Here is a 55299-nt window from a genome sequence, read left to right on the forward strand (position 1 = left end):
CAAGATTAGAACTCCTTCGAGGGTCGTCCGAGACTAGGACGTCGATAGGGCGCAGGTGTATAGACGGCGACGTCACAGCCGAGCGCTACTAATTGCCCGAAACTTTCCTTGCGCTCCATCCTTTTGGCTGTCGTGCGGTGATGGTCTTTCGTTCTTCCTTCCGTCCTTGCCTGTGTCCCGATGTCAAACCATAAAATCAGGTGGTTCTTGCGGCAGGGCCCCACCTCTTCCCATTCCGAACAGAGAAGTTAAGCCTGCCTGCGCCGATGGTACTGCAATGCAATGCGGGAGAGTAGGTCGCCGCCTTCTTTCAGAGCCGAGCCCCGGTCACTTCACAGAGTGGCCGGGGCTCTTTGCGTTTGGGGGGAGGTGGGGGGGCGAGGGTGTTGGGTTGTGAGGGGGGAAGGGGGGGGATGGATAAATTCTGATGACAGTGTAATTTTCTCATGGTTTTTCCGTTGATAATGATATGAGGTGGAGTATTCGTGTAGATAGGATAAAGGTGATATTGATATTGGCGGCTTTGCTCATATCCGTGGTGTCGTTGGTCATTTCGCACTTTCTGGCGCATGACTTGGCCAAGGAGGAGAAGTTGCGGATGGAAGTGTGGGCCGAAGCCATGCGTTCGCTCAATGCCGCCGACGAGCATACGGATTTGAATCTAGTGCTGAAGGTCATCAATGAAAACCATACGATACCGGTGGTCGTGCTTGACGGCAACGGAGACGCGTTGACGTGGCGCAATCTACAACTTTCCCATGTCTCGGGAAGTGACAGCATTTCGGAAGTCTCAAGGCTTGGAAAAGCGTTCAAGGCACGGGGAAACGCCATCCGCATTGCATTGGGAGACAGAGATAGCGTGGGGATGGCCCAACCGTCGGATTACGTCGACGTGTGCTACGGCGTGTCGTCGTTGTTGAAACGGATAACGATTTATCCTTACGTACAGTTGTGCGTGGTCGTTGTCTTCATCTTTGTAGTCTTGCTTGCACTCATCATCTTGAAACAAGCCGAACAGAATCGGGTTTGGGTCGGGCTTTCCCGTGAGGCTGCCCATCAGTTGGGGACGCCTATATCGAGCATGATGGCCTGGCTGGAAATCCTGAAAGGCGAAGACGCACACAGCCCCATCCTGCCCGAAATGGAGAACGATGTGCAACGCCTGCAACTCGTGGCCGACCGTTTTTCAAAGATAGGGTCAAAGCCCGAACTTGAAACCGCCGATCTGGTGGAAACCGCAAATCGTGTCGTGGCCTATATGAAGCAACGCTCGCCGGACCGGCTCACATGGCTGGTGGAAAGTCCCGGGCATGCCGTCATGCTGAATCTGAACGCCCGCCTGTTTGAGTGGGCACTGGAGAATCTGACCAAAAACGCCGTCGACGCCATGGGGGGAAGCCATGGGCGTATTACATTGAACATCAAAGAATATCCTGACCAAGTAGCCCTGGACGTCGCCGACACAGGTTGTGGAATCCGCAAGCAGGATGTCAGGCATGTCTTTACGCCCGGATTTTCGTCCAAGCAACGCGGGTGGGGGCTGGGGCTGAGCCTCACCAAGCGCATCATAGAGGTGTATCATCACGGCCGGATATGGGTGAGTTGGTCGGAAGAGGGCAGAGGGACGACTTTCCGAATCATGTTGCGGAAAGACGGGCGTCCAATCGTTTCCTCCTTCCGTCGTTTCGTTGGTTGGCGTCAGTAACTCGCCGACCATTCCTTGAACCAGTCGTACAGCCCCCGCAGCCCATCATCGATGGTCGTGGAAGGCTTATACCCGAAGTCCTTTTGCAGTCTGGTGGTGTCGGCAAAGGTTCGTGTGACGTCCCCGGGCTGCATGTCCAGCATTTCCTTGCGTGCCACTTTTCCCATCACTTCTTCGTTGCGGCATAAAGGCTCACCGGTTGGTCGGTGGCGTCGTCCTCACGGAACGGCACGTGCGGCCCCATGCCGTAGATACTGCTCGAACTGGCATAGACCAGGCGGCTGACATGATGGTTGCGACAGCCTTCCAATATATTGAGAAATCCCACCACGTTGGACTGTATGTAAGAATGCGGATTCTCGATGGAATACCTCACGCCCGCCTGTCCCGCAAGGTTGCAGATATGCGTGAAGTGCTCTTTGGCAAAGAGATTCTCCAATATTTCGCGGTCGGTAAGGTCGACTTGGCAAAACCGATAGTTGGGCAGCAGCCTGTTTTGTGCCGGCTTCCCGTAAATAACGTCCTCCCTGGCGATACCGGTGTCGGCCAGCCGGGCATACTTCAACTCCTGAGAATAGTAGTCGTTGATGTTGTCTATCCCCACGATGTCAGCCCCCTCCCGTGCCAGCGCCTTGACAAGCGCGTGTCCGATGAAGCCGGCTGTTCCCGTAATCAATATTTTCATTGCAGTTTACTTTTCTTATATAAGACCAAGTTGCGCGAGTAGGTGAAGAAACCTACCGATTGTCCGAGTATCAACACGGGGTCGATTCTGAATACTCCGTAGCTGACGATGATGGCGCATCCCACCAGACTGATGACCCAGAAGCCTTTCGGCAATATGGATTCATTCCGGCGATAGCTGTAGTACCATTGATAGATGAAGCGCAGCGTGAAGATGACCTGCCCCGCCGACCCCCATACGAGCAACGGGATGGATACGGCGTCGTTATGGAAGAAGCTGTCGACAAAGGCGGGCACGTCGTGGAGCATCAGCCCGAACGCCAGGAACGGAAGCAGGACGACGCCTGTCCGCAACGGCAGCCGCATTCTGGGCCACACCCCCTTGATGTTCAGGTTCCATATATATATGTAATAGGAAATCAGTTGTCCGAAAATGATGGCGAAGTCGTCGCGCAGCCATCCGTATACAAAGAGCAGGATGCTGCCCACAAGGCTGCATATCCAATACCAGTCGGGCGATACCACCCGCTTGGCCTTTTCGGACAGAATCCATTGGATGAGCATTCGCGCGGAGAAGAACCCCTGGGCGATGAATCCAATAGCATAGATGTAGAAAGCCGACGTCTGCATGGTCTTTATCGGCGGTTGAGGTTGTCCTCCGCAATCTGATAGCGAATGTAGCGTTTCTTCATCCACCGATAGGCGAAGCAGTCGATGAACGGACCTTTCAGCCGATTCCACAAGTGGTATTTCGATACGCCCGCCGTGCGGGGGTAATGCCTCACGGGCAATTCCTTGAAGCGTCCGTCCTCCAACATCATCAGTGCGGGCAGAAAGCGGTGCATGCCGTCGAAAAACGGCAGCCGCTTGGCATACGAACTCCACATGACCTTCAGCGGGCAGCCCGTGTCGGTGGCCGTGTCGCCCGTCATGGCGCGCCGGAAGCCGTTGGCGATTTTCGACTGGAGCCGTTTGAAGGCGGTGTCCTTGCGTTTGGCACGAATGCCGGTCACGAGCTGGTAGTCCGCCGCATGTTCGAGCAGCAGGTTGAAGTCCTCGGGATTCGTTTGCAGGTCGGCGTCGATGTAGCCGGTCAGTCGGCTTTCGGCCGTGTCGATACCGGCTTTCACAGCCGTGCTCAGGCCGTGGTTGTCGGCCGACGAAATGTAGTAGAAGTCCGGTTGGCGGGCACAAATCTCCTTGATTTTGGCCAAACTGCCGTCCTTGGAGCCGTCGTTGACGAACAGCACGCAGGCCCTGGCCAGCGATTTGGGCAGGAAGTCTGCCAGCTCTCTCTCCACCCGTTCCAGGTTGTCCTCCTCGTTATAGACGGGGATGACGATTGTCAGTTCATAATTCGCTGTATGGTTCATGTATCTTTACTTTTTATTTTTCAGCAGTGTGACATAATTCAGGAACGCCTTGTTGTAGTGCTTGTCGGTCTTGGGGTGCTTGTTGTCGTCGAAGTGGCCGTAGCTCACGGTGTCCACTTTGTCGAGAAGCGTCGCCGGCAGCTCCTCGCGGGCATAGCCCCGCGTGACGATGACCATGGGCAGGCGGCTCATGACCAGCCGTTCGTCGTTGAGATTCAGCGGCAATATCTTGCGTCCGGCCTCGTAGACCAATTCAATGCGCAGGGGTTGCTTGTCGCTGTGATAGAACGGTATGCCCCGCAGTTCGGTCTTGTCGGCCAACCGGCGTATGCTTCTGGCCTGCGGGTTGCCGAAGGCATTGCCGACGGCCGGCAGCATGAACAGTTCGATTCCGGCGAAGACCGTGGCGACGGCGGTCACATAGGACAGCGGCCGGCAGCGGAGCGTGGCCCTGACGATGACGACCAAGGCAGGCAGGACGACCAGCGTCGTCATCACTTCGGCCGTCCAGCCGATGACGCCTTTCCTTATGCCGAGATAAAAGCCCAGCACCGGAATGGCGGCCACGACCGTTGCCGTCGTCCATCCGTTGGCGCGCCACAGCCACTTGCCGAAGCCGTCGAGTTTCGTCCTCGCCTGGCTGAAATGGACGATGACCGTAGCCACGAGCAGGGCGCAGGGTGCCAGCAACGGCAGCAGATAGCGCGTCTTCTTTTCCGGCATGAGCGAGAGCAGAACCAGGCAGGCCAGCGTCCACGTGAGGGCGAAGACGTATTCCCGTCGCTGCGTGATGTGACGACGCCAGTAGCCCATGGCCAGCGCGCCCAGCACGAGCACGGTCCAGACGCCCGTTTCGAGGAAGAACCGCCAGTAGTAGTACCACGGGCGGGTGTTGTGGTCGGCCCAACTGCCGGTCTCCTTGTGGAACACCTGGCTCGCCTCTATGGGATGGAGCTTCAACAGGTAGACATACCACCACGCGCCGATGGCCGTCATCACGAGCACCAGCAGGGCCACGCCTCCCCATTTGCCCGCCATCCTCGGCCGCCGTAAGGCCGTGAGCGCCACGAGATAGGGCAGCAGCAAGGCGTAGAACGCCACCGGGCCCTTGCTCAGGAACGACAGCCCCATCAAAGTTCCCGCCAGCGCGAAGCGTCGCAGGCTGTGCCTGTCCTCAAAGAGCGCCCTCGTCAGATGGTAGATGGCCGCCATCATGAAGGCGTGGCAATAGATGTCCCACGTGGCCGAGCGCCCCATCAGGATGAGGTTGTAGCAGGTGAGGAACACCATGGTCGCGGCCATCGCGTAGTCGTCGCGGCGGGCGATGTAGCGTGCCAACAGCAACAGACAGACCGTCCACAGGCAGCCCATCAGGGCGGCCGGAACCCGCTGGGCGGTCAGGCTGCCGGGCGCGACGCACTCCACAGCCCCCGCAATCCATGTGGGAAGCGGCGGCTTCTCCAGTCGGAGCTCGCCGTTCATGGTGGGCACCAGCCAGTTGCCGTCGCTCACCATCTCCCTCCCCGTCACGATGTTGCGCGACTCCATGATGTCCGTGGGCAGCGCGCCGAGGTTGGCGAAGAAGGTGATGAGCATGAAAAGGCCCAGCAGAAGCCAGTGTCCTTTTTTAGTAAACAAAGTCATATTCTATTCCGTTTTGCTTTTTTACATGCAGCCGTCAAGCGTTCTCCTGTTCACCAGGGGCGAAATCCATGAACCGCAGCCGTTTGACAATACAAACTTATGTATTAATTCTGTAAAAAACAGGCCGCGACACCATAAATATAAGGAAGTCCCTGTAAAATAAATAGAATTTAACGATTGGGCAACCGATGAGCGCCGGTTTTCCAAAAGGGCGGCGGTTGATTTGTCAAAGCAGTCCTTTCGTCGGGTAAAAGGGCTGCTTTCAGCGTGCAGAAGGACAGCTTTCGCGCGGTGAGAGGGCTGCTTTTGCAAAACGACGTTGAGCTTTCCGGAAGCAGAGGCAGGCAAAGGGCGGCGCAGCCAAGTCGCCGGCTGACCGCCGGAGGCCCACCGCGGCAGGCAAGCCGTTCGACGGGCGCGGTTTCTATCAAATCCATTGGCTGATTTCGGGTTTGCGCCTGGAATCCGTGACACGACAATTGTAGCGCAAGGGCTTAAAAAATAAGCGGCTTTATTTTGTTTATTACATAGATTTTAGTAACTTTGCAGCCCGAATTAGTATACAATTTGTTATAAATGTGCGATTTGGAGCCTTTTAAGATTGATTTGAAAGCACTGCGGGAGGGTGACAACTTGCTGCGGTTCGATTTGGATGATTCTTACTTCGAGGCCATCGACGCTCCGGAAATCCATCGCGGCAAGTTGCATGTAGACCTTTCGGTCCGGCGTGTGGCTTCGAACTTCGAGCTCGATTTCCATATAGAAGGCGTCGTACACATACCTTGTGACAAGTGTCTGGACGACATGGAGCAGTCCGTGTCGGCCGACAATCGGCTTGTCGTCAAGTTTGGAAAAGATGCGGTGGAGGATGATGAGCTGATTGTCGTGTCCGAAGACGAAGGCGTCTTGGACGCGTCATGGCTCATCTATGAGTTTATAGACCTCGACATCCCCATCCAGCACGTGCATGCGCCGGGGCAATGCAACCCTGACATGGCGAAGATGCTTGCGGAATACATGGACGACCGGAGCCGTGGTGATGAGGAAACGACGGATCCACGCTGGGCGGCTCTTCGTAAATTGAAAGAATAAAGAAAAAGAATAAGTTTAAAAAATTAAAGAATTATGGCACATCCTAAAAGAAGACAGTCGAAGACTCGTACACTCAAGAGAAGAACTCACGATAAGGCGGTAGTCCCTACATTGGCAGTTTGCCCCAACTGTAGCGCCTACTATGTATATCACACGGTTTGCCCCACTTGCGGTTATTACAGAGGCAAGGTTGCCATTGTCAAGGAAACGGTAGAGTAATGGGAAGAATCAACGCTATCATCACGGGTGTCGCCGGTTATGTTCCCGACTATGTCCTCAACAATGAGGAACTGTCGAGGATGGTCGACACCAATGATGAATGGATCGTTACCCGTACAGGAATCAAGGAGCGCCGCATACTCACCGAAGAGGGACTGGGCACTTCTTACATGGCTCGCAAAGCCGCCAAGCTTCTGATGAAGAAGACGGGCGCCGATCCGGACAGTATCGACGCGCTCATCGTGGCCACCACCACGCCCGACTACGTCCATCCGTCCACCGCTTCAATCGTGTTGGGCCGGCTTGGACTGAAAAACGCCTTCGCGTTTGACTTCGCGGCTGCATGCTGCGGCTTCATGTATGCCTTCGACGTGGCCTGCAACATGGTCCAGAGCGGGCGTCACAAGCGTGTCATCGTGATAGGAGCCGACAAGATGTCGTCAATCACCGACTATCAGGATCGTGCCACCTGTCCGCTTTTCGGCGATGGGGCCGGTGCCGTCATGGTGGAAGGCACGGAAGAGGAGAACATCGGTCTGATGGACTCCATCCATCGCACGGATGGCAAGGGGCTTCCGTTCCTGCATGTCAAGGCAGGTGGCTCCGTGTTCCCCGCCTCGCACTATTCGGTGGACCACCGCATGCACTTCACCTATCAGGAGGGACGCACCGTCTTCCGCTATGCCGTGACGGCCATGGGGGACGATTGCGCCGAACTGCTGAAGCGCAACAACCTGACGGTGGATGATGTAGACTACGTGGTGCCCCATCAGGCCAACCTTCGCATCATCGAGGCCGTGGCCAAGCGCATCGGCGTGCCGATGGAGCGCGTGCTGGTCAACATTCAGCGCTACGGCAATACGAGTGCGGCCTGCATGCCATTGGTTCTTTGGGATTTTGAAAAAGACTTGAAGAAGGGCGACAATCTGCTGTTCACAGCCTTTGGCGCCGGCTTCGTCAACGGCGCAAGCTATTACCGTTGGGCCTACGACGGCTCAGCCATGGCGGGAATAAAGTAAACGGTTTTATTAAGAATAACAAGAAAACGCATCTTTCTTATTGCTGATAAGACGGTGCGTTTTTTGTTTCAATCCAATTTATATGCACAAGGCAGGCTTCGTAAATATCGTGGGGAATCCCAACGTGGGCAAGAGCACGCTGATGAACCAGCTCGTGGGTGAGCGCATCAGCATAGCCACGTTCAAGGCGCAGACCACCCGACATCGTATCATGGGAATCGTGAACACCGACGACATGCAGATTGTGTTTTCGGACACGCCCGGTGTCTTGAAACCCAATTACAAGATGCAGGAGATGATGCTGGCCTTCTCGGAGTCGGCCTTGGCCGATGCCGACATACTCCTCTACGTCACCGACGTGGTGGAAGACGCGGAGAAGAACCAGGATTTCCTGGAGAAGGTGCGCAAGATGACGATTCCCGTTCTGCTGCTCATCAACAAGATTGACGAGAGCAACCAAAAGCAGTTGGGCAACATCGTGGCCAAGTGGCACAAGCTGCTGCCCAATGCCGAAATCCTGCCCATCTCGGCCAAGAACAAATTTGGCACCGACATGCTGATGAAGCGCATTCGGGAACTCCTGCCCGAGTCGCCGGCCTACTTCGACAAGGAACAGCTGACCGACAAACCTGCCAAGTTCTTCGTGTCGGAAATCATCCGCGAGAAGATACTGCGCTATTATGACAAGGAAATACCTTATTCGGTGGAGGTGGTAGTCGAGCGTTTCAAGGAAGATGGCAAGAAAATCCACATCAACGCCGTCATCTACGTGGAGCGCGATTCGCAGAAAGGAATCGTCATCGGCCATCAAGGTGTCGCTTTGAAGAAGGTGAGCACAGAGGCCCGAAAGGCCTTGGAAAGGTTCTTCGACAAGACCATCTTCCTCGAAATATTCGTGAAGGTGGACAAGGACTGGCGTTCCTCACAGCGGGAACTCACCAACTTCGGATATAATCCGGAGTAGGGAAGGCCCCAGAAAGCCTCCTCTCCCTTCCCCCGCTGGATGATGGCGGGGTGAATGGCGTGGAGGATATGTATAAATGTGTATTTTTATTTGGCCCTGAATAGAAAGAGGGCACACTCTCCGTCAATGGGAGGGCCGAAGAATGTATAACTTCAGAAATTAAACAACATCTATGGCAAATTTAGTTGCAATCGTCGGCCGCCCCAATGTGGGCAAGTCGACACTTTTCAATCGATTGACACAATCCCGCCGCGCCATCGTCAGTGATACGGCCGGCACCACCCGCGACCGGCAGTATGGCAAATGCCTGTGGAACGGCCGTGAGTTTTCCGTTGTCGACACGGGAGGATGGGTCGTCAAGTCGGACGACATCTTCGAGGACGCCATCCGCAGACAAGTGGTCGTGGCCACCGAAGAAGCCGATCTCGTGCTCTTCCTGGTGGATGTGGAGACGGGACTCACCGATTGGGACGAGGACGTGGCGCTCATCCTGCGCCGCACCAAACTGCCGGTGGTCCTTGTGGCCAACAAGGTGGACAACAGTGCCAACTACTACGAGGCTGCCGAGTTCTACAAGTTGGGCTTGGGCGAACCAGTCTGCATCAGCGCGGCTACGGGCGGCGGCACGGGAGAGCTGCTCGACCTGGTGGTCGGCAAGCTGCCTGCCGAGAATAAGGAGGAAATAGAAGATGACATTCCCCGCTTTGCGGTCGTGGGACGTCCGAATGCGGGCAAGAGCAGCATTATCAACGCTTTCATCGGAGAGGAACGCAACATCGTGACCGAGATTGCCGGCACCACCCGTGACAGCATTTACACCCGTTACGACAAGTTCGGCTTCGACTTCTATCTGGTCGACACCGCAGGCATTCGCCGCAAGAACAAGGTGACGGAAGACTTGGAGTTCTACAGCGTCATGCGTTCCATCCGTGCCATCGAGAACAGCGACGTCTGCATCCTGATGATCGACGCCACCCGCGGTATCGAGGCGCAGGACATGAACATCTTCCAGCTCATCCAGAAGAACAACAAGAGCCTGGTGGTGGTCGTCAACAAGTGGGACTTGGTGGAGGAGAAATCACAGAAAGTCATCGACACCTTCGAGGCTGCCATCCGCAATCGTATGGCTCCGTTCGTCGATTTCCCCATCATCTTCGCTTCTGCCATGACCAAGCAGCGTATCTTCAAGGTGCTTGAAACGGCCAAGGAAGTGTATCAAAACCGCAAGGCGCATGTGGGGACATCCAAACTCAACGAGGTGATGCTTCCGATCATCGAGGCCTATCCGCCGCAGAGCGTCAAGGGCAAGTACATCAAGATCAAGTATTGCACGCAGCTGCCCAACACGCAGATTCCCTCTTTCGTGTTCTACGCCAACCTGCCGCAGTACGTGAAAGAGAACTATCGCCGTTTCCTGGAGAACAAGATACGCGACAACTGGAACATGCACGGTTGCCCCATCAATATTTTCATTCGACAGAAGTAAAATTGAATACGGATGTGGATGGGCCGGCTCATCGTGAAGAGTCGGCTCATCCACCTTTTTTATGATGAGAAAGTTGTTCTATATAATGTTTGGTGTGCTGGCCGTGACGTTCATGTCGTGCCGCAAGGAAATAGACCCGGCCGACGTGGCCGCGCAGACGGCCCGGCAATACTACGATTATCTGCTTCACGGCGACTATGAGGCCTACGTGGAAGGCATGGATACGCCCGAGCGTATTCCGGCAAGCTACAAGGAGCAGCTTCTGCTCAACGCCCGGATGTTCATGGAGCAGCAGAAGAAGGAACACCGGGGCATTCGACAGGTGAGCGTGGTCAATGCCAGTGCCGATACGGCGCGCAAGGCGGCCCAGGTGTTCCTGCTCCTTTCGTATGGCGACAGCACCCGCGAAGAGGTCTATGTGCCGATGGTCATGCGCAAAGGCATTTGGTATCTGCGCTGATTTTTAGCCTCGATAATTGCATTTGTCGAAAGAAAGGTTTATATTTGTGGCATAAACAAGTGGTAAAATAGAAAGGAGAATTATGCCGGAGGTTAGTCGGTTTTACGGAATCGTTATTTACATGTATCTTGATGATCATAATCCGCCACACTTTCATGTATGGTATGATGAGTATAAGGCCATCATTACGATTCGTGATGGCATTATTACCGGGCAGCTCCCTCGAAGAGCTTTGGCACTTGTATATGCGTGGCTTGACCTTCACCAAGATGAGTTGATGGCTAATTGGGAGCGATTGGCCAATATGGAGTCGCCAATGAAGATAGAACCATTAAGATAAGAACAATGAAAACAAAGGATCATATTCTTACAGTGACAAAAGCGGAGTATGTAGATGCAAGTACACTACTTCTTTCGTTTAGTAATGGTGAGCAACGGCTGTTTGATTTTACACCGTTGTTTGATAAGGGTATCTGTCGGAAGTTGGCGGATCCGGAATATTTCAAGGCCTTTAAACTCGATCCTTTTACAGTAGATTGGAATGACGAAATAGCTTTTGCTCCGGAATATCTCTATGAGCATGGAGAAGTTTCTGTGTCACAACGCCCCAATAGATAAAAGCATGTAGGCTTTCACTTCCTTTCTTCTTCCATTTCCACTTCCTTCACCTTGCGGAACAGGTCGCTTGCAAAGACGAGGTCGTTGAGTTTCTTGTTCGTGCTGTTCATCACGTCGTCTTTGGTGCCCTGCCATTCCTTGCGTCCTTTGTAGATAAAACAGATGTTCTCGCCAATGCCCATGACGGAATTCATGTCATGGGTGTTGATGATGGTCGTCATGTTGAACTCCTTGGTAATGCCCGAGAGCAGTTCGTCGATTACCAAAGAGGTCTTCGGGTCAAGTCCGGAGTTGGGCTCATCGCAGAAAAGATACTTGGGATTGAGCACGATGGCGCGGGCGATGGCCACGCGCTTCTGCATGCCTCCTGATATTTCGCCGGGAAATTTGTCGCCCGCGTCGACCAGGTTGACACGTGCCAGGCAGTCCTTGGCCCGCTTCACCCGTTCGTTGTAGTTCATCGTGGAGAACATGTCGAGTGGGAACATCACGTTCTCCAGTACCGACAGCGAGTCGAAGAGCGCGGCTCCCTGGAATATCATGCCCATTTCGCGGCGCATGCGCACTTTCTCCTTCTTGCTCATCGTGACGAAGTTGCGTCCGTCGTAGAGCACGTCGCCGCTTGTGGGGTCGAGCAGTCCTACCAGATTCTTCATCAGCACGGTCTTTCCCGAGCCGCTCTGTCCGATGATCAGATTGGTCTTGCCCGTTTCAAAAACGGCATCTATGTCGTCGAGGACCGTCTTGTCCTCAAACGACTTGGTGAGATGTCTTACTTCTATCATTTCTTTTGTCTCCCTTTAACTCCTTTTCTCCATTTGATCCCTCGTCCCTCTTCTCTCATTCCTCAGCTCAACATCTGCGTCAAGAACACGTCGGAAAAGAGGATGAGCACGCTGGAGCACACCACGGCGTCGGTGCTGGCCTCGCCCACTTCCACCGAACCGCCTTCCACGGTGTAGCCGAAATAGGATGAAACGCTCGAAATGATGAAGGCGAAGAACAGGCTCTTGATGATACTCATCCATACAAACCACTCGTTGAAGGCGTGGTGCATGCCCAGCGTCAGGTCTTCGGCCGACGTGATGTGCCCTATATAGGCCGTGCCGTAGGCTCCGACAATGCCCATGGCCGAGCTGAAGATGACCAGGAAAGGCATGATGGTGACCAGACCCAGTATCTTGGGCAGGATGAGATAGGACGCGGAGTTGACACCCATGATGTCGAGCGCGTCAATCTGCTGGGTGACGCGCATCGTGCCCAGTTCGGAGGCGATGTTGCTGCCCACCTTTCCGGCCAGAATCAGGCACATGATGGAACTGGAAAACTCAAGCAGCATGATCTCGCGCGTGGTGTAGCCCGAGACCCACCGGGGCATCCACGGGCTTTGGATGTTGACTTTCATCTGGATGCAGATGACGGCCCCGATGAAAAATGAAATCAACAGCACAATGCCGATGGAGTCGACGCCGAGCTGTGACATCTCCTTGATGTAGCGCTTGAAGAACATTCTCATTCGCTCGGGCCTGGAAAAGGAACGCCCCATGAGGATGAGGTAATTACCAAAGGTGGTAAGCCATTTTACTAATAACATGCTGTAACGACTGACGGTCTATCTATACATGTGCAAAAGTAACCAAAATCTACAGAACGGCGGCAAAATGGCCGCTGGTTTTTGGTTTTATAACGCTTGTTTTGCGGTCTCGCTTGTCTTTGACGATGTCGCTTCGTGTTTTTCCTTTCCATGGAACGACCGGGCCATCTGCCGTTCTCTTCGGCGTTTCTCTTGTAGGAATCATCTGCTTTTTGTATGAAAATATTACCAAAAAAGTGTGTTGTAAAAATGTTCAAACAGCACGATTCCTGCCTTCCTGCGTGTCGCCTTGGAGCTGTGAACGCCCTCGTGGGGCGTGGCTGTTGGGCTTTTGCGTCGCCACCGCTGTGCTTTTGTCTTGCCGAAACCACGCTTTTGGTTCGTCTTAGCTGTGCTTTTGCGCGCAGAAAGGGCCGCGATCAGCGGCAGAAAGCTTTGCTTTGACATCCCAAATGTGGGACGGTTTGGCGCAATTCGTTGATTATGAATAGAATGCAAAGGCCGTCGTGGAATCTGTTTTTTGCGCCCGATGGATTCCTTTTTTGAAATAACGCCGGCATTTTCAGCCTTTTGTAAAGTTCTTTCCGAGTGCTCGGGGCGTCCCCACGGCGGGCGTCCACCCCGCTCGGGTCCTGTCGGATGCGGCTGTCCGCCGTGCCGTTGCCCTTTGGTCGATGTTGACGATTCTTTTGGAATCTGCCCGTTTTCCACAAATTCTTCGTATTTTTGCACGCAAATAGAATGACTTTATGGACGAAACAAAACTGACCACGCTCCGCACCGAGGGGCTTGTGAAGCGTTATGGCAAGCGTACCGTCGCCAATGGCGTGAGTATCAACGTGAAGCAAGGAGAGATTGTGGGCCTGCTCGGCCCCAACGGAGCCGGCAAGACAACGTCGTTCTACATGACGACGGGGCTGGTGGTTCCCAACGAGGGGCATGTGTATCTTGACGACGAGGAGATTACGGAATATCCGGTCTACAAGCGCGCGCGGGCGGGTATCGGCTACCTGCCGCAGGAGGCCAGCGTGTTTCGCAAGATGAGCGTGGAGGACAACATCATGTCCGTATTGGAGATGACCAGGCTGTCGCACGACGAGCAGGTGGCCCGTCTGGAGAGTCTGATCAAGGAGTTTCGGCTCAACAAGGTGCGCAAGAACAAGGGCGACCAGCTTTCCGGCGGCGAGCGGCGGCGCACCGAGATAGCGCGTTGCCTGGCCATCAGTCCGAAATTCATCATGCTCGACGAGCCGTTCGCAGGTGTCGACCCCATCGCGGTAGAGGACATTCAGCACATCGTATGGCAGTTGAAATACCGCAACATCGGCATTCTGATCACCGACCACAACGTGCAGGAGACGCTGACGATCACCGACCGGGCCTATCTCTTGTTCGAAGGAAGGATTCTTTTCCAGGGCAAGCCCGAGGAATTGGCGTCCAACAAGATTGTGCGCGAGAAGTATCTGAGCAACAGTTTCGTATTGCGCAAGAAGGATTTCCAGACGCTCGACGAGGAACGGCGGGCCCGAGATGCCGAATAAGCAGTGGATTGGAACGTCTTGCCTTGTGGTTAAAAACAATAAATTTTATCACATTCCTCTATTATATTTAGGTGTTTACGCCAAAAAGCCGTACTTTTGCACACCAATTGTCGTGAGGCCGCATTGTGCCTGCGCATGAACAACCCGGATTATAATCATAAACTATAAAGTAAATATCAGAAATGAACATTTCATTTGAAAATCCCGACAAGGTCAACGGCCTGTTGACGCTCACGGTCGAAGAAGCTGATTACAAGGAGAATGTCGAGAAGACATTGAAGGACTATCGTAAGAAGGCCAATATCCCCGGCTTCCGTCCAGGCATGGTGCCCATGGGCTTGGTCAAGAAGCAGTTCGGCACATCCGTAAAGATGGATGCCATCAACAAGTTGGTGGGCGAACAAATCTACAAGTATGTGCAGGACAACAAGATCCAAATGCTCGGCGAGCCGCTTCCGTCGGAGAAGCAGGAGGCGCAGGACCTGGAGAAGGAAGCCCCCTACACCTTCATGTTCGATATAGCCGTGGCTCCCGAGTTCAAGATAGAGCTGAATGGCAAAAACAAGATTGACTACTACAATATCACGGTTGACGACAAGCTGGTAGACCGTCAGGTGGAGATGTTCGCCTCGCGTTCGGGCAGCTACGAGAAAGCGGAGACGTTCGAAGGCAACGATTTGCTGAAGGGCGACCTGCGTGAACTCGACGAGCAAGGCAACACGCTCGAAGGCGGCGTGACGGTGGAGGGCGCTTCGCTCATGCCCAGCTACATCAAGGTGGACGACCAGAAGAAACTTTTCGATGGAGCCAAGTTGGGCGACATCATCACGTTCAATCCGCGCAAGGCGTATCCCGACAACGACTCGGAAGTGTCTTCGCTGCTGAATGTCGACCGCAGCAAGGTCGCTGAACATACGGGCGACTTCAGCTTCCAGGTCACCGACATCCAGCGTTACAAGAGCCATGAGGTGAACCAGGAGCTGTTCGACCAGGTGTTCGGAAAGGACGCCGTCAAGAGCGAAGAGGAGTTCCGTGGCAAGATTGCCGAAGGCGTGAAGGCCCAATTGGTGACCGACAGCGATTATAAGTTCATCCTCGACGTGCGTGCCTACTGCGAGAAGAAGGTGGGAGAACTGACCTATCCGGAGGCACTGCTCAAGCGGGTCATGCTCAACAACAACAAGGACAAGGGCCAGGAGTTCGTCGAAAAGAACTTTGCCAGGAGCATTAAGGAGCTGACTTGGCACCTGATCAAGGAACAGCTGGTTGCCGCCTATAATATAAAGGTGGAGGACGCCGACGTGAAGGAGGCCGCCCGGGAGACCGCACGCGTGCAGTTTGCCCAGTATGGAATGAACAACGCGCCGGAAGACTACGTCAACAGCTATGCCGACGAGATGTTGAAGAAGCGTGAGAATGTGGACGGCTTCGTAGACCGTGCCATCGACCGCAAGCTGATTGCCGCGCTGAAGGGTGCCGTGAAGCTCAACGAAATAGAGATCTCGCTCGACGATTTCAACAAGATGATGGAGGAGGCAGAGAAATAATTCTGCACACATTGAAAGAAAAATAGCAGTATTTTTGAAAAAACTTCTTGTAAAAAAGAGGTTATCGACTTTTTTTACTATCTTTGTTCTAATGGAGATTGCAAAAGAGAGGTCGATAACCTCTGTTTTTATTCGATAACGAAAGGTTTTTACTTTATGAACGATTTTAGGGAATATGCAACCAAACATTTGGGCATGAGCAGCATGACGCTCGACGGCGTCATCAACTCTCAGGCGCAATATCTCAATCCGTATATCCTCGAAGAGCGTCAGCTCAACGTAACACAGATGGACGTCTTCTCCAGATTGATGATGGACCGCATCATCTTTTTGGGAACCCAGATCGACGACTACACCGCGAACACCTTGCAGGCGCAGCTGTTGTATCTGGATTCGGTAGACAACACGAAGGACATTTCCATCTATATCAACAGCCCCGGTGGAAGCGTCACCGCCGGATTGGGTATCTATGACACGATGCAGTTCATTTCCAGCGACGTGTCGACGATTTGTGTCGGCATGGCCGCTTCGATGGCTGCCGTGTTGCTGGTCGCCGGCCAGGAAGGAAAGCGCCAGGCGTTGACGCACAGCCGCGTCATGATTCATCAGCCGTTGGGCGGCGTGCAGGGCCAGGCTTCCGACATAGAGATCGAGGCCCGTGAGATCCAGAAGTTCAAGAAGGAACTCTATACCATCATCGCCGACCATTCGCACACGTCGTTCGACAAGGTCTGGGCCGACTCGGACCGCAACTACTGGATGACGGCGCAGGAGGCGAAGGACTATGGCATGATAGACGACGTCTTGATCCGGAAGAACAACATAACGAAGGAGTAGGGAGAATGACGAACAAAACTTGTAGTTTCTGCGGAAGGAGCGAGGACGAGGTCAAGATTCTGATTTCCGGCATTAATGGAGACATCTGTGAGGACTGCGTGCAGCAGGCCTATCATATTCTCGAAACGGCCGGCATTCTGGGCGAGGAGGCCAATCCGGAAAGGAAGTCGAGCCAGTTCAAGCCGAAGAAAGTGCCCAAACCTCGGGAAATCAAGAAGTATCTCGATGAGTATATAATCGGTCAGGACGAGGCCAAGCGCTATCTGTCGGTGGCCGTGTACAACCATTACAAGCGGTTGCAGCAACCTGTCGACGCGAACGGCGTGGAGATAGAGAAGAGCAACATCATCATGGTGGGCAGTACGGGCACAGGCAAGACGCTGCTGGCTCGAACGATCGCCAAGCTCTTGTCCGTTCCCTTCACGATTGTCGACGCGACCGTGTTTACCGAAGCTGGTTACGTGGGCGAGGATGTGGAGAGCATCCTCAGCCGTCTGCTGCAGGTGGCCGACTATGACTTGGATGCGGCTCAGCGGGGAATTGTCTTCATTGACGAAATCGACAAGATCGCACGCAAGAGTGACAATCCTTCCATCACGCGCGACGTGAGCGGCGAAGGCGTGCAGCAGGGGTTGTTGAAGCTTCTGGAAGGCACGATGGTGAACGTTCCACCCAAGGGAGGCCGCAAACATCCCGACCAGGACTACATACACGTGGACACTCGGAATATATTGTTTATCTGTGGCGGCGCGTTCGACGGCATAGAGCGGAAAATCGCCCAGCGGTTGAACACGCATGTCGTCGGCTTCAACTCCGTGCAGAATGTGCGGAATATCGACAAAGGCGACCTGATGAAGTATGTCTTGCCGCAAGACTTGAAGTCGTTTGGCCTGATACCTGAAATCATCGGACGCCTGCCGGTGCTCACTTATCTGAATCCTTTGGACCGGAAGGCGTTGCGCCGCATTCTGGAGGAACCCAAGAACTCCATCGTCAAGCAGTATGTCAAGCTGTTTGAAATGGACGGAATCAAATTGTCGTTCGAAGAATCGGTCCTCGACTTCATCGTCGACAAGGCCGTTGAATACAAGTTGGGGGCGCGAGGCCTGCGTTCCATCGTGGAAGCGATAATGATGGATGCGATGTTCGAGATTCCCTCAAAGCGCACAAAGACGTTCAATGTGACGTTGGATTATGCCAAACGCCAGTTGGACAAGTCCTATCTGCAAGAGCGCGAGTCCGCGTAAGTGATTCGGACAGGCGGGTTCCTTGTGGCAACGCCTGTCCGAACACCAATTCGATCAATCAATACTGCAATGTGAAAGTTGCTTGTCGGTTATGGCAAATGAAATTAATCTTGCCCTGGAATTAAAACACTATTTCGGCTTTGACAAGTTCAAAGGCGAACAGGAGGCCATCATCCGCAACCTGCTGGATGGCAATGATACCTTTGTATTAATGCCGACCGGCGGAGGCAAGAGCCTCTGCTACCAACTTCCTTCCTTGATCATGGATGGAACCGCCATCGTCATATCGCCGTTGATTGCCTTGATGAAGAATCAGGTTGACGTAATCAACGGCATGAGCGAAGAGACGGGCGTTGCCCATTACCTGAATTCCTCTCTGAACAAAGCCGCCATCCAGCAGGTGATGCAGGATGTCACGGAGGGGAGGACGAAGTTGCTCTATGTGGCTCCAGAGTCGTTGAACAAGGATGAGAACGTGGAGTTCCTGAAGACAATCAATATTTCGTTCTATGCCATCGACGAGGCGCATTGCATCTCGGAATGGGGCCATGACTTCCGACCGGAGTATCGCAACATCCGCCCGACGATAGCCAAAATAGGCAACGCCCCCGTCATCGCGCTGACCGCTACCGCTACGGACAAGGTGCGCTCAGACATCAAGAAGAGCCTTGGTATCGTCAACGCACGGGAGTTCAAGAGTTCCTTCAACCGTCCCAACCTTTATTACGAGGTGCGGCAGAAGCGCAGCGACAAGGCCACGGACGATGAAATCGTGAAGTTCATCCGCCAGCACCGTGGCAAAAGCGGTATAATCTATTGTCTTTCGCGAAAGAAAGTGGAAGAGTTGGCCGCCGTATTGAAGACCAACGACATCAGCGCGGCACCTTACCATGCGGGCCTTGACAGCGCGACACGCTCGCAGACGCAGGACGACTTCCTGATGGAACGCATCGACGTCATCGTCGCCACAATCGCTTTCGGCATGGGTATAGACAAACCCGACGTGCGTTTTGTCATCCATTACGACATTCCCAAGAGCCTGGAAGGCTATTACCAGGAGACGGGGAGGGCCGGACGGGACGGCGGGGAAGGCCTCTGCATCGCGTTCTACCGGCAGAAAGACCTGAAGAAGTTGGAGAAGTTCATGGAGAGCAAGCCCGTAGCCGAGCAGGACATAGGCAAGCAATTGCTGCAAGAGACCGCCGCCTACGCGGAGTCGTGCGTCTGTCGGCGCAAGATGTTGCTCCACTACTTCGGCGAGAACTACATGGAAGACAATTGCCATAATTGTGACAACTGCCTCCATCCCAAGGAACGCATCGAGGCCGGCAAGGCCCTGCTCATCGTGTTGCGGGCCATCCGTGCGCTCAAGGAGAACTTCCGCACGGAGTATGTCATCGACTTCATGAAAGGCAGGGCCACGGACGACATCGTCTCGCACAAGCACGACTTGCTGGAGGAGTTCGGCGAAGGCGAAGATGAGGACCCGAAGTTGTGGAGTCCCGTCATCCGACAAGGCATTATCGCCGGTTACATCAAGAAGGATGTGGAAAACTACGGACTGCTGAAGCTGACGGCTGCCGGCCGGCGTTTCATCCAGTCGCCTTCGCAGTTCATGGTCGTGAGGGACAACGAGTTCAAGGACGGCGACGACGACGACTTGGGCGACACTATCGGCACGGCGTTGGACGAACCCCTGTGTGCCATGCTGAAAGACCTGCGGCGCGACATGGCCCGCAAGCTGCATGTGCCGACCTACGTCATCTTCCAGGACGTCTCCCTCGACCAGATGGCCACCATGTACCCCGTGACGCTCGAAGAACTGCAGAACATCCAGGGGGTGGGGGCCGGGAAGGCAAAGCGTTATGGAAAGGAATTTTGCGAACTGATCAAGCGTCATTGCGCGATGAATAACATCGAACGTCCTGAAGAATTGCGTGTCCGCACGGTGCCCAAGAAGTCGGTCGTGAAAGTCAAGATCATCCAAAGCATTGACCGGCAAATCGCCTTGGACGACCTGGCGGAGGCGCTCGGGATGGGCTTCGACGAGCTTTTGGATGAGATAGAAGCCATTGTCTATAGCGGAACGAAGCTGGGAATCGACTACTTCCTGGAAGAAGTGATGGACGAAGACCATGTGGACGACATCTACGAGTATTTCCGCGAGAGCGAGACCGACGACATAGAAGTGGCCTTGGAAGAACTTGGCGATGACTATTCCGAGGAGGAAATCCGTCTGGTGCGCATCAAGTTCATGTCCGAGATGGCCAACTGACCTTTCTTTTGAATGAGAAACATGGAGCTTCAGGTTTGAAATGATGTTTCTTGGAAAAAACGAAGCAGCCTTTTTGCGACGCAAAAAGGCTGCTTTTAGTTTGTAAAAAGGCTGCTTTGACAAACCAAAAAGGCTGCTTTGACAAGCTAAAAAGGCAGCTTTTACAAGCCCAAAGAACTGCTTTTGAAAAGCGATGGACTGCCGCCGGCGGACAGGCGGGCGGCGTTGGGGGCGCCACAGCCCGAAGATGAAAGCCTTGGAAGGTCGTCGGTAAAAAAAACGGACAATATTTGCCGAAAAGAAGTTAAATCGTTATCTTTGCAACGCATACTCAAGATTTATCTATTAACCCTCTTTGATTGAATATGAAACCGCAAATGTTTTGGAGAAAACGTGTTTTGATGTTGGCATTGGCCTTGTGTTTGTTTCACGCTTTATCGGCGCAGACCAAGGTTTCGGGCAGCGTTGTCGACGAGAACGGGCAGGCTGTGATGGCTGCCGTGGTCGTGCTGTTGGCCGAAAAGGACAAGGCCGTGGCGCAGACGGCGGTGACCGATGAGGCCGGCCGTTTTGCGTTGACGACCTCACCGGGGGCGTATGTCGTCAATGTCCGCTATCTGGGCTATGCCGACGTGGCGCAAAACGTGACGGTGACGCGCGACGTCACCCTGCCCGTCATTCGTCTGACGCCCGTGGCCACCGACCTGAAAGGCGTCACCGTCACCGCCCGACAGCGCAAGCCGATGGCCAAGTCGGTGGACGGCAAGTTGCAGATAGACGTGGCCCGCTCGTATCTCACCGACCTGGGCAACGCCCTGGAGGTGTTGAAGCACGCTCCCGGCATTTCGGTCAGCCAACAGGGCGACATCTCGCTGTCGTCGCTGGGCGGCACGGCGCTGTATGTCAACGGCAAGCGGGTGCGCCTGCAAGGCAACGAACTGGCCGCGTATCTGCGCACGCTGTCGGCCGGCAAGATCAAGCGCATCGAGGCGTCGGCCATCCCCAACGCCCGTTATGAGTCCGACGGGGCCGGCGGCATTGTCAACATCGTGCTGAACACGCGGGAGGACGCGGGCTTCTTCGTCTCCACCGCGCACGGACTGGCCTATTGGGACTATCTGCGGACGACCTCCGACCTGGCCCTTTCTCACAATACGGACAAGTGGCAGTTGGGCCTGAGCTACAGCCACGCCATCGGACATTACGCCATGGGCTACGGCAGCGACCGCACGCAGGAGGGCATTCGCAACCTGTCGGTGACCGACGACGTCGACAAGCGGAACACCTTTGCGGGCGGACTGGATGTCGTTTGGCAGCCCGACAGTCTCCATAAGCTGTCGCTCAACGCCTCGGCCAACCTGCTGGGCGGCCCCGGACTGACGCTGACCGAGACGACCATCTACCACAAGGACGGCACGCCCGACAAGCTCCTGCGCGCCATGAACGACTATATGAAACAGCGAAACCTGCGCTATGGCGGCAACCTCAGCTACTCGTTCACGCCCTCGCCACGGCATTCCTTGTCGGTGTCGGCCGACTGGATCAGGTTCGACGGCATGTCGAAATGCCATCAGCCCAACAGCTATTTCACGCCGCAGAACGCCCCGCTCCGCTCCGACATATATTATTCGGAACCGCATAAGGACATCGACATCCATTCGCTGATGGCCGATTACAAGTACGACACGGGCAAGGGAGGCGAGCAACTCTTGGGCTTCAAGCTGTCATCCATCCGCAGCAAGAACGATTTCAGGTTTGAAGCCAACGGCCAAGTGGACCTTGGGCGGTCCAACCGCTTCAACTACAAGGAGAAGAACGCCGAGGCCTATGTGCAGTCTTCCTGGCAGTTGGGCAGGTGGCGGTTGAGCGGCGGCCTGCGCCTGGAATACATGCTGACCGACAACTTGCTGCGCCCTTACGACACGGCGTTGGCCGAAGAGACCAACAAGGAGCGTCGGCTGAAGTTGTTTCCCAACCTGTCGGTGGGCTGTCAGCTGGGCGAACAGACCAAGCTGCTGGCCCAGTACAGCCGCAGGCAGGACAAGCCGCGCTACGAAGACCTGAATCCTTTCGAGTATCTGCTCGACGAACTGACCTACTGGAAGGGCAATCCTTTCCTCAAACCGCAGACGAGCGACAAGGTGGCGCTGAACCTTTCGCACCGCCATCTGTCGGTCAGCCTGTCGTACAACCGCCTCAATCATTACTTCACTTCGCTGACCGACGCCTATGGCGACGACAAGGTGGTGATGACGACAAAGAACATTGGCCGGCAGACGCAGTGGGGGATGGAGATGAACTACTCGCGCCGACTGGCCGCCTGGTGGGATGTCAACGCCAATGCGGGGCTGTTCCACTTCACCAACCGCCTCAGCTACGAGCAATATCGCGAGACCTACCGCCGTCCGTCGCTCACCTTCTCGGTGAACAACGACCTGGCCTTGCCCGCCGGAATCAAGATGGAACTCTCGGGCCGCTATCGTTCGCGGCGGCAGGGCGGCAGCTACGACGTGGCGCGGTCGAGCGGCAGCGTGGATGTGGGGCTGAACCGCGCCTTCCTGCATGAGCGTCTTCGCCTGTCGCTGCTCATGACCGACGTCTTCCACACAGAGCGTTGGGACGGCTACGGCCGCAAGGGCACGCTCTACCTGAGCTCATGGGGCTACAGCGAGAGCCGCCAGGTCATGCTGCGGGCACGCTACACCTTCGGAAAACGCAAGTTCACGGCCCATGAAACGTCGCTGGAGGAGGCGGGCCGACTGTAGAAACAGGCCCTTGGGGTGGTGTGCGGACTGTGCACAGGCCGCATTTTGCATGCAAAACGCATGCTGAAAAGAAAAAATCATGTATCTTTGCACTTCTTCCCGACAGCCCCTTGTCTTTCATGCGATGTCAAGACGGGGGATGACGGGATGAAGTGATTGATTAACTCAAAATTCCAGAGAAATGCCGTGTCAAGCATTTCCATTTCCGACATCGCGTAAAAACTCATAATTTATAATACACAATGCAGTACGTAATGATTGTTTTCGTGGCATTCTTTGCCTTAAGATTGTTTTCGCTTTATTTTTCCATCCGCAACGAGAAACGTTTGGTCAGGCGTGGAGCCATACAGTATGGCAAGTTCAATTCGCTCTTGCTCGCCTTGGCGCATGTCGCTTATTATTTTTCAGCCTTATACGAGGCCTACGCCGCAGATGTAGAGTTTGAAAAAACATCCGGAGTGGGGGTTGCGGTCATGCTCTTCGCCTATGTCATGCTCTTCTATGTCATCTACAAGCTCCGCGACGTGTGGACGGTGAAGCTCTATATCGTGCCCAATCAGCGCATAGACCGCAGCTTCTTGTTCCGCACGGTCCGTCATCCGAACTACTTTCTCAATATTGTTCCCGAACTCGTGGGCGTGGCTTTGCTTTGCCATGCCTGGCTCACGTTGTGTTGCGGCTTGCCGCTGTACTTGTGTCTGCTTGCCGTTCGCATACGTCAGGAAGAGCGCGCCATGAAACCTTTGTTCAATTGACGGGCCGACGTTTCATAAAACAAATAAGGCAGCGGACCATCCGCTGCCTTGTTTTGTTGTAATCTCGTGAAATCGGTTGGCTGTTTATTGAAACACCATTTTCTTGCCGTTGACGATGTAGATTCCTTTCCCCGGCTTTTCAACCCGACGTCCCCGCAAGTCGTACACGGCGTTCTTGCCGTCCTTCCGCTCGGTTATCCTGCCGATACCCGTCGGATCATTGCGTTTCTTCCCCTTGAACGAATAATTGTACATAGTTTTATAATCAGAAGTAAGTTCAAAGGCAAGCTCCAAAGTGCCGTTCTTGTACACAAAGCTCTTGTCTTCATCAATGTTGCCGTCAAGCGTTACCCTATGCTTCTGGTCTTTTGTTGTAAAAGTATTATAAAGATTACTTTCCAAATAGATTTGCCATCTATTATTGTCTGTCTCGGGGTACAGGAGACAACTCTCGTATGGAATCTTGTCAAATGAATACTGGCCCATGGTGAAATCCTTGAGGGCCACTACCGTAAATCCTGTTTCACCTTCACTGATTTCTATCGTCACTTTAATCTTTTGTCCAGGCGTTTTTTGGCCTGTTGTTTGATTGACGGTTTCGACCGTGGCTTCACCTTCGTATGTACCATAAACGGCTGGTACGACTTCGGGTTTAGGCTTGGTTCCTTGCGCCATCGCAATGGCAACTTGCGTGCAGAGCACGAACATCAACATGGGAATCCTGTAAATAGTTCTCATAAAATTGTTTTGATTAAATAAATTATAAATTATTGAGTGTATAATTACCTGAAAACCTTTGGGCAACGCGCATCCGCAATCGGATGTCGTAAAGAAATGCGTGGCAAAGGTATATAATAAATGAGACATAAAGGCAAAAAGGTTTTATAAAAAAAACAAACGATTGTTGTCTTGGAATCATTGAGAGAATATTGGGTTGAAGCGCAAACGACCTGATGAGCACAACCGATACAATCCCATCCTAAATGTGGAACAGGATGAATTTGTCATGAGTGAAAAGTATTGCAGTGAGAGCCTCTATATGAAAGTATTTGCAGTCTTGATAGTTTTCATATATCTGTTGCAAAGAAGGGGTAAACGGAGGATGTTTTTTAGTTTTATCGCAAAAAATATGGTAGTTAAAAAATGTCTTATTAATAAAATTTAACTCGGGGGGGGTAAAAATCCATTTTCTTTAAATAATTTTGCCTCCGAAACCCAAATATAACTCAAATATATAACTTTTTGTTTTAATGTACAAGTAATAAAGTCTTGTATTTCTTTTTTTGATTTCTATTCCTGCCTCGAAAAAGAACTGTTGTCGTTTTAGTTTTTTATAAGGCGTATATATCCATAATAGAAAAACTGGGAGATACATTAAAAAAGACGCTTGTAGGAGACTTACAAATATCTTAAAAGGTATTTGGACAAAACAAAATCAAAGACTCGATTTGGATGAAACTATGTGACTATTTAAACAGTGTAATGAACTTCTTTTTTATTGGTTTCATTCAAAGAGAGGATTGGTAAAATGATTTTCTCTTACTTAGTTTAATATATATAATGTTTTTTTTAATGGTAAAAATTATGAAGACTGTACAAAGTTTTTCCCTGTCGATACTGGCAGTAGTATTGATGGGATGTTTCATGCACTCCTGCACGGATGTGGACATCAGTATGCCCAAAGGGCCGAAAGGCGACAAGGGAGATACAGGATTGTCGGCCTATGAGTTCTGGAAAGAAAAGGTGCTGGACGGCACCGTCGAATGGCCGAAGAACGAAACCACCGAAACCGACTATTTTAAATTCTTGAAAGGTAAAGATGGTAAGGATGGTAAAGATGGAAAAGACGGCAAGAGTGCCTATGAGCAATGGAAAGAGTATATTGCGAATGGAACAGTGCCCGACCCTCACAGTCCGGGAAACACATGGAATCCTTCCAACAACACGCTCCAGCACTTCTGGTATTACCTCACCGGTGCAACGGGTGAAAACGGACAAACACCTCATATCGGCGACAATGGCAACTGGTGGATTGGTCAAACCGACACCGGAGTACCGGCACGCGGCAAGGACGGCAAACCGGGAGTGCCTGGCAAGGATGCGGTACCCCCTGTGGTGACTATCGGCGACAACGGCAATTGGTTTGTCGATGGTGTGGATACCGGCAAACCCTCGAAAGGTTCAGATGGCAAGAACGGAAAAACTCCTACTGTGACTATTGGTGACAATGGCAACTGGTTTGTTGACGGCAACGATACGGGCAAACCGGCTTTGGGCAAAGATGGCAAGTCGCCCGAAGTTGCCATCGGTGACAATGGCAACTGGTTCATCGACGGGCAGGACACCGGCAAGCCGGCTTACGGCAAGAATGGTAAGGACGGCAAACCGGGCGCAGACGGCAAAAACGGCAAGAGCGCGTATGAACTTTGGAAAGAAGAAATTGCAGGAGGGAAAACGCCCGACCCACACAATCCAGGAAGCATGTGGGATCCGAACAAGAATACCGTGGCTGACTTCTGGGAATTCCTGCGCGGTGCAGACGGAAAGGATGGAAAAGATGGCAAAGACGGCGAGCCGGGAACTACCATTGAGATAGGAAAAGTAAATGTATTGCCCGTGTACTACAATGGTACGCTTAGAGAGTATGTCGATCCAACAAATGGATCTGTGACATTCCACGTATTTGACAAAGAAGGGAAAAGCGTAGGAGCAGGCGTCAAAGTCAAAGGTCTGCCTGGCGTGCCAAATCAGGAAAAGGAATATGTGACAGACGCAAGTGGCAGATTTGTCGTGCAGTCAACAGAGCTTCCGGACAAGCTGGAGATTTCCAAGAGAAGAGGAGCGGCAAAGTCGGTGGTCATCAATGGCACCAGCGAAGCTGTAGCGGCAAATACGGAAGTTCCCAACAGAATAAAGACCCGCATCACTGCGGAGATGGTGTATCCACGCCAGATGACGGCAGGTCTGATGTATGCAAGCATGTACGATTCTCATTTTGTGGTGGTACATTACAAGTATGAGAGATGCGTAGATGGAGTATGGGGAATGTATCCTGAAATCTATCCCGAACCGGAACTCAAGGTGGTTAAGGTGAAAAACGTAAAAGCCGACATTAAGGCAACGGATTTGGAAACTGCCGATTGGAGCAAATGGAAAGTGAAGGTTCACTATGGCAATTTTGTAGGCGCCAAGAAAGTCGTGCTGATTCATCGTCCTGTCGTACTTACCGAAGCAGAGAAAAAGGGGGACGAGATGAACTATCCATCTCCGAATCCGGGCTTTGTAGATGTTGCCACGCTGAATACGAACTTGAAGAAAATCAAGGAGTATGAGTGGAAGAACACCAAGGATTATTTCTCTATCCAGGGCACCAAATATTTCTATGGCGAATCTCCGGTCATGCCGAGTCCCGTTTATGTTCCGGAAATATATCCAGGTCCTACGGTCAAGACAGCGTCCCTGGATGTACAAGTGGGAATATCATACCTTTGGGGAACGCTCGACAAGACGACCTTCAAGCCTTTCTACTTGAAATACGAGAAGCCGGCAACAGTTGGCGGCATTTGGGAAATCAAGAAGGAAGAAGCCAAGAAGTTGGAAACATTCAAGAGTGAAGAAGGAAAGCCCCAAAAGGATGGAGTGAATATCAGGGCGCTCATGACCAAGAAAACCAATTCAAGTGCAGGAAACACCACCCAAGACCGTTTCTGCAAGACGCTTGATGAAGATTACAAATATTTCTTGGATTCAACCCTGCCGGACAACTATTTTGCGACAACCGTCTGGGTGCCCGATGGCCAAGGCAAGGTGACTCATGGAGAAGTAATCAAGCAAATGATTGCTCCGATTTATGTACTCTACAGAGTTGTACCCGACTTCAAACTCGTCAAGGAGACCAGTGGCAAGTATAACAGAACGAAGGTCTTCGATACAGCGAAAAAAACGGAGGTGAAGCAGGAGGTTACGCCGACCACCTGGCCCAAATAAAACAGAATCTAAAGAAAAACGATTATGAAATCAGCATATAAATTTTATACATTTTTGTTGGTCTCGTTGATGGGGACTGTTGCATTGAAAGCTCAAACTGCAGACCAGGATTCCCGGCAGCGCAAGCCCAAGCGTGCCTGGGAACTTGGTGTCGGCGGCACGATGATCAACTGGGACCGGGTTTCGGTCACGGGATTCCAAAGCACTCCCGACAAGTACCTTTATCACCTCAAGGTGAAACACCTTCTTGGCGGGGCCAACCTTTACGCAGCCCGCGAATTGAACCGCTGGCTTTATCTCGACTTGCAAGGAACGGTAGGTTTCGCCGGCAAGGAAGAAGGCACTGCCAACAGCAGCAAGAACAACTATACGCTCATGGGCGGACTTGGCTTGCAATTCCGCCTGAGCCCGCTGTTCAAGTCGAAATACGTAGAGCCTTACCTGCGTGTGGGAGCCAATGTGCTGCACAAGAACTTCCTGACCACAGGCATGGGCGCGTTCTACAACGACCCCACGGGGCAGGCCGGCTGGATTTCGGACGACGTGTGGAACGAGCGCGGCTATTCGCACGACAAGAAGACCTATTTCCCCATGTCGGTGGGTGCAGGCGTGAATGCCTGGCTCAGCAATTCGCTGGGACTGGGCTTGCAGGGCGAGTACTTGACCCCTGTCAAGAAAAACCTTCCGCGCTTTGCGCAAATCACCTTGCGGGTGATGTGGCGCATCGGCGGCCACGACAAACGTCCGGCACCCGTTGTACGCTACATCGACAGAGAGGTGGAAAAACCCGTGGAACGCATCGTCGAGAAGATCGTCGAGAAAGAGGTCGCCGTTCCGGCCGAAACGCAGTTGTGCGAGATGTTCAACAATGTGAACTTCGAATTCGACAAGGACATCCTGACCTCCGAGTCGGTCGACATCCTGAAGCAGGCGGCCGAAATGCTGAAGAGCCGTGCCGATGCACGCTTCCTCATCACTGGATATACGGACGCGCGCGGAAGTGAAGCTTACAACTTGGACTTGTCCCGCCGGCGCGCCAAAGCGGTTGTCAACGAGCTCGTGAAGAACGGCGTGCCTGCCGTGATGCTGAAATGGTGTGGTGTGGGCAAGCGCATCGCCCACATGCCTGCACGCGAATCGAACAATGTACGCATGGGTGACCGCAAGACAACGATCGAGCGAGTGCTCATAATGGACTATTGGAATAAATTGCCCTAAGCGTCCGAAGCGCTTTTAGACGGGAATCGTCCAAAAGCCCGACAATGAAAGGGTGTGTCACTCTTGAAGTGTCCCAAAAAGTTTTGTCCAACTTTCGGGGAAGGCTTCATGGCGACACACCCTCATGTTATATAATGACGAAAAGTAGGTTGGCGATTGGTTGAAAACACCATTTCCCTCACGCCCCTACGGCCCACGCCGTTCGCAGAGACGGAAAACCGTGGCTGGGAAAACGTCAAAACAAAACATTTGTAAAATTCCGAGGTTCGGGAAACGTCAAAACAAAACATTTGTAAAATTCCGAGGTTTGGAAAACGTCAAAACAAAACATTTGTAAAATTCCGAGGCTGGGAAAACGTCAAAACAAAATATTTGTAAAATTCCGAGGCCCGGGAAACACCAAAACAAACGACGGCGGACTTTCCGCAGCCCGGGAAACACCAAAACAAACGGCGGCGGACTTTCCGAGGCCGGGGAAACGCCAAAACAAATGGCGGGACGGAAAAACAAAGACAGTTCTTGACCATTTGCAAGCTTTTCATACACCGAAAGGTGTTGTGCTTGCCGATTGAATCCAGCCGCCGTCTTTCCGATGTACATGCACATTCGGCAAAGCGCGGATAGGCCGATTCCGCCGTTTCGGGTCGCCCAAGAGACCTTCGTTAAATACCATTAAATGAAAACGAAAATTCATCGTGGACCACTTCCTACGTGGGAATTTATTGCTATATTTGCACGCAATAAATTTCTAAAGTTACAATATGTCATCATTTGTTGCAGATAAGATTGTAATGGACGGCCTTACCTTTGACGACGTCCTTTTGATTCCCGCTTATTCGGAGGTGCTACCCAAGACGGTAGAGTTGAAAACACGCTTTTCCCGTAACATCACGCTCAATGTCCCGTTCGTGACGGCCGCCATGGACACCGTCACCGAATCGGCCATGGCCATTGCGATAGCACGCGAAGGCGGTATCGGCGTCATCCACAAGAACATGACGATAGAGGAACAGGCACACCAAGTGGCTATCGTGAAGCGGGCCGAGAACGGCATGATCTACGACCCCGTGACCATCCGCCGCGGCAAGACGGTGAAGGACGCTTTGGAAATGATGCACGACTACCATATCGGCGGCATTCCCGTGGTTGACGACGAGAACCGTCTGGTGGGTATCGTCACCAACCGCGACCTGCGCTTTGAGCGTCGGCTCGACAAGACCATCGATGAGGTGATGACCTGCGAGAACCTCGTGACCACCCATCAGCAGACCGACTTGCAGGCCGCCGCCGCCATCTTGCAGGAAAACAAGATAGAGAAGTTGCCCGTGGTGGACAGCGAAAACCACCTGGTGGGCTTGATTACATACAAGGATATTACCAAGGCCAAGGACAAACCCATGGCTTGCAAGGACGAGAAAGGCCGCCTCAGGGTGGCTGCCGGCGTAGGCGTCACGGCCGATACGCTGGAGCGGGCCAAGGCACTGGTTGAGGCCGGGGCCGACGCCATCGTCATCGATACGGCCCACGGACATTCCAAGGGCGTCATAGAAAAGCTGCGCGAGGTGAAAGCCGCGTTCCCCAATGTGGATGTCGTGGTAGGCAACGTGGCCACCGGAGCGGCCGCCAAGATGCTGGTCGACAATGGAGCCGACGGCGTCAAGGTAGGTATCGGCCCGGGATCCATCTGCACGACGCGCGTCGTCGCTGGTGTAGGCGTGCCGCAGTTGAGTGCCGTCTACGACGTATTTTCTACGCTGCGGGGCACGGATGTGCCTCTGATTGCCGATGGCGGACTGCGCTATTCGGGCGACATCGTGAAGGCCTTGGCCGCCGGCGGTAGCTGCGTCATGATCGGTTCGCTCGTTGCGGGCACGGAGGAAAGTCCCGGCGACACCATCATCTTCAACGGCCGCAAGTTCAAGAGCTACCGCGGCATGGGTTCGTTGGAGGCCATGGAGCAGAAGAACGGTTCGAAAGACCGCTACTTCCAGGGCGACACGAAGGACGTGAAGAAGCTTGTGCCGGAAGGTATCGCCGGTCGCGTGCCTTACAAGGGCACCGTCCAGGAGGTCATCTATCAGCTGACGGGCGGCCTGCGCTCGGGCATGGGCTATTGTGGCGCGCCCTCCATCGACCGCCTGCACGACGCCAAGTTCACCCGCATCACGAATGCGGGCGTGCTGGAGAGCCACCCCCACGACATCGCCATCACCAGCGAAGCCCCCAACTATTCGCGCCCCGAGTGATCGATGAAGGCGCGCCTGAAATACGTTGCACTGTCATTTGCCATGCTCTTTTGTGAGGGCATGGCTTTTGGGCAAAGCGACGACCCTGTCGTCATGCGCGTCAATGGAAGGGAAATCCGCCGTTCGGCGTTCTACCATTCCTACCGGCAGGCGAGGGCGCAGTCGGCCGACGAGGTTCTTACGCCGGAGCGATACCTTCCTTTGTACGTGAACTATGCGTTGAAGGTCGAGGCCGCCTTGGAGGCGGAGCTTGACACGCTGTCCGACTGGGCACCCACGACGGCCAAGAAGCTGCAGCCGTGGCTTGACGCCGACCTTGAGCGGGAGGCCCAAGCCTATTACGAGCAGTTGCGGCAGCGTGTCGTGGCCAAAGGCGGACTCGTGAAGCCCGCCCAGATTCTGCTCCGGTTGGGGCAGCGTGACAGCAAGGCGAAAGTGGCCCGTGCCCGTGCCCGCATCGATTCGATTCATGGGGCGTTGAAGCAAGGTGGCGATTTCGCAGCGGCGGCCCGTCGGCTGTCGCAGGATTCCGTATCGGCCAACAAGGGAGGAGAGATGGAATGGCTGGAGCGGGGTACGACATTGAAGGAATTCGAGGACGTTGCGTTCTCGCTCGGAAAGGGCGAAATGAGCCGCCCCTTCGAATCGCCGGAAGGTTTTCACATTGTGTTGTTGAAGGACAAGTGCGATTTTCTGCCCTACGACTCCCTGCGTGCGGACTTGCTCGCGTATGTGGATATGCAGCGGTTGCGCCGGCGCATCAACCACCCCGGCCCAAGACGGTCGACTGCCGACGGGCCGGTCGGAGGTAATGCCATGGCGGCAATGTCGGTCGCCGACTCGCTGGCGGAAGCCAAGGCACGTGAGGACATGCTGGTTTACGCCATCTGCAGCCGACAGGTGTGGGTGAAGGCCGCGGCCGACGAAGCCGGGTTGCAACGTTTTTTCAGAAAAAACAGAAAACGCTATCGCTGGGTGGAGCCTCGCTTCCGCGGCATTGTCTATGCGGCAGACAGGAAGCTGAGCGCGAAAGACGTGCGGAATAGGTTGGCGCAGGAGTCACAGGACGGATTGTTCAGGCGGGGCGACAATGCCGTTGTCGACCGGCTCGTCTTCAAAATGCCGGCCACCGCTGCCCGAAAAACGCATGCGGGCCTGTATGAAGGCGTCTACGGAAAGAAATACACCACCCCCAAGCAGCTCGACGAAGTGCGTGACTTGGTGGTGGCGGACTATCAGGAAGCATTGGAACGGGAGTGGCTGCAGTCGCTCCATCGTAAATATAAGGTGGAAATCCTGCGGGATATCCTCCTCAAAAATGAAAACAATTGATTATGAATAAAGGCTATAAACTCTTTTCAGGCTTTATCTTCCTGCTTCTGATGGCGGGAATGACCGCTGAAGCCGGTCGGTCGACAACGTGTAAAGTCCATGACGGCAAGGATTCCACGGCGCAGTCGGAATATGACGTGCCCGAGGGCAGTATCGTGGACGAGGTCATCTGGGTGGTGGGAGACCAACCTATCTTGAAGTCGGACGTGGAGAACATGCGTGCGCAGGCTGAAATGGAAGGCATGAAGTGGGACGGTGATCCTGACTGCATCATTCCCGAGCAGCTGGCCGTGCAGAAACTGTATCTGCATCAGGCTGAACTCGACTCCATCGAAGTGACCGAAGGCGAGGTGAGCACGCGTGTGGAGCAGCAGATCAACTATATGATCAATGTCATCGGTTCGCGCGAGAAGCTGGAAGAGTATCATAAGAAGAGCGTCACACAGCTGCGGCAGGAACTGCACGACGACGTGAAGAACAACCAGCTGATTGAGAAGATGCGCCAGAAGCTGGTGGAGAACATCGCCGTGACACCGAGCGACGTGCGCAGGTATTTCGAGAAGCTGCCCGAAGACAGCCTGCCGTTTGTGCCGACATCGGTGGAGGTGGAGATCATCACACGCCAGCCGAAGATCGCCCAGGAGGAAGTCAACCGGGTGAAAGGCCTGTTGCGCGAATACACCGACCGCGTGACCAAGGGCGAAACCAGTTTCGCCACCTTGGCCCGACTCTATTCGGAAGACCCGGGTTCGGCTCGGGCAGGCGGCGAGATGGACTATGTGGGCCGCGGCATGCTTGACCCCGCTTTTGCCGGCGTGGCCTTCAACCTGACCGATCCCAAGAAGATATCCAAGATTGTGGAGACGGAATTCGGCTATCACATCATACAACTGATAGACAAGCGGGGCGACAAGATCAAGGTGCGACATATCTTGCTGAAGCCGCGGGTGGCACAGTCGGCCATAGAAGAGGCCAAGTTGCGCCTCGACTCCATCGCCACGGACATCAGGGCGGGCAAGTTCTCGTTCGAGGAAGCGGCCTCCTTCCTCTCCGACGACAAGGACACCAGGAGCAACCGTGGCCTCATGGCCTACAACGATGTGCAGAACCAGAGCATGACATCCAAGTTTGAAATGAAGAATCTGCCTTCGGAGATTGCGCTCGTTGTCGACACGATGAAGGTGGGCGGGATTTCCGCTCCGTTCGAGATGGTCAATGCCAAGGGCAAGAAAGTCGTCGCCATGGTCAAGTTGCGCAATCGAATCGCCGGTCACCGGGCCAAGATAACGGAAGACTACCAGGTGATGCAGAATGTGGTGTTGGCCCATGAGCGGCAGAAGAAGCTGCACGACTGGGTGGTCGACAAGATCAAGCACATCTACGTCACGATGAGCGACCGGTATAAAGGCTGCAAGTTTGAATATCAAGGCTGGGTTAAATGACAGGCTACCGCGATAGGACAGAAACGACATGCAGGCATAGAATGACCTTTGGGGTGGTTCTATGCCTTCTATGCCTATTTGGGCTGGTGTCGCAGTCAATGGCTGCGTCGGGCAAGGGGCACAAGAAGAAGCCGAAGCAGGACCCAAAGGTGTATCTGATTCATGCGGACGTCTTGAAATACGACATGTACGGCCCTGTGCCCGACGCCCAGATTGTGACGGGCAGCGTCCACTTCATGCACCAGGGGGCGCAGCTGTGGTGCGACAGTGCCTATTTCTATCAGGAGGCCAACGCCGTGAAGGCTTTCGGCCACGTGCGTTTCAAGCAGGCGGACATGACGCTCACCTGCCAGCGGGCCCATTACGACGGTCAGACCCAACAGATGTTTGCCCGAGAGAACGTGGTCATGCGGCGGGGAAAGCAGACGCTTTACACCGATAGCCTGAACTACGACCGTCTCTACGACTACGCCTATTTTTTCGAGGGTGGGCGTCTGGTCGAGGGAAAGGACAGACTGGTGGCCGACTGGGGCGAATACAACACCAAGACGCGGGAAGCCATCTTCTACTACAACGTGAAGATGCACAGCGGTGACAGGGTGGTCGCGACGGACGAGCTGCACTACGACCGCGAGAAGTCGAGGGCACACGTGGTCGGCTCTTCCACGATCACGCAGAAAGGAAGCGTCATCCATACGTCGGATGCCTATTTCAACACGGAGACCGATTACTCCGAGCTGTTCGGCCGGTCGACCATCGAGGACGAAACCCGGGTGATAACGGGCGACAGCCTGTATTACGACAAGAAGACCGGGCTGGCTCGGGGATTTGGCAACGTAATCTACGTGGACAAGAAGAACAAGAATGAACTGCACTGCGGACGCATGCACTACAACGAGAAGACCGGTAGGGGCTGGGCGACGGTCAATGCCCTTGGCAAGGACTATTCGCAGAAGGACACGCTCTATGTCCATGCCGACTCGATGAAGATTTATACTTTCCACATCAATACCGATTCGGTCTATCGCAAGGTGCATTGCTTCAATCACGTGAAAGCCTATCGGGTGGACGTGCAAGCGATATGCGACTCGATGGTCGTCGATACGAGAGACTCGTGCATGACGATGTATCGTGACCCGATCGTATGGAACGGCACCCGCCAGTTGCTGGGCGAGAAAATCGACGTGTACATGAACGACAGCACGATCCGCTATGCCAAGGTGACGAACCAGGCCCTTTCGGTGGAGTTGCTTCCAGACAAGGAACATTACAATCAGGTGTCGTCCAAGGTGATGGACGCCTTTTTCATAGACGGCGCCGTCAGGTTTTCCCAGGCTGTCGGCAACGTGAAGACGGTGTATTATCCGCAGGAGGAGAAGGATTCCTCGCTCATGTCGCTGGTGTATATGGAAACGGATACGATGAAAATGTATATCTCGCCGCAACGTAAATTGGAACGTATATGGACGCCGAAGAGCAATGGTGTCTGGTACCCGATGACACAGATACCGCCCGACAAGTATAAATTGCCTGAATTTGCGTGGTTTGAAGAACTGCGTCCCACGAGTCCTGCCGACGTCATGAACTGGCGCGGCAAGCAGAGCGACCAGACGCTGAAGGTGGTCAAGCGGCATGAAGCGCCGCTGCAGAAGCTTGGAAGGCCATGAGTCTCTTGAAGCAGCCCAGGCCACGAGGCTTCCGTCATGAGTTCATCTATGTGGACGAACGGAAGGAACGCTTGCGCAACATAGAGCGACGAGCCAAGGAAGCGTTGGCCCAAGAGTCTGAAACGGAAAGACCCCGCACATGGGATGGTGTCTTTCGGTCGGAAGGCAGACAAGCGAGAAGGCAAAGGATGGGGCTACTGCGGAGGCAGACGTTGTTGAATCTGTCTCTGATTCTCTTTCTGTTGTTGTTATTGATGGCATTGTTGTTTTATTTCATGTGAAAGAAAGGAAGCTATGAGTGATATCATACAGTTGTTGCCTGATACCGTCGCCAACCAGATAGCTGCGGGAGAGGTGATTCAGCGGCCCGCTTCGGTGGTCAAGGAGTTGGTGGAAAACTCGGTCGACGCCGGGGCCACTCATGTCGATGTCTTGATAACCGACGCCGGCCGCACGTCGGTGCGGGTGGTGGATGACGGCAAGGGCATGAGCGAGACCGACGCACGCCTGTCGTTCGAGCGCCACGCCACATCGAAAATCAGGAAGGCCGACGACCTTTTCGCCCTCCAGACCATGGGATTCAGGGGCGAAGCCTTGGCTTCGATAGCTGCGGTGGCCCAGATAGAACTGAAGACCCGCCAGCCCAATGAAGATGTAGGTACGCAGTTGTCAATCTCGGGCGGCAGGTTTGTCGACCAGCAGCCTTGCGCCTGTCCTGTGGGATGCGACATGTCGGTGGGCAATCTGTTCTATAATGTTCCGGTAAGGCGTAAGTTTCTGAAGTCGAACGCGACGGAATTGAACAATGTGATAGCCGCTTTCGAGCGCATCGTGCTGGTCTATCCGCAGATTGCGTTTCGCCTTTACAGCAATGAAGCCGAATTGTTCGGCCTGAAGCCGGGCAGTCTGCGCCAGCGTATCGTGGATGTGTTCGGCAAGCGGTTGAACCAGGATCTGCTGCCCTTGGATGTCGACACCACGATGTGCAAGCTGTCGGGATTCGTGGGCAAGCCCGAGTCGGCGCGGAAGAAAGGAGCGAAACAGTTTTTCTTCGTCAATGGGCGTTACATGAAGCATCCTTATTTTCACAAGGCTGTCATGACAGCTTACGAGCGGTTGCTCCCTGTGGGTGAACAGATACCTTATTTTATATATCTTGAGGTGCCTGCTGAGGACATAGACGTGAATATTCACCCTACCAAGACGGAAATCAAATTTGAGAACGAGCAGGCCATTTGGCAAATCCTGATGGCGGCGGTGAAGGAGGCGGTCGGCATGTTCAACGATGTTCCGACTATTGATTTCGACACGGAAGGCCGTCCTGACATTCCCGTATTCGATCCTTCAGTCCATACTTCCGCACCGCAGGTGCAGTACAACCCCAGTTACAACCCGTTCAACACCTCATCTTCTTATAAGCCGGCTTCAAATGCGCCCAAGGATTGGGAGCAGCTGTACGACGGTGTGCGACCGGAAGGGGAGACTGCTGACGGTATCATCTTTTCAGAACTGGGGAAGACGGAGGGCGGAGAGGCCGACGACTTGGATGAAATACCCGGGCTGGCAAGTTCGTTGGACGAAAAGTCACCCCTGCATTACCAGTATAAAGGGCAGTATGTCCTTACATCGGTTCAGTCCGGATTGATGGTCATCGAACAGCATCGCGCGCATGTACGTATATTATATGAAGACTATTTGAAGCGGTTGGCCAACCGCACGATGGATTCGCAACGCGAACTGTTTCCTTCGCTCTTGCAGCTGACCGCCGCCGAGGCTTTGACCTTGCGTCATATCATGCCCGAGCTTTCCGATTTCGGTTTTGAACTGACAGAGATGGGCGGCGACAGCTTTGCCATCAACGCGGTTCCTGCCGGCTTGGACGGCCTGCAGCCTTCGGCGGTCATCAGGGACATGCTGGAGTCGGCTTCCGGCTGTGCTTCCGAGGTGCGCAACGACATCAACAGGTCGTTGGCGTTGAGCATGGCGCAGAATGCGGCCATCCCGGTGGGGCAAGTTCTGAACAACGACGAGATGGAACACCTCGTGGCGTGCCTTTTTGCCTGCGACAATGTGAATTATACACCTGACAGCCGAAAGATTTTTGCCATCTTTCCACACGCGGACATTGTGAAACTGTTGGGTTAGCTGCCAATCGATTTCAAAGCGCGAAAAAGACGTTATGGCCTGTCGTAGCGCAAGATAAGGCGTTAAAAGTTGTTTTTTTTATGTAAATACGTATCATATTAGAAAATAATCACTAACTTTGCGGCATATTCTACCACGTAAGAGTATAATAATTATAAAAGATCAAGTTTTTATTTTAATATATTAGATTATGAAAAAGTTTTTAATGGTGCTGGCTTTTGCCGGTGTTTCAATGTGTTCTTTTGCACAGGATGCAGATCCTGTAGAGAAGTATAGCGTTGCTACGAACTCTTTCTGGAGCAATTGGTTTATCCAAGTTGGTGGTGATTTTAACTCTTGGATCTCTGACGAAGAGCATGGTCGTGGCTATGACAACGGCAACCACTTCGGCTTGTTCGCCGGTAAGCGCACTTCTTTCGGTGGTGCCTTGGCCATCGGCAAGTGGTTCACCCCGGGTCTCGGCCTTCGTACCAAGCTGCAGGCTTGGGACGCAAAGAGCGTGAGCAGCAAGAATCCTGAAACCTTCAAGTATTGGGCTCTAAACGAGCAGGTGATGTTCAACCTGAGTAACCTTTTTTGCGGTTATAATCCCAATCGTGTTTGGAATTTAATTCCTTTCGTAGGTGCCGGTGTATCCCGCAATATGAGTGACAACTGCTATGCAATGATGTTGGGCGCAGGTGTTCAGTCTTCGTGGCGTTTGAGCAAGCATGTCAATCTTTATGCAGAAGCAGGCTGCAATCGTCTTGAACAGGACTTCGACGGAGCTGAAACCAGCCTCGTAAAAGGCAAGTCTAGTATAGTTCGTCGGTTCAAAGATAAGGACTACCGGCTCTATGCTGAAATTGGTTTGACATTCAACCTCGGCAAGGCCACTTGGAACAAGACTCCGGATGTAGAGGCCATCAAGGCTCTCTCGCAGTCGCAGATCGATGCGTTGAACGCACAGCTCAACGATGCCAATGCAGAGAACGCCCGTCTGAAGAGCATGCTCGCCAACCAGAAGCCTGCCGAAACTCAGACCGTCAAGGAGTTTGCCTCCATTCCTGTTTCTGTATTCTTCAACATCGGCAAGGACAAGGTTGCTTCCAAGAAGGACCTCGTGAACGTAGGTGCCGTTGCCAAGTATGCCAAGGACAACGACTGCAACGTTCTCGTAACCGGTTATTGCGACAGCGCAACAGGTTCGGTCAAGTTCAACCAGTCGCTCTCCGAGCGTCGCGCCAACAGGGTTGCTGACGAACTCGTCAAGCTGGGCGTGGATCGCGATAAGATCCAGACTCGTGCCAACGGTGGTGTGGCAGACCTCTCGCCTGTTTCATTCAACCGTCGCGCTACTGTTGAAATCACCAAGTAATCCAATTGTAGGATTGACTCATACGAGCCCTGGCCGGAAGGTCAGGGCTTTTTTCGTGCTTGCCGCGGCTCGTCTTGCTTGCCGTAGCGGCCCTTTGGCCCTCTGGTTGGCATGCTTTCGTGAGGCAACTTGCGTGCTTTTGCGTTGTGGAAGAGCCGCTTTTGGAAGCTCGATGGCATGCTTTCGCATGGCGGCTTTCATGCTTTCGCATGGCGTTTTTCATGCTTTCGCATGCAGATTTGCATGCTCCCATGCCGTAATGGTACGTCGATTCTTTCTTTTTTTTGCCCAATTGTTTGGCGTTGTCAAAAAGATTGCTTACTTTTGCATCGCCTTACAGAGGTAAGGGCGTTTAGCTCAGCTGGTTTAGAGCGTCTGCCTTACAAGCAGAGGGTCGGCGGTTCGAATCCGTCAACGCCCACAGGGGTGTTTCCCTGTAGTCTTTCGGGACTGCAGGGATTTTTTTTATGGATGAGGTTGTGGTGCCGTTGTAAGTTTAAAAGATGTGAATTGTGCGTGATAAATTTGGCGGTTTCATGTGGAATGCTTACTTTTGCACTCGCTTTACGGAAGTAAGGGCGTTTAGCTCAGCTGGTTTAGAGCGTCTGCCTTACAAGCAGAGGGTCGGCGGTTCGAATCCGTCAACGCCCACGAAGAGATTCCCTTAGGGTGATCTCTTTTTTTATATGCCGATTGGAAAGATTGTATTTGAAGTCGTTTTTGTTTTTTTTATCACTTTTCCTGCTCTTCATGTGATATTTAATCACTAATTTTGTAAAGTCAATAATTGCTTGTTTTATTATATGAATCTTGATTTGCTGACTGCCATATCTCCGATAGATGGCCGGTATAGGAGTAAAACGGAACCCTTGGCGAGCTATTTCTCGGAGTTTGCCCTTATCCGCTATCGTGTAAGAGTTGAAATCGAATATTTCATCGCCCTCTGTGAATTGCCGTTGCCGCAGCTCGCCGGCTTCGACCACGGCCTGTTCGGTCGGTTGCGGGAGGTCTATCTGCGTTTCGACGAGCATTGCGCGCAGCGCGTGAAGGACATCGAGGCGGTGACGAATCATGATGTGAAGGCGGTGGAATATTTCATCAAGGAGGAGTTTGACAAGATAGGAGGCCTCGAAACCTACAAGGAGTTCATCCATTTCGGCCTGACCTCGCAAGACATCAACAACACAAGTGTCCCCCTTTCCGTGAAGGAAGCTTTGGAAAACGTGTTCTATCCGCAAGTGGAAGAGCTGACGGCGTTGTTGGAAAGCTATGCGGAGGAATGGAAAGACGTGCCCATGTTGGCCAAGACGCACGGCCAACCGGCCTCTCCCACACGGCTCGGCAAAGAGGTCATGGTGTTCGCCTATCGCCTGAAAGAGCAGCTGCAAGTGCTAAAGTCGACCAAGATGACCGCCAAGTTCGGTGGCGCGACAGGCAATTTCAACGCCCATCACGTGGCTTATCCCACGTTGGACTGGCGTCGGTTCGGCGACCGTTTCGTCAGCGAAAAGCTGGGGTTGGAGCGCGAGCAGTTCACGACACAGATCAGCAACTACGACTATCTGGGCGCCATTTTCGACGGCCTGCGCCGCATCAATACGATCATCATCGACTTGGACCGCGATTTCTGGATGTACATCTCGATGGACTACTTCAAGCAGAAGATAAAGGCGGGAGAAGTGGGGTCGAGCGCCATGCCCCACAAGGTGAACCCCATTGACTATGAGAACAGCGAGGGCAACCTGGGGATGGCCAACGCCATTCTGCAGTTCCTTGCCCGCAAGCTTCCGGTGAGCCGTCTGCAGCGCGACCTGACCGACAGCACCGTCCTCCGCAACATCGGCGTGCCACTCGGACACGGCCTCATCGCCATCCAAAGCACGCTGAAAGGCCTGCGCAAGCTCATCCTCCATGAAGAGAAGATTCAGGCCGACCTCGACCGGACGTGGGCTGTCGTGGCGGAAGCGATTCAGACGATATTGCGCCGCGAGGCCTATCCCCATCCTTATGAGGCGTTGAAATCGCTTACGCGCACCAACCAGCAGATGACGGAAGAGACGATTCATGCCTTCATCCAAAGCCTGGATGTCAGCGACGGCGTGAAAGCGGAATTGATGGCAATCACACCTGCCAATTACACCGGTGTATAAACTTTATGTTATAAAATCAATTTTTTAGTTAATAACAATTGCCGTGAGGCTTTATTAAACAACAAAACAATGGATCAGGAATTGGAAAACAAACCCCAGTCTTATTCTGAGGAGAACAGCCGTGAAGGTTACACCCCCTCTTCGGGAAGCAACTATTCGAGAGACTATCGTGCCGGAACCCGCCCACAGCGGCCGAGAATCCACAGTCAGCGCGCCTATAGCTCTGAGCGTGGAACAGCGGGCAACACGAATCAGGAAGAAGGATTCCGGCCGGAAGGCTTCGGAGCCGGTCTCCAGTCGAGTGGCGGCACACAACAGCAGCGCCCCTATCGCCCCCGCACCAACTACAACCAAGGCGGTTATCAGCAGCGCGGCGGCTACCAGCAGCGCCCCTATCGTCCGCGTTATGGCGAAGAGAACCAGGAAGGCGGCTACGACCGGCAAGGCGGTTACCGTCCCCGCTATGAGAACAGCGGCGAACAGGGCCAGGAGGGAAACAGCTACAGCCAGCAGCAAGGCAACTACCATCCCCGCAACAATTACAACAACCAAGGCGGCTATGGCTATCAGCAACGCGGTGGCTATCAGCAGCGTGGCGGCTACGGTCAGCAGCGCAGCGGAGGCTATCAGCAACGTGGCGGCTACGGACAGCAGCGTGGCGGAGGCTATCAGCAGCGTGGCGGCTACGGACAGCAGCAGCGCAACGGCTATGGGCCGCAGCGTGGCGGCTACAACCAAGGCGGCTATCAGCAGCGTGGCAATTACAACCAGGGCGGCTACCGCCAGCGTTCGGCCGACTACGACCCGAATGCCAAGTACAGCATGAAGAAGCGCATCGAGTACAAGGAAGAGCACATCGACCCCAACGAGCCGTTGCGCCTCAACAAGTTCTTGGCCAATGCCGGTATATGCAGCCGCCGTGAGGCCGACGAGTTCATCCAGGCAGGCGTCGTCACCGTCAACGGAACGGTTGTCACGGAGCTGGGAACCAAGGTCTTGCGCACCGACGAAATCAAGTTCCACGACCAGCCGGTCAGCATAGAGAAGAAAGTCTACGTCCTGCTCAACAAGCCCAAGGACTATGTGACGACCAGCGACGACCCGCAGCAGCGCAAGACGGTGATGGACCTGGTGAAGGACGCCTGCCCCGAGCGCATTTATCCCGTGGGGCGTCTGGACCGCAACACCACGGGAGTGCTCCTGCTCACCAACGATGGTGACCTGGCCAGCAAGCTGACACATCCGAAGTTCCTCAAGAAGAAGGTCTATCATGTCCACCTGGACAAGCCCGTTGCACAGGCCGACCTTCAGAAGATTGCCGAAGGCATAGAGCTGGAAGACGGCGAAATCCACGCAGATGCCATCGAATATGCCGACGAACGCGACAAGGCGCAGGTCGGAATCGAGATACACAGCGGCAAGAATCGCATCGTGCGCCGTATATTCGAGAGCCTCGGCTATCGTGTCGTGCGTCTCGACCGCTCGCAATTCGCCGGTCTGACGAAGAAGAACCTGCGCCGCGGCGACTGGAGGTTCCTCACAGAGAAGGAAGTGGAAGTGCTGCGTAGCGGTATGTTTGAATAATACGATGTTGCAATGAAGAGAACGAAAGTCGTCGATGCACTCGCCTGCACCGACTTTGGCAAAGATATCAATGTAAAGGGGTGGGTGCGTTCCCACCGAAGCAGCAAGGCTGTGGACTTCATCGCCTTGAACGACGGCTCCACCATCAAGAACATTCAGGTCGTCTTGAACCCGTCGGATTTCGACGAGGAATTGCTCAAGGGCATTACGACAGGCGCCTGCATCAATGTCACAGGCACCCTGGTCGAGAGCCAGGGAGCCGGACAAGCCTCCGAAGTCCAGTGCCGCGAGCTGGAGGTCTACGGCCTTTGTCCGGGCGATTATCCGATGCAGAAGAAAGGCCAGAGCTTCGAGTACATGCGCAAGTATGCCCACTTGCGGTTGCGCACCAACACCTTCGGCGCCGTATTCCGCATTCGCCACAACATGGCCATCGCCGTTCACCAATATTTCCACGACCACGGCTTCTACTATTTCCATACGCCGCTGATTACGGCCAGCGACGCCGAAGGAGCCGGCGAGATGTTCCAGGTGACGACGTTGGATCTCACCCGCACGGGGAGGGATGGCGCGCCCGTTCCCTATGAGCGCGACTTCTTCGGGAAGAAGACCAGCCTCACCGTTTCGGGCCAGTTGGAAGGCGAACTCGGCGCAACATCCCTGGGCGCGATCTACACTTTTGGCCCGACTTTCCGTGCCGAGAACAGCAATACGCCCCGCCACTTGGCCGAATTCTGGATGATCGAGCCGGAAGTGGCCTTCATGGACAAGGACGAATTGATGGATCTTGAAGAGGATTTCATCAAGTATTGCGTCCGTTGGGCCTTGGACAACTGCAAGGACGACTTGGAGTTCCTTGACAAGATGATCGACAAGACGCTGCTCCAGACCTTGGAGTCTGTCGTCAAGGAAGACTTTGTGCGGCTCACCTACGGTGAGGGAATCCGTATTCTGGAGCAAGTCGTCAAGGAAGGGCACAAGTTCGAGTTCCCCGTGACAGGGTGGGGCATGGATCTCAGCAGCGAACATGAGCGTTTCCTGGTGGAGGAATACTTCAAGCGGCCTGTCATCATGACGGACTATCCCAGCGAAATCAAGGCTTTCTACATGAAGAAGAATGCCGACGGCAAGACCATGCAGGGCACGGACGTGCTCTTCCCGCGCATTGGCGAGATCATCGGCGGCTCCGTCCGTGAAGAGAGCCATGACAAACTGGTGGGCGAAATCAAGGCGCGTGGCATGGAACCGGAGTCTTATGGCTGGTATCTTGACACGCGCAAGTATGGTTCCTGTCCCCATGCGGGCTTCGGGCTCGGCTTCGAACGCCTGATGCTGTTCGTGACGGGTATGCAGAACATCCGCGACGTGATTCCTTTCCCACGCACGCCGAAGAACGCCGAATACTAATCCGGGCTCCTGTATGGCTGTGCTGTTCGATACATGCAGGCCATTTGACGGAGTTTTTCATCAATGAAGACACCCAATGAAACTCGCTGTTTCATTGGGTGTCTTGCCGTTTCAGCCTTTCGCAGAGCCATTCATATTAGAAGCAGGCGTCAGCGCGTCATGCCTTGCTCGGCGCAAGTTCAATACCACGCTCGTTGATGACGATGAGGTGACGCTTGTACAGGTCGCCGATGGCCTTCTTGTAGACCTTCTTGCTGACTTGGAACTGGCGTTTGATGTCCTCGGGGTCGCTCTTGTCGTCCAAATGGCAGCGGCCTCCGTTGCGTTCCATGTATTGCAGCAGCGTGGTGGCGAAGTCGGTGGCGGCAGCCTGCCCCAGGGGCTGCAACGAGATGTCGAGCTTGCCGTCGGGGCGGATGGCGGAGACGTAGCCGGGCAACTGGTCGCCCGTGTGGATATACTTGAACAACTGGTCTTGATAGACAAGGCCGCCATAGGCGTTGTTGACGATGACCTTGAAGCCCAAATCGGTCTTCTGCCATACCAACAAGTCCACTTTCTCGCCCGGCTTCAGCGCGACTTCGTCGGCCGAACGGGGCTTCAGCAGGTAGTGTTCCACCTTGGCGCTGGCCATGATACGGTAGCTGTCTTCGTCGATGTGGATGTGGACGATGTAGCTGTCGCCTATCTCCATCCGCTTCTTTTGCTCGCGGAAGGGGCAGAACAGGTCTTTGGTCAGACCCCAGTTGAGGAAGGCGCCATACTCGTTGACCCATGAACATTCCAGATAGGCGAAGTCGCCGACCTTGGCCAGCGGCTCCTCGGTCGTGGCGATGGGCCGTTCGTCCTGGTCCAGATAGACGAAGCAGTCGATGTCGTCGCCGACCTTGGCGTCTTCGGGTACATACTTCAGCGGCATGAGGATGTCGCCTTCGACACCACCGTCCAGATACAAGCCGAATACTTCGCCATAACCTTCGCGACGGGCCTCCTCCTTGATGCGGAGAGTGTTGTGGTCTCCTAATCTAATCTTAGACATAATTTCATATTTTTAGTTTGATATTCTCTTGTTGATGTTGTTGTTGAGACATGAGTACATGTTTTCCTTGTCTGTGTTTTAAGACATAAGTACATAAGAACATATTTTTCTGTTGTTGTTTTTAAAGACATAAGTACATAAGAACATATTTTTCTATTGTTGTTTTTAAAGACATAAGTACATAAGAACATATTTTTTGGGGTGTGGGGTCGCAAGCGACCGGATAAAGACATAAGGCTGGCAGAGGAGATGGAATTCTCTTGGAGCACTTCACATTCCACACTTCACACTTCCCATTTCACACTTCTCATTTCACACCTCTCATTTTATAAACTCTATATTTCCTTTTGATTTGCAGGGATTCGGCATTGCCGAAGTTGATGAGGAGGCCGGTGTCGAGCCCCGTGGCGGTGAGATAGTTCACCAATTGTATCTCGTTGGCGACGACGAGAGAGCTTGTTGCCTTGATTTCTATGATGATTTGGTTGGCGACAACGAGGTCGGCACGGTATTGTCCAATCGCATGACCTTTGTAATAAATGCAGAAAGGAACTTCATGCTCGTATTCTATGCCTGCTTCCGACAACTCAATGAGCAACGCCTTCTTGTATATCTCTTCTAAAAAGCCGGGACATAGCTGGGTGCGGACGTTGTAGGCACATTGAAGTATGCGATGAATCAATAACTCAAGCTCTTGGTCTGTCATGATATAATGTGAAGTGTGAAGTGTGAAGTGTGAAATGTGAAATGAGAAGTTTGGAATGAGGAATGCAAATTGTCCTCTGCCAGCCTTATGTCTTTATCCGGTCGCTTGCGACCCCACCCCCCTAAAAAATATGTTCTTATGTACTTATGTCTAAAAACCACAGTAAAAGAAATATGTCTTTATGTACTTATGTCTTCAAAGACATTGACAGAAAGCTCTGTCGTCATGTCGAGCAGGCCGTCCTTCATGTGGATGGTGCGGTCGGTGATAGCCGCCAGTTCTTCGTCGTGCGTCACGATGACGAATGTCTGTCCGAAGCGGTCGCGCAGGTCGAAGAAGAGCTGGTGCAGTTCGGCCTTGTTCTTCGAGTCGAGGCTGCCCGAAGGTTCGTCGGCCAGGATGACGGCGGGGTTGTTCACCAGCGCCCTTGCCACAGCCACCCGCTGCTTCTCGCCACCCGACAGTTCGGACGGCTTGTGGTCGGCGCGGTCCGTCAGCCCCATGAATGCGAGCAGTTCCTGTGCCCGCTTCTTCGCTTCGCCCTTGCTCTTTCCGGCGATGAAGGCCGGAATCATGATGTTTTCGATGGCCGTGAACTCCGGCAGCAGCTGGTGGAATTGGAACACAAAGCCAATATGTCGGTTCCTGAAGTCACTCAATTTCTTCTTGTCCAGCGTGCTGACGTCTACCCCGTCGATGCAGACCGAACCGCTGTCGGGCTTGTCGAGCGTGCCGATGATCTGCAACAGCGTGGTCTTGCCGGCCCCCGACGGACCTACAATGCTGACCACCTCCCCCCGGTTGATGTGCAGGTCGATACCTTTCAATACCTGCAAGTTGCCGAAACTCTTCGTGATGTCTTTGATGTCTATCATAATATGTACTGATATGTCTAATGCTTGAAACGTTGCAACCAGTTCAACAGCAGTTCATACGCACTGCTCTCCTCGGTGTGTTGCGGCTGGGCGAAGGTCATTTCGTCCATCATGCCGCCATGCTGGTCGGGGAAGATGATGAGAATGCTCTTGCCCGAGAAATGGTTGCGGATCTCCTCGGGCAGCTGTTCGAGCGCGTTCTTGTAGGACACGGTGCCCTTGCGTGCGGCCACGACCACGAAAAGATGGTCTTCGGCGATGGTCGAAGCCAGTTGCGGCAGTTCATTCCAATGCTCCATCCTGCGGTAGTCGGCCCTCACCTCGGCGTGTCGGTTGTTGATGAACTCGTGGATGAGCGACAGCGTGTCGGTGCGGCCATGGAACTGGATGCGGCACTCCAGGTTGCCGGCCATCCGCGACAGCCGTTCCAGCCAGCGGTAGAAGCCCGGCTCGTATTGCGCCCGGCTGGGCACCGCCACCTGGATGCGCCGTATCGTATTGAGCGGCTGGGCAAAGCGGGCCATCATGATCTGGCGGCTCAGTCCGTTGAAAAGACTCTGGTGGAACTGGCCCCAGAACTTCTGCGAAATCTCCTTGTGCTGGTGCATGCCGATAACGATTTCGCTGGCCCTGAACTCCTTGAAGGCGTGCTTGATACCATTGGCGATGTTGGCCGCCACCCTCACCTGGGTCTGCACCCCCACGTCGGCCGAGGCCCCAAGCTGCGACAGGTGTTCCAGCAGCCGCCGTCCCCGTTCCATGTTCGCCTGCATGTCCTTGTCGTCGTAGACCACGTTCAGGGCCACCAGGCTGCGTTTGAGCTTCGGGTTGCGCATGAGCAGGGCCATGTTGACGAGCTGGTCGGCATATTCGGGATATTTCACCGGTATGAGAATCTTCTCGTCGTCGCCCGTGTTGTCGTTTTGCGGTATCTCCTTGTCGCGCAGGATGATACTCCTGGCCGACGACTCCGTGATGATGGACGAGATGACGCACGTGAAGAGAATCATGATGACCACGGCATTCAGTATCTGGTCGTCCACCATGGGCAGCCCGTCGGCCGTCTTGAGCCGCATGCCCACCATGGCCATGGCGATGGCGCCCGCCGCGTGGGCCGACGTCAGGCCGAACATCATGTGGCCCGACGACAGCGGCAGCTTGAACAGCACGCAGGAGATGTAGGCCGCGATGGCCTTGCCCAGTGTGCCGAAGACGACGATGGCGAAGACGACCCATAGTATTGCGCCGCCCGCAAAGAGCAGGCGGATGTTGATGAGCATGCCCACGCCGATGAGGAAATAAGGGATGAAGAGCGCGTTGCCGATGAATTCAATCCGGTTCATCAGCGGCGACACGGGCGGGATGTAGCGGTTCAGGATCAGGCCCGACAGGAACGCACCGAAAATGCCCTCCAGGCCGATCAGCTCGCTCAGGGCTGCGCTCATGAACATCATGGCCAGAATGAAGATGAACTGCATGACGGCGTCGCTGTAGCGTCGCAGAAACCAGCGGGTGAGCCGCGGAATGACCAGAATCATGGCCGTGCAGTAGGCCGAGAACTTCGCGACGAAAAGCAACCAGAAGCCGATGGAGGAGCCGCCGTCTTCGTGCGAGGCCACGATGGCCGCCAGCACGATCAGTGCCAGCAGCAGCGACAGCATGCTCGACCCGACGCTCAGCGTCACGCTGGGCTTCTTCTGCAATCCGTAGCGGCTCACGATGGGGTAGGCGATGAGCGTGTTGCTGGCCATGATGCAGGCCAGCAGCAGCGCCACGGCGGGCGTGTAGCCCAGCAGGCCGCCCCCTGTCAGCAGCATGATGGCGAAGGGGGCGCTGAACGTGAGCAGCCCGAATGCCAGAAACTTGTATTTGTTGTTCTTGATACCCTGCATGTCCATTTCCAGGGCCGCCAAGAACATGATGTAGTAAATGCCCACCTTGCCGAACAACTCGAACGAACTGTCGCGTTGCAGGATGTTGAGGCCGTATCTTCCTATGAGCACGCCGGCCAGCACCATGCCGATGATGTGCGGAATGCGCAGCTTGCCCATGATGATCGGCGCAAAGAGGATGATCAGCAACACCACGAAGAATATCAACGTGGGGTTGGTGATGGGGAAATATTGTAACAGGTATGTCGTCATCTTCTGGCAAAGATACACATATTTTCATACAGCGTGAAGGCCGGAAGCAATAATTTTGCGGCTGTGGGCCGTTCTTTTGCCGGTCGCCGACGTCGGTCGCCGTATGTTCACTCGAGGGCCTTGCCGTCTTCCGCCAAGTAGGCTGATTTGTCCTCTTTCGCCGTGCCAAATTGCCTTTCATGTGGTTGAATGGTCAAAAACCGCCTCCGTTTTTCCGCCCCACCGTTTGTTTTGGCGTTTCCCCGGCTGCGGAAAGTCCGCCGCCATTTGTTTTGGCGTTTCCCCGGCTGCGGAAAGTCCGCCACCGTTTGTTTTGGCGTTTCCCGGGCCGCGGAATTTTACAAACGTTTTGTTTTGACGTTTTCCGAGCCTCGGAATTTTACAAATGTTTTGTTTTGACGTTTTCCCAGCCTCGGAATTTTACAAATATTTTGTTTTGACGTTTTCCCGGCTGCGGAAAGTCCGCCGCCGTTTGTTTTGACGTTTTCCCAGCCTCTGAATTTTACAAATGTTTTGTTTTGACGTTTCCCCGGCCTCGGAATTTTACAAATGTTTTGTTTTGGCATTTTCCGAACTTTGGGGCTTAACATTCGTTATGTTTTGACGTTTTCCGAACTTCGGAATTTTACAAATGTTTTGTTTTGGCGTTTCCCGAACCTCGGAATTTTGCCAAATGTTTTGTTTTGACGTCTTCCGAGCCACGGTTTTCCGTCTCTGCGAATGGCGCGAGCCGTAGGGGCGTGAAGAATCACGCTGCGCCTTGGCGTTGGGGCTTCCGTTCTCGTCGTAGGTGCCGATGATGAGTGTCGGCTGTGGCAGCAGCCACGGTTTCGAAATACGCCCGGATGTTCTGCTCGAAAGCCGAGAGGATGTCGCTGTTGATGTTGTGGCGCGTGATGAACTGGCGGTCGTAGAACCGTTGGCAATAGTCGAGAATGAGTTTGATGCGGTCTACGAGAATCGTCTGCGAGTGCTTGTCGATGGGCATTTCCAGTTCGGCGCGTATGCTTTGCAGCGTGTCGGTGAACATCTGCTGTTCGCGCACGGAGAGATGGAGCGACTCGATGGAGTCGTAGTCGAAGAAGTGGTAGTCGGCGATGTGCCTTCCGAGCGTGGTTCCGCGGATGAGGTCGGTCTGCTCGATGAAAGTGTTCCACCGACGAGCGGCTCTTGACGTCGTTCCAGTTCAGGTCTGCGTCGGTGTAAGGCCTTTCGGGCCTGATTTCATAGAGGTCGGCATGGGCGGCCTTGGCCAGCAGTCTGGCGGCTTCGGCCGTCCGAAGTGAGGTAAGAACAACCTGTTTTACGGAAAAATCGTCGTGCGTACCATAAAAAAAACTATCAGGGACGTCCGGTCTCGTGTTTCCCTGATAGTCTTGCAACAAATGTATAATATTATAAGGGTCCTCTCTCTATATTTCAAGAATGTTCATGACTCTGTCTGGCATTCCTTCTTTGGAGGAAAGAAGTAGTTGATGACCAAATGGGTTGCGTAGTATGCGAACAGACAGATGGCCAGCCCTTTGATGATGGCAAAGAAAAGCCCTATGAGGTCGGAATCGTCAAACGTTGCGGCGATGGCCAAGGCGAAACAATAGACGATCGCCCCCCAGACAATCCCGATCAGGAGCCGCCGTTTCGGGGCTGGGCCTTTGTAATTGGGCAGAACGTATTTAAAGATGAAGACGACCAAGACGGGCAATAAGACCGTGTAAAGAATGAATTCGGATACGTCATAGCCCCATAGGCATGTGTCTGAAATGCCATGGTTGAAGGGAAAGAAATACCAGTAGGGAGAGCCGAACTCTTTCGACGGTGAGGACAAGTGAAGCAGTTGCGCGTTCAAAATGACCCAAGCCGAATAGAGCAGTGCCCCCAATGCTATGTGTGCGGTTTTGTTTCTGAAGTTTTTCATTTGTTATTTGTTCTAATTGTGATGGCATTTTGTCAAGGGGAAGTGGAGTGCCATTCAACTACGCCCTTGATGGTTGGGTTGACCAGCATTCACCATCTCACTCTTCTTGACGTGCATTGGTTGTAAACGCGACAACATTTGCAAGCGGAAAAGAGCGCGATGGGGTCTTTTTCATCTTTTTTTAATGTTGATGTTTGTAAATGATTTGGTTTGATTTTGCGCAAAATTATAATAAAAACTCGTGCTTTTGGTCTTGTCAGTTTGTTTTTTTTATATTTTTAATACAAATCAACCGTTGGGATTTAACATGCAATTCTTTATCCCCAACTGGTTCATTTGAATATGGTCATGGTGCGCTGCGCATGTAATTGCTTGGCGGTTGCATGCGCAGTGCACGATGATGGAGTTTCAAAGGTCAATTTTGGATAAAAAGACCAAGGCCTTCGGCCTAGTTTTTTGTTGTTACTGACCTGGACAGGCTTTGGTGGTGGGGAGCTAGGCCGAAGGCCTTGGTCTTTTTACGTTTGTGGTGATTGTTGTCGGGTTTGACGGGCGCAGTTGGCCGACTTGCCATTGAGTCTTGAAGCATGTGGAGGCACGAGCTGCAAGGGCGATAGGATGGTCATGGTCGCCGCCGGCTGCCCCTTGATAGCGGACGGGCAGGCTCGCATGCCGGTACCCAAAGCTTTCCTGCGGGTGTTGAAGCCGGCGGCTTCACCTCTTCGTAACCCCCGGTCATGCCGCAGGATGACCGGGGGAGGTGTACCCGCCATCCATCCGTCGACCCTGGAGGGGTCGTCCACCATCATCACGGCTGTCTTTGGGCGACCCTTCCAGGGTCGGTTTCCGCTTTGTCTTTTATCCCCTGGTCACTCCGCTTCGCAGAGATGACCAGGGGTTACTGAGCGATGAAGCCTCCGGCTTCACTTCCTGAGCTGTCTATGGCCGGCATTTGTTGCGGGCGGCTTCACCTCCTGCGCAGCCTGCGACAGGCTTTTCTTGATACTCAATCGGTTCATGGGGGCGCAATGCACCATGATGGAGTTTCAAAGGTCAATTTTGGGTAAAAAGACCAAGGCCTTCGGCCTAGCTCCTAACCGCCAAAGCGTGGGCATGGTAGCTCGCTGCGCTCGCAACCATGCCCTCTAAACGGACCAACCGCCATGCGGTTGCAAGCAGAGTACAGACCGTTGCATGCGACTCCACCATGATAATGTTCCATTCGATTCATCATTGGCTTTTAACCCCAATCGTCCATTGGGATTTAACATGCAAATCTTTATCCCCAATCGGTTCCTCTGAATATGATCATGGTGTACTGTGAGCATACAACTGCCATGGAGGTTGTCAGCGCAATGCACCATGACTATTGTCCGGTGACCCATTTAGGCCTGATTGTAGGGCGTTTGGGAAGTAATCGTAAAGGGCGGTGTTGGTAGTCGTTGCCCTTTCAGCCGCTCTAAGTAGTCCTTTTGCATGGTCAAAGCAGTCCTTTTGGTGATACAAGATAATTCTTAAAATACAACTTGTTGAAAATAAAGAAGTTACCTTGTTAGTAGAACTAAACTGGTAACGATTTAGAAACGAGCGAGTTACTTGGTTTCGCTGTTTTCTGCCTAACAAAGAACGCTTGTTATTCTGTTTGCAAAGATAATACTTTGTTACCGAATAACAAGCGTTCTTGATGAGATATTCTTCTTTCTGCATTTTGTTCAGGCGTGAGTTATAATCCTCTTCCACGTTTTTTCTTTCTGTTGGCTTGGTTCCTGAGCTTGCGCTGCCACGCTGTTTCAGCATAGTCATTGCCCTGTGTGGATGGTGTAATCAAATCGCCTAATCCTTCCACAACTTCATCGGCTGCACTAACAATGGTGTCTGCCACTGTACTAATAGGATTCTGCACTTGTGGTGTGTCATTGTCTCGTGAAATTGAGGAGCGGCTTGGAGGTACGAGTTGATAACCGGTATCAGGGCGTTCGTTCTTTTCTGTTGCCTCCTGTATTGTTTGGTGTGGTTTCCTTGGCTCTTCCCTGTTGGTTGGTTCAAAGTTTTTCTGCAGGGAACGGTAGCCGAACTCCCTGCCGATTTCGGATGCCTTGAATGATTGTCCTGCGTATGAGAACTTCAAGCCATAGACCTTGCCCTGCTTGTTCTTCATGCGCTCTATCGCGATGCCGTTCTTGTTCAACTCGTAAAGGAACATGGAATGCCCAGTAATACCCATACCTTTGTACTTGTCAAGCAGGGCATAGCAGATTTGCTGTACCTGCTGTTTTGTCTGCTCTCTTATTGGACTGGCTTTTGGCTCCTGATGCTGCTTTTTCGCCTTGACCTCCTTTGCGATGGTCAAGTGTTTCTCCCTGCTGATTTCTTCCGCCACCCTTGCTGCCCTATTGCTCACAAAAGTAGTATCATAGACCTCTCCGTACAAACTGATGCGGTTGGCAATGATGTGAATGTGTCTGTTGTCGGTATCCTTGTGCGTTACCGCCACCCATTGGTGGTTGTCAAGTCCCATTTGCTTGGCAAATAAATGGGTTATCCACATGAGTTCGGACACTGACAGCTTTTTCTCGTCCTGCGGTGCGATGCCTATTTCGATACGGAGAAACTTGTTCCTGCAACGACTGTTGTAATCGCTGACCACTTTCATTTCCTCATAGATAGCCTTTGGCTCCCTGCTGCAAAGATTGTGGAAGGCAAGTCGATAGCCAAGCTTGCCCTCTCTGAAGATATAGTCTAAAGCCGTGCTGCCGTGCGCTATCGCCTTACATTTTCCTATCATTTCTTGTTAGATTTAAGACCTTATATACCTCATCTTCCACACGAAAATGAGGGTCGTAAAACCGCTTAAATGCTTCTTTTGCACATAGTGATAGGTTCTTTGTGATGAGTACCCACCTTTCGTCCTTGACCTTGATGAGATTGGATACCTGTCCATAGAACTTTCCTGTATGATGGAGAATGGCAATGGCTTCCCTCTCATTGTCTGTCATCTTGGGAACGGCTGTTACTTCTCCGTTAAGGAGTATCTCACGGCAGTAATCTGAGAACTTCCGCCCTGCACTTTCCGCTTTTGACTTGATACGCTGCTTCTCTTCTAAGGTGCATCTTACCTTGATGAACTCCGTTTTGTTCATCCGCTGTTCTTCCTTATCCTGTTGCTGCCATCGGGCAGCTTTTCCTTTGTATCTTTTCATATAAGTTTCTTAGAAAGTTAATCATTGTAGATGATTCATTGTTTCTTAATTCCTGAATACTGACCGATGAGAACGGAGTGATTACGGTCTTATCTCCCCGACAATCGAACGAGGGGAGCAAGAGCAGTTTGTGGGTACAAACTGACGTCTTGCAATGTCAGCTAACGAAACGTTTACGCATAAAGCGTTTTGGTTATTAAAAGCGAATGCCGTGCATTCAGTATCTAACTGCGTTCGTAGCGTTCCCACCATTCAGTGTTTTTAGCAAAAGTTCGTTGCCTTACTCTCTGAAAAGTGTCGAGGGTTTTGAGTGAAAGAGGTGTTCCTTTTTCTGAAACCCCTCGACCATTTTCTTGCGGTTCACAGTTTTCTCCATTTCTCTACATCCTCACCGTATTCCCCCAAATGGATGCGCACGATGTTCTCCACGAAACTTGAAAGATTGCTACCCCTGTCACCCAACCTGCGAACGATGAAGTCGGCACGTTCCTGCGTCTCCCTGCTCAGGTAAACCGCCTTTCTCTCACTTAGCTTTGTCGGAACGAGGAACGCCTGCTTGTATGCGTCGAGTGTCTCTTTTCTCATCTTGGCACTGATGCGTTTTTGAACGGTTGCATGCTCTGTATGCTGTGCAGGCTCGGCTGGCGTAACATACTTTATGACATGTTCTGTTCCTTGTTGTTTTTGCTCTTGAATATTTTTCATTCCCTTTGCTCGAAATTCAGCGACGGTTTGTTCACTTGAACTTTCAGCTTGGCTCATACTGAAAGATTTCCTGATGGTATTTTCCATTTCCTCTTTGCTGACTGTTTTCTTTTCCATACCTCTATCTTATTTTAAGTTTGACTTGTTTTCTTTTGTTGCTTGTATTGGGAGTTTTCTCCAACTTTTTCTGTTGCTCACGGACACGACTGACATGAAACTCGTTGAGGTCTTTGAAGTCTCTATAATACACTGCCATATCTTCTACCTTAAAACCTGTGTTTACAAATTCCTGCACAGCTTTTCGACCTGCATCGTCATTATCAAGAAAAGCACGAACAGAGGTTATATTTCTTTT

General features: G+C 53.1%; 48 protein-coding genes, 2 tRNA genes, 2 rRNA genes and 2 pseudogenes. 32 read left to right on the forward strand and 22 right to left on the reverse strand.

Annotated features, from left to right (window positions below; all coding sequences use genetic code 11):
• The 3 genes from K334_RS0111125 to K334_RS13945 all read left to right on the forward strand — a co-directional run.
• Positions 1–112: ribosomal RNA gene (locus K334_RS0111125) — 23S ribosomal RNA — on the forward strand; the annotation flags it as partial.
• Positions 113–196: 84 nt separating this feature from the next.
• Positions 197–309 (forward strand): 5S ribosomal RNA (gene rrf / locus K334_RS0111130).
• A gap of 160 nt (positions 310–469) precedes the next feature.
• Positions 470–1705 (forward strand): sensor histidine kinase, encoded by a 1236-nt coding sequence (locus K334_RS13945; RefSeq protein ID WP_025881412.1) that lies wholly within the window; start codon positions 470–472, stop codon positions 1703–1705.
• Here the strand turns inward: K334_RS13945 and K334_RS13950 are convergent.
• The 4 genes and pseudogenes from K334_RS13950 to K334_RS0111155 all read right to left on the reverse strand — a co-directional run bounded on the left by K334_RS13950 (position 1699) and on the right by K334_RS0111155 (position 5406).
• Positions 1699–2390 (reverse strand): annotated as a pseudogene (locus K334_RS13950) (GDP-mannose 4,6-dehydratase). The gene K334_RS13945 and the pseudogene K334_RS13950 overlap by 7 nt on opposite strands.
• The gene (locus tag K334_RS0111145) at positions 2387–3019 is read right to left on the reverse strand and encodes a lipid-A-disaccharide synthase N-terminal domain-containing protein (protein ID WP_025881411.1); all 633 of its coding nucleotides are present in this window, start codon (positions 3017–3019) and stop codon (positions 2387–2389) included. The pseudogene K334_RS13950 and the gene K334_RS0111145 overlap by 4 nt, the downstream one beginning before the upstream one ends.
• A gap of 5 nt (positions 3020–3024) precedes the next feature.
• Positions 3025–3762: a glycosyltransferase family 2 protein gene (locus tag K334_RS0111150; RefSeq protein WP_025881410.1), complete on the reverse strand. Its 738-nt coding sequence runs from the start codon at positions 3760–3762 to the stop codon at positions 3025–3027.
• A 6-nt stretch (positions 3763–3768) separates the two neighbouring features.
• Positions 3769–5406 (reverse strand): ArnT family glycosyltransferase, encoded by a 1638-nt coding sequence (locus K334_RS0111155; RefSeq protein ID WP_025881409.1) that lies wholly within the window; start codon positions 5404–5406, stop codon positions 3769–3771.
• 576 nt (positions 5407–5982) lie between these two features.
• On the opposite strand from K334_RS0111155, the gene K334_RS0111160 reads away from it, so the two are divergent.
• From K334_RS0111160 to K334_RS14555, 8 genes are all read left to right on the forward strand, one after another.
• Positions 5983–6498 (forward strand): YceD family protein, encoded by a 516-nt coding sequence (locus K334_RS0111160; RefSeq protein ID WP_025881408.1) that lies wholly within the window; start codon positions 5983–5985, stop codon positions 6496–6498.
• 33 nt (positions 6499–6531) lie between these two features.
• Positions 6532–6717, forward strand: coding sequence for a 50S ribosomal protein L32 (gene rpmF / locus K334_RS14550; protein WP_081658093.1), 186 nt, complete (start codon positions 6532–6534; stop codon positions 6715–6717).
• Positions 6717–7736 (forward strand): beta-ketoacyl-ACP synthase III, encoded by a 1020-nt coding sequence (locus K334_RS0111165; protein WP_027444976.1) that lies wholly within the window; start codon positions 6717–6719, stop codon positions 7734–7736. Before rpmF ends, K334_RS0111165 begins: the two co-directional genes overlap by 1 nt.
• 82 nt (positions 7737–7818) lie before the next feature.
• Positions 7819–8700: a GTPase Era gene (gene era / locus K334_RS0111170; protein WP_025881407.1), complete on the forward strand. Its 882-nt coding sequence runs from the start codon at positions 7819–7821 to the stop codon at positions 8698–8700.
• Between the two features lie 172 nt (positions 8701–8872).
• Entirely contained in the window at positions 8873–10186 is a 1314-nt protein-coding gene (gene der, locus K334_RS0111175) for a ribosome biogenesis GTPase Der (RefSeq protein WP_021590390.1), read from the forward strand.
• A gap of 61 nt (positions 10187–10247) precedes the next feature.
• Positions 10248–10646 (forward strand): hypothetical protein, encoded by a 399-nt coding sequence (locus K334_RS0111180; protein WP_306302576.1) that lies wholly within the window; start codon positions 10248–10250, stop codon positions 10644–10646.
• Between the two features lie 82 nt (positions 10647–10728).
• Entirely contained in the window at positions 10729–10986 is a 258-nt protein-coding gene (locus K334_RS0111185; RefSeq protein WP_025881405.1) for a DUF4160 domain-containing protein, read from the forward strand.
• A 5-nt stretch (positions 10987–10991) separates the two neighbouring features.
• Positions 10992–11264, forward strand: a complete 273-nt coding sequence (locus tag K334_RS14555) for a DUF2442 domain-containing protein (RefSeq protein ID WP_081658094.1) — start codon at positions 10992–10994, stop codon at positions 11262–11264.
• Between the two features lie 14 nt (positions 11265–11278).
• Here the strand turns inward: K334_RS14555 and K334_RS0111195 are convergent, their stop codons facing one another.
• The 3 genes from K334_RS0111195 to K334_RS14900 all read right to left on the reverse strand — a co-directional run bounded on the left by K334_RS0111195 (position 11279) and on the right by K334_RS14900 (position 13590).
• Complete coding sequence (locus K334_RS0111195) at positions 11279–12049, reverse strand: ABC transporter ATP-binding protein (RefSeq protein ID WP_025881404.1); 771 nt, start codon at positions 12047–12049, stop codon at positions 11279–11281.
• 62 nt (positions 12050–12111) lie between these two features.
• The gene (locus K334_RS0111200) at positions 12112–12858 is read right to left on the reverse strand and encodes an MlaE family ABC transporter permease (RefSeq protein WP_021590375.1); all 747 of its coding nucleotides are present in this window, start codon (positions 12856–12858) and stop codon (positions 12112–12114) included.
• A gap of 225 nt (positions 12859–13083) precedes the next feature.
• Complete coding sequence (locus K334_RS14900) at positions 13084–13590, reverse strand: hypothetical protein (RefSeq protein WP_154655608.1); 507 nt, start codon at positions 13588–13590, stop codon at positions 13084–13086.
• Between the two features lie 17 nt (positions 13591–13607).
• Here K334_RS14900 and lptB point away from each other — a divergent pair, with 17 nt between their 5' ends.
• The 7 genes from lptB (at position 13608) to K334_RS0111250 (ending at position 23825) form a co-directional block, all read left to right on the forward strand.
• Positions 13608–14399 (forward strand): LPS export ABC transporter ATP-binding protein, encoded by a 792-nt coding sequence (lptB, locus tag K334_RS0111210; protein WP_025881402.1) that lies wholly within the window; start codon positions 13608–13610, stop codon positions 14397–14399.
• Between the two features lie 182 nt (positions 14400–14581).
• Entirely contained in the window at positions 14582–15946 is a 1365-nt protein-coding gene (tig, locus tag K334_RS0111215) for a trigger factor (RefSeq protein WP_025881401.1), read from the forward strand.
• A 156-nt stretch (positions 15947–16102) separates the two neighbouring features.
• The gene (clpP, locus tag K334_RS0111220; protein WP_027444977.1) at positions 16103–16783 is read left to right on the forward strand and encodes an ATP-dependent Clp endopeptidase proteolytic subunit ClpP; all 681 of its coding nucleotides are present in this window, start codon (positions 16103–16105) and stop codon (positions 16781–16783) included.
• Positions 16784–16788: 5 nt separating this feature from the next.
• Entirely contained in the window at positions 16789–18030 is a 1242-nt protein-coding gene (clpX, locus tag K334_RS0111225) for an ATP-dependent Clp protease ATP-binding subunit ClpX (RefSeq protein ID WP_021590379.1), read from the forward strand.
• A 91-nt stretch (positions 18031–18121) separates the two neighbouring features.
• Complete coding sequence (gene recQ, locus K334_RS0111230; RefSeq protein WP_021590423.1) at positions 18122–20305, forward strand: DNA helicase RecQ; 2184 nt, start codon at positions 18122–18124, stop codon at positions 20303–20305.
• Positions 20306–20682: 377 nt separating this feature from the next.
• Entirely contained in the window at positions 20683–23070 is a 2388-nt protein-coding gene (locus K334_RS0111240; RefSeq protein ID WP_027444979.1) for an outer membrane beta-barrel protein, read from the forward strand.
• 242 nt (positions 23071–23312) lie between these two features.
• Positions 23313–23825: an isoprenylcysteine carboxyl methyltransferase family protein gene (locus K334_RS0111250; RefSeq protein WP_025881400.1), complete on the forward strand. Its 513-nt coding sequence runs from the start codon at positions 23313–23315 to the stop codon at positions 23823–23825.
• A gap of 84 nt (positions 23826–23909) precedes the next feature.
• Here the strand turns inward: K334_RS0111250 and K334_RS0111255 are convergent, their stop codons facing one another.
• On the reverse strand, positions 23910–24563 hold the full coding sequence (locus K334_RS0111255; RefSeq protein ID WP_025881399.1) for a hypothetical protein: 654 nt from the start codon (positions 24561–24563) through the stop codon (positions 23910–23912).
• Between the two features lie 846 nt (positions 24564–25409).
• On the opposite strand from K334_RS0111255, the gene K334_RS13955 reads away from it, so the two are divergent.
• Together K334_RS13955 and K334_RS0111275 are read left to right on the forward strand one after the other, a co-directional pair.
• Entirely contained in the window at positions 25410–27812 is a 2403-nt protein-coding gene (locus K334_RS13955) for a collagen-like domain-containing protein (protein WP_025881396.1), read from the forward strand.
• An 84-nt stretch (positions 27813–27896) separates the two neighbouring features.
• The gene (locus tag K334_RS0111275) at positions 27897–29030 is read left to right on the forward strand and encodes an OmpA family protein (RefSeq protein ID WP_025881394.1); all 1134 of its coding nucleotides are present in this window, start codon (positions 27897–27899) and stop codon (positions 29028–29030) included.
• 276 nt (positions 29031–29306) lie between these two features.
• On the opposite strand, the gene K334_RS15040 is transcribed toward K334_RS0111275, so the two are convergent.
• Positions 29307–29630: a hypothetical protein gene (locus tag K334_RS15040; RefSeq protein WP_155804027.1), complete on the reverse strand. Its 324-nt coding sequence runs from the start codon at positions 29628–29630 to the stop codon at positions 29307–29309.
• 161 nt (positions 29631–29791) lie between these two features.
• Here K334_RS15040 and guaB point away from each other — a divergent pair, with 161 nt between their 5' ends.
• The 12 genes from guaB to asnS all read left to right on the forward strand — a co-directional run bounded on the left by guaB (position 29792) and on the right by asnS (position 44360).
• The gene (guaB, locus tag K334_RS0111280; protein WP_027444982.1) at positions 29792–31276 is read left to right on the forward strand and encodes an IMP dehydrogenase; all 1485 of its coding nucleotides are present in this window, start codon (positions 29792–29794) and stop codon (positions 31274–31276) included.
• 60 nt (positions 31277–31336) lie between these two features.
• Entirely contained in the window at positions 31337–32608 is a 1272-nt protein-coding gene (locus K334_RS0111285; protein WP_161625387.1) for a peptidylprolyl isomerase, read from the forward strand.
• A gap of 2 nt (positions 32609–32610) precedes the next feature.
• Positions 32611–34050 carry a peptidylprolyl isomerase gene (locus tag K334_RS0111290; RefSeq protein WP_027444984.1) on the forward strand — a complete coding sequence of 480 codons (1440 nt, stop codon included), beginning with the start codon at positions 32611–32613 and terminating at the stop codon, positions 34048–34050.
• Between the two features lie 41 nt (positions 34051–34091).
• Positions 34092–35717: an OstA-like protein gene (locus K334_RS0111295; protein WP_027444985.1), complete on the forward strand. Its 1626-nt coding sequence runs from the start codon at positions 34092–34094 to the stop codon at positions 35715–35717.
• Positions 35714–35998 (forward strand): hypothetical protein, encoded by a 285-nt coding sequence (locus K334_RS15190; RefSeq protein WP_027444986.1) that lies wholly within the window; start codon positions 35714–35716, stop codon positions 35996–35998. Before K334_RS0111295 ends, K334_RS15190 begins: the two co-directional genes overlap by 4 nt.
• Before the next feature lie 13 nt (positions 35999–36011).
• Positions 36012–37862 carry a DNA mismatch repair endonuclease MutL gene (gene mutL / locus K334_RS0111305; protein ID WP_027444987.1) on the forward strand — a complete coding sequence of 617 codons (1851 nt, stop codon included), beginning with the start codon at positions 36012–36014 and terminating at the stop codon, positions 37860–37862.
• 190 nt (positions 37863–38052) lie between these two features.
• Positions 38053–39219 carry an OmpA family protein gene (locus tag K334_RS0111310; protein ID WP_025881392.1) on the forward strand — a complete coding sequence of 389 codons (1167 nt, stop codon included), beginning with the start codon at positions 38053–38055 and terminating at the stop codon, positions 39217–39219.
• Between the two features lie 346 nt (positions 39220–39565).
• Positions 39566–39640, forward strand: a tRNA-Val gene (locus tag K334_RS0111315).
• Between the two features lie 155 nt (positions 39641–39795).
• Positions 39796–39870, forward strand: a tRNA-Val gene (locus K334_RS0111320).
• A gap of 152 nt (positions 39871–40022) precedes the next feature.
• Positions 40023–41369: an adenylosuccinate lyase gene (purB, locus tag K334_RS0111325; RefSeq protein WP_027444988.1), complete on the forward strand. Its 1347-nt coding sequence runs from the start codon at positions 40023–40025 to the stop codon at positions 41367–41369.
• A 69-nt stretch (positions 41370–41438) separates the two neighbouring features.
• Positions 41439–42953, forward strand: a complete 1515-nt coding sequence (locus K334_RS0111330) for a pseudouridine synthase (RefSeq protein ID WP_027444989.1) — start codon at positions 41439–41441, stop codon at positions 42951–42953.
• A gap of 12 nt (positions 42954–42965) precedes the next feature.
• Entirely contained in the window at positions 42966–44360 is a 1395-nt protein-coding gene (asnS, locus tag K334_RS0111335) for an asparagine--tRNA ligase (protein WP_027444990.1), read from the forward strand.
• A gap of 157 nt (positions 44361–44517) precedes the next feature.
• Here asnS and K334_RS0111340 read toward each other — a convergent pair whose 3' ends face one another.
• From K334_RS0111340 to K334_RS14570, 13 genes and pseudogenes are all read right to left on the reverse strand, one after another.
• Positions 44518–45399 (reverse strand): CvfB family protein, encoded by an 882-nt coding sequence (locus tag K334_RS0111340; protein ID WP_021590388.1) that lies wholly within the window; start codon positions 45397–45399, stop codon positions 44518–44520.
• Between the two features lie 307 nt (positions 45400–45706).
• Positions 45707–46105: a GxxExxY protein gene (locus tag K334_RS0111345; RefSeq protein ID WP_025881390.1), complete on the reverse strand. Its 399-nt coding sequence runs from the start codon at positions 46103–46105 to the stop codon at positions 45707–45709.
• Between the two features lie 179 nt (positions 46106–46284).
• Positions 46285–46980 carry an ABC transporter ATP-binding protein gene (locus K334_RS0111350; RefSeq protein ID WP_025881388.1) on the reverse strand — a complete coding sequence of 232 codons (696 nt, stop codon included), beginning with the start codon at positions 46978–46980 and terminating at the stop codon, positions 46285–46287.
• A 17-nt stretch (positions 46981–46997) separates the two neighbouring features.
• Positions 46998–49124, reverse strand: coding sequence for a cation:proton antiporter (locus tag K334_RS0111355; protein WP_027444991.1), 2127 nt, complete (start codon positions 49122–49124; stop codon positions 46998–47000).
• Positions 49125–49462: 338 nt separating this feature from the next.
• On the reverse strand, positions 49463–49714 hold the full coding sequence (locus tag K334_RS14905) for a hypothetical protein (RefSeq protein WP_154655609.1): 252 nt from the start codon (positions 49712–49714) through the stop codon (positions 49463–49465).
• A gap of 158 nt (positions 49715–49872) precedes the next feature.
• Positions 49873–50169 (reverse strand): hypothetical protein, encoded by a 297-nt coding sequence (locus tag K334_RS15095; protein ID WP_025881381.1) that lies wholly within the window; start codon positions 50167–50169, stop codon positions 49873–49875.
• A gap of 88 nt (positions 50170–50257) precedes the next feature.
• A pseudogene (locus K334_RS15465) lies at positions 50258–50509 on the reverse strand (flavodoxin); the annotation flags it as partial.
• Positions 50510–50553: 44 nt separating this feature from the next.
• Positions 50554–51039, reverse strand: coding sequence for a hypothetical protein (locus K334_RS0111365; protein WP_027444993.1), 486 nt, complete (start codon positions 51037–51039; stop codon positions 50554–50556).
• A 1347-nt stretch (positions 51040–52386) separates the two neighbouring features.
• On the reverse strand, positions 52387–52779 hold the full coding sequence (locus tag K334_RS15310) for a hypothetical protein (RefSeq protein ID WP_238319016.1): 393 nt from the start codon (positions 52777–52779) through the stop codon (positions 52387–52389).
• Entirely contained in the window at positions 52763–53824 is a 1062-nt protein-coding gene (locus K334_RS0111380; protein ID WP_008449737.1) for a relaxase/mobilization nuclease domain-containing protein, read from the reverse strand. The genes K334_RS15310 and K334_RS0111380 overlap by 17 nt, the downstream gene beginning before the upstream one ends.
• Entirely contained in the window at positions 53808–54239 is a 432-nt protein-coding gene (locus K334_RS0111385) for a plasmid mobilization protein (RefSeq protein WP_008449726.1), read from the reverse strand. The genes K334_RS0111380 and K334_RS0111385 overlap by 17 nt, the downstream gene beginning before the upstream one ends.
• Positions 54240–54599: 360 nt before the next feature.
• A complete protein-coding gene (locus tag K334_RS0111390) occupies positions 54600–55061 on the reverse strand; it encodes a DUF3408 domain-containing protein (RefSeq protein WP_008449678.1) in 462 nt (153 codons plus the stop codon).
• Between the two features lie 4 nt (positions 55062–55065).
• Positions 55066–55299 (reverse strand): toprim domain-containing protein (locus K334_RS14570; protein ID WP_027444994.1); only part of this gene is annotated, 234 nt, incomplete at its 5' end.

The sequence above is a fragment of the Segatella baroniae DSM 16972 = JCM 13447 genome (assembly GCF_000426585.1).
Taxonomy (GTDB): domain Bacteria; phylum Bacteroidota; class Bacteroidia; order Bacteroidales; family Bacteroidaceae; genus Prevotella; species Prevotella baroniae.

Excerpts from the sequence above, each read along its gene's own strand:
- K334_RS13955 (WP_025881396.1), top strand. The coding sequence starts at position 25,410 with ATGAAGACTGTACAAAGTTTTTCCCTGTCGATACTGGCAGTAGTATTG.
- clpP (WP_027444977.1), top strand. The coding sequence starts at position 16,103 with ATGAACGATTTTAGGGAATATGCAACCAAACATTTGGGCATGAGCAGC.
- K334_RS0111240 (WP_027444979.1), top strand. The coding sequence starts at position 20,683 with ATGTTTTGGAGAAAACGTGTTTTGATGTTGGCATTGGCCTTGTGTTTG.
- K334_RS0111185 (WP_025881405.1), top strand. The coding sequence starts at position 10,729 with ATGCCGGAGGTTAGTCGGTTTTACGGAATCGTTATTTACATGTATCTT.
- K334_RS0111345 (WP_025881390.1), bottom strand. The coding sequence starts at position 46,105 with ATGACAGACCAAGAGCTTGAGTTATTGATTCATCGCATACTTCAATGT.
- K334_RS0111145 (WP_025881411.1), bottom strand. The coding sequence starts at position 3,019 with ATGCAGACGTCGGCTTTCTACATCTATGCTATTGGATTCATCGCCCAG.
- K334_RS0111295 (WP_027444985.1), top strand. The coding sequence starts at position 34,092 with ATGACCTTTGGGGTGGTTCTATGCCTTCTATGCCTATTTGGGCTGGTG.
- recQ (WP_021590423.1), top strand. The coding sequence starts at position 18,122 with ATGGCAAATGAAATTAATCTTGCCCTGGAATTAAAACACTATTTCGGC.
- K334_RS0111150 (WP_025881410.1), bottom strand. The coding sequence starts at position 3,762 with ATGAACCATACAGCGAATTATGAACTGACAATCGTCATCCCCGTCTAT.
- K334_RS13945 (WP_025881412.1), top strand. The coding sequence starts at position 470 with ATGAGGTGGAGTATTCGTGTAGATAGGATAAAGGTGATATTGATATTG.
- K334_RS0111330 (WP_027444989.1), top strand. The coding sequence starts at position 41,439 with ATGGATCAGGAATTGGAAAACAAACCCCAGTCTTATTCTGAGGAGAAC.
- K334_RS0111310 (WP_025881392.1), top strand. The coding sequence starts at position 38,053 with ATGAAAAAGTTTTTAATGGTGCTGGCTTTTGCCGGTGTTTCAATGTGT.
- guaB (WP_027444982.1), top strand. The coding sequence starts at position 29,792 with ATGTCATCATTTGTTGCAGATAAGATTGTAATGGACGGCCTTACCTTT.
- purB (WP_027444988.1), top strand. The coding sequence starts at position 40,023 with ATGAATCTTGATTTGCTGACTGCCATATCTCCGATAGATGGCCGGTAT.
- K334_RS0111255 (WP_025881399.1), bottom strand. The coding sequence starts at position 24,563 with ATGAGAACTATTTACAGGATTCCCATGTTGATGTTCGTGCTCTGCACG.
- K334_RS0111195 (WP_025881404.1), bottom strand. The coding sequence starts at position 12,049 with ATGATAGAAGTAAGACATCTCACCAAGTCGTTTGAGGACAAGACGGTC.
- lptB (WP_025881402.1), top strand. The coding sequence starts at position 13,608 with ATGGACGAAACAAAACTGACCACGCTCCGCACCGAGGGGCTTGTGAAG.
- tig (WP_025881401.1), top strand. The coding sequence starts at position 14,582 with ATGAACATTTCATTTGAAAATCCCGACAAGGTCAACGGCCTGTTGACG.
- der (WP_021590390.1), top strand. The coding sequence starts at position 8,873 with ATGGCAAATTTAGTTGCAATCGTCGGCCGCCCCAATGTGGGCAAGTCG.
- K334_RS0111385 (WP_008449726.1), bottom strand. The coding sequence starts at position 54,239 with ATGAAAAGATACAAAGGAAAAGCTGCCCGATGGCAGCAACAGGATAAG.
- K334_RS14905 (WP_154655609.1), bottom strand. The coding sequence starts at position 49,714 with ATGTTAAGCCCCAAAGTTCGGAAAATGCCAAAACAAAACATTTGTAAA.
- K334_RS0111200 (WP_021590375.1), bottom strand. The coding sequence starts at position 12,858 with ATGTTATTAGTAAAATGGCTTACCACCTTTGGTAATTACCTCATCCTC.
- K334_RS0111285 (WP_161625387.1), top strand. The coding sequence starts at position 31,337 with ATGGCTTTTGGGCAAAGCGACGACCCTGTCGTCATGCGCGTCAATGGA.
- rpmF (WP_081658093.1), top strand. The coding sequence starts at position 6,532 with ATGGCACATCCTAAAAGAAGACAGTCGAAGACTCGTACACTCAAGAGA.
- K334_RS0111350 (WP_025881388.1), bottom strand. The coding sequence starts at position 46,980 with ATGATAGACATCAAAGACATCACGAAGAGTTTCGGCAACTTGCAGGTA.
- K334_RS14555 (WP_081658094.1), top strand. The coding sequence starts at position 10,992 with ATGAAAACAAAGGATCATATTCTTACAGTGACAAAAGCGGAGTATGTA.
- K334_RS0111390 (WP_008449678.1), bottom strand. The coding sequence starts at position 55,061 with ATGGAAAAGAAAACAGTCAGCAAAGAGGAAATGGAAAATACCATCAGG.
- K334_RS0111160 (WP_025881408.1), top strand. The coding sequence starts at position 5,983 with ATGTGCGATTTGGAGCCTTTTAAGATTGATTTGAAAGCACTGCGGGAG.
- era (WP_025881407.1), top strand. The coding sequence starts at position 7,819 with ATGCACAAGGCAGGCTTCGTAAATATCGTGGGGAATCCCAACGTGGGC.
- K334_RS0111380 (WP_008449737.1), bottom strand. The coding sequence starts at position 53,824 with ATGATAGGAAAATGTAAGGCGATAGCGCACGGCAGCACGGCTTTAGAC.
- mutL (WP_027444987.1), top strand. The coding sequence starts at position 36,012 with ATGAGTGATATCATACAGTTGTTGCCTGATACCGTCGCCAACCAGATA.
- K334_RS0111355 (WP_027444991.1), bottom strand. The coding sequence starts at position 49,124 with ATGACGACATACCTGTTACAATATTTCCCCATCACCAACCCCACGTTG.
- K334_RS15190 (WP_027444986.1), top strand. The coding sequence starts at position 35,714 with ATGAGTCTCTTGAAGCAGCCCAGGCCACGAGGCTTCCGTCATGAGTTC.
- K334_RS0111290 (WP_027444984.1), top strand. The coding sequence starts at position 32,611 with ATGAATAAAGGCTATAAACTCTTTTCAGGCTTTATCTTCCTGCTTCTG.
- asnS (WP_027444990.1), top strand. The coding sequence starts at position 42,966 with ATGAAGAGAACGAAAGTCGTCGATGCACTCGCCTGCACCGACTTTGGC.
- K334_RS0111340 (WP_021590388.1), bottom strand. The coding sequence starts at position 45,399 with ATGTCTAAGATTAGATTAGGAGACCACAACACTCTCCGCATCAAGGAG.
- K334_RS0111155 (WP_025881409.1), bottom strand. The coding sequence starts at position 5,406 with ATGACTTTGTTTACTAAAAAAGGACACTGGCTTCTGCTGGGCCTTTTC.
- K334_RS0111365 (WP_027444993.1), bottom strand. The coding sequence starts at position 51,039 with ATGAAAAACTTCAGAAACAAAACCGCACACATAGCATTGGGGGCACTG.
- K334_RS0111165 (WP_027444976.1), top strand. The coding sequence starts at position 6,717 with ATGGGAAGAATCAACGCTATCATCACGGGTGTCGCCGGTTATGTTCCC.
- clpX (WP_021590379.1), top strand. The coding sequence starts at position 16,789 with ATGACGAACAAAACTTGTAGTTTCTGCGGAAGGAGCGAGGACGAGGTC.
- K334_RS0111180 (WP_306302576.1), top strand. The coding sequence starts at position 10,248 with ATGATGAGAAAGTTGTTCTATATAATGTTTGGTGTGCTGGCCGTGACG.
- K334_RS0111250 (WP_025881400.1), top strand. The coding sequence starts at position 23,313 with ATGCAGTACGTAATGATTGTTTTCGTGGCATTCTTTGCCTTAAGATTG.
- K334_RS15040 (WP_155804027.1), bottom strand. The coding sequence starts at position 29,630 with ATGTACATCGGAAAGACGGCGGCTGGATTCAATCGGCAAGCACAACAC.